This window comes from Streptomyces sp. NPDC056987 (genome assembly GCF_042673865.1).
Taxonomy (GTDB): domain Bacteria; phylum Actinomycetota; class Actinomycetes; order Streptomycetales; family Streptomycetaceae; genus Streptomyces.
In genome coordinates, this window is the sequence record NZ_JBHURV010000033.1 from 56,734 (window position 1) to 101,557 (window position 44,824).

The 44,824-nt window shown below is 71.3% G+C and carries 41 protein-coding genes and 1 tRNA gene (1 of these 42 cut by a window edge); 19 read left to right on the forward strand and 23 right to left on the reverse strand.

What is annotated here, in order from left to right:
* The 6 genes from efeB to ACFTZC_RS31030 form a co-directional block, all read right to left on the reverse strand.
* Positions 1-1,162: the 5' portion of an iron uptake transporter deferrochelatase/peroxidase subunit gene (efeB, locus tag ACFTZC_RS31005; protein WP_382895296.1), read on the reverse strand. The gene continues 242 nt to the left of window position 1, outside the view; 1,162 of the gene's 1,404 nt are visible here — the first part of the coding sequence; its start codon is at positions 1,160-1,162; its stop codon lies off the left edge, out of view.
* Positions 1,163-1,168: 6 nt separating this feature from the next.
* A complete protein-coding gene (locus tag ACFTZC_RS31010) occupies positions 1,169-3,184 on the reverse strand; it encodes a copper resistance CopC/CopD family protein (protein WP_382895297.1) in 2,016 nt (671 codons plus the stop codon).
* Between the two features lie 40 nt (positions 3,185-3,224).
* Entirely contained in the window at positions 3,225-3,677 is a 453-nt protein-coding gene (locus ACFTZC_RS31015; RefSeq protein WP_382895299.1) for a copper chaperone PCu(A)C, read from the reverse strand.
* Positions 3,674-4,333 carry an SCO family protein gene (locus tag ACFTZC_RS31020; protein ID WP_382895301.1) on the reverse strand — a complete coding sequence of 220 codons (660 nt, stop codon included), beginning with the start codon at positions 4,331-4,333 and terminating at the stop codon, positions 3,674-3,676. Before ACFTZC_RS31020 ends, ACFTZC_RS31015 begins: the two co-directional genes overlap by 4 nt.
* 83 nt (positions 4,334-4,416) lie before the next feature.
* Positions 4,417-5,208, reverse strand: coding sequence for a YcnI family protein (locus ACFTZC_RS31025; RefSeq protein WP_382895374.1), 792 nt, complete (start codon positions 5,206-5,208; stop codon positions 4,417-4,419).
* A gap of 245 nt (positions 5,209-5,453) precedes the next feature.
* Complete coding sequence (locus tag ACFTZC_RS31030) at positions 5,454-6,302, reverse strand: hypothetical protein (protein ID WP_382895302.1); 849 nt, start codon at positions 6,300-6,302, stop codon at positions 5,454-5,456.
* Between the two features lie 210 nt (positions 6,303-6,512).
* Here ACFTZC_RS31030 and ACFTZC_RS31035 point away from each other — a divergent pair, with 210 nt between their 5' ends.
* Positions 6,513-6,947: an ATP-binding protein gene (locus ACFTZC_RS31035; protein ID WP_382895304.1), complete on the forward strand. Its 435-nt coding sequence runs from the start codon at positions 6,513-6,515 to the stop codon at positions 6,945-6,947.
* Between the two features lie 85 nt (positions 6,948-7,032).
* Here the strand turns inward: ACFTZC_RS31035 and ACFTZC_RS31040 are convergent, their stop codons facing one another.
* Positions 7,033-8,514, reverse strand: coding sequence for an aminopeptidase P family protein (locus ACFTZC_RS31040; RefSeq protein ID WP_382895306.1), 1,482 nt, complete (start codon positions 8,512-8,514; stop codon positions 7,033-7,035).
* 75 nt (positions 8,515-8,589) lie between these two features.
* Positions 8,590-10,053 (reverse strand): SpoIIE family protein phosphatase, encoded by a 1,464-nt coding sequence (locus tag ACFTZC_RS31045; RefSeq protein ID WP_382895308.1) that lies wholly within the window; start codon positions 10,051-10,053, stop codon positions 8,590-8,592.
* A gap of 774 nt (positions 10,054-10,827) precedes the next feature.
* Between ACFTZC_RS31045 and ACFTZC_RS31050 the strand changes: the two genes are divergently transcribed.
* Both ACFTZC_RS31050 and ACFTZC_RS31055 read left to right on the forward strand, forming a co-directional pair.
* A complete protein-coding gene (locus ACFTZC_RS31050; RefSeq protein WP_382895310.1) occupies positions 10,828-11,520 on the forward strand; it encodes a bifunctional DNA primase/polymerase in 693 nt (230 codons plus the stop codon).
* A gap of 169 nt (positions 11,521-11,689) precedes the next feature.
* On the forward strand, positions 11,690-12,370 hold the full coding sequence (locus ACFTZC_RS31055) for a hypothetical protein (RefSeq protein ID WP_382895312.1): 681 nt from the start codon (positions 11,690-11,692) through the stop codon (positions 12,368-12,370).
* Between the two features lie 253 nt (positions 12,371-12,623).
* Here the strand turns inward: ACFTZC_RS31055 and ACFTZC_RS31060 are convergent, their stop codons facing one another.
* From ACFTZC_RS31060 to ACFTZC_RS31070, 3 genes are all read right to left on the reverse strand, one after another.
* On the reverse strand, positions 12,624-13,589 hold the full coding sequence (locus ACFTZC_RS31060; protein WP_382895313.1) for a DUF5926 family protein: 966 nt from the start codon (positions 13,587-13,589) through the stop codon (positions 12,624-12,626).
* 322 nt (positions 13,590-13,911) lie between these two features.
* Complete coding sequence (locus tag ACFTZC_RS31065; RefSeq protein WP_382895315.1) at positions 13,912-14,595, reverse strand: ATP-binding protein; 684 nt, start codon at positions 14,593-14,595, stop codon at positions 13,912-13,914.
* Positions 14,596-14,679: 84 nt separating this feature from the next.
* The gene (locus tag ACFTZC_RS31070; RefSeq protein ID WP_382895317.1) at positions 14,680-15,480 is read right to left on the reverse strand and encodes a glycerophosphodiester phosphodiesterase; all 801 of its coding nucleotides are present in this window, start codon (positions 15,478-15,480) and stop codon (positions 14,680-14,682) included.
* 251 nt (positions 15,481-15,731) lie between these two features.
* Between ACFTZC_RS31070 and ACFTZC_RS31075 the strand changes: the two genes are divergently transcribed.
* Positions 15,732-17,372 (forward strand): S1C family serine protease, encoded by a 1,641-nt coding sequence (locus ACFTZC_RS31075; protein ID WP_382895319.1) that lies wholly within the window; start codon positions 15,732-15,734, stop codon positions 17,370-17,372.
* Positions 17,373-17,497: 125 nt separating this feature from the next.
* Here the strand turns inward: ACFTZC_RS31075 and ACFTZC_RS31080 are convergent, their stop codons facing one another.
* Complete coding sequence (locus ACFTZC_RS31080) at positions 17,498-18,424, reverse strand: FkbM family methyltransferase (RefSeq protein WP_382895321.1); 927 nt, start codon at positions 18,422-18,424, stop codon at positions 17,498-17,500.
* Between the two features lie 193 nt (positions 18,425-18,617).
* Here ACFTZC_RS31080 and ACFTZC_RS31085 point away from each other — a divergent pair, with 193 nt between their 5' ends.
* The 5 genes from ACFTZC_RS31085 (at position 18,618) to ACFTZC_RS31105 (ending at position 21,646) form a co-directional block, all read left to right on the forward strand.
* Positions 18,618-19,262, forward strand: coding sequence for a UTRA domain-containing protein (locus ACFTZC_RS31085; protein WP_382895323.1), 645 nt, complete (start codon positions 18,618-18,620; stop codon positions 19,260-19,262).
* A gap of 5 nt (positions 19,263-19,267) precedes the next feature.
* Entirely contained in the window at positions 19,268-20,026 is a 759-nt protein-coding gene (locus ACFTZC_RS31090; protein WP_382895325.1) for a glycosyltransferase family 2 protein, read from the forward strand.
* Positions 20,027-20,096: 70 nt separating this feature from the next.
* Positions 20,097-21,032 (forward strand): hypothetical protein, encoded by a 936-nt coding sequence (locus ACFTZC_RS31095; protein WP_382895326.1) that lies wholly within the window; start codon positions 20,097-20,099, stop codon positions 21,030-21,032.
* A gap of 131 nt (positions 21,033-21,163) precedes the next feature.
* Positions 21,164-21,463, forward strand: a complete 300-nt coding sequence (locus ACFTZC_RS31100) for a hypothetical protein (RefSeq protein ID WP_382895328.1) — start codon at positions 21,164-21,166, stop codon at positions 21,461-21,463.
* A gap of 96 nt (positions 21,464-21,559) precedes the next feature.
* Positions 21,560-21,646 (forward strand) — tRNA-Ser (locus ACFTZC_RS31105).
* Between the two features lie 221 nt (positions 21,647-21,867).
* Here the strand turns inward: ACFTZC_RS31105 and ACFTZC_RS31110 are convergent.
* The 5 genes from ACFTZC_RS31110 to ACFTZC_RS31130 all read right to left on the reverse strand — a co-directional run bounded on the left by ACFTZC_RS31110 (position 21,868) and on the right by ACFTZC_RS31130 (position 24,831).
* Positions 21,868-22,734, reverse strand: a complete 867-nt coding sequence (locus ACFTZC_RS31110; RefSeq protein ID WP_382895330.1) for a GNAT family N-acetyltransferase — start codon at positions 22,732-22,734, stop codon at positions 21,868-21,870.
* Positions 22,735-22,822: 88 nt separating this feature from the next.
* Positions 22,823-22,987: a hypothetical protein gene (locus ACFTZC_RS31115; protein WP_164494953.1), complete on the reverse strand. Its 165-nt coding sequence runs from the start codon at positions 22,985-22,987 to the stop codon at positions 22,823-22,825.
* Entirely contained in the window at positions 22,984-24,108 is a 1,125-nt protein-coding gene (locus ACFTZC_RS31120) for a radical SAM protein (RefSeq protein ID WP_382895332.1), read from the reverse strand. Before ACFTZC_RS31120 ends, ACFTZC_RS31115 begins: the two co-directional genes overlap by 4 nt.
* 193 nt (positions 24,109-24,301) lie before the next feature.
* On the reverse strand, positions 24,302-24,631 hold the full coding sequence (locus tag ACFTZC_RS31125) for a hypothetical protein (protein WP_382895334.1): 330 nt from the start codon (positions 24,629-24,631) through the stop codon (positions 24,302-24,304).
* Positions 24,631-24,831, reverse strand: a complete 201-nt coding sequence (locus ACFTZC_RS31130; RefSeq protein ID WP_382895336.1) for a hypothetical protein — start codon at positions 24,829-24,831, stop codon at positions 24,631-24,633. Before ACFTZC_RS31130 ends, ACFTZC_RS31125 begins: the two co-directional genes overlap by 1 nt.
* 123 nt (positions 24,832-24,954) lie before the next feature.
* Here ACFTZC_RS31130 and ACFTZC_RS31135 point away from each other — a divergent pair, with 123 nt between their 5' ends.
* On the forward strand, positions 24,955-26,376 hold the full coding sequence (locus tag ACFTZC_RS31135; protein ID WP_382895338.1) for an XRE family transcriptional regulator: 1,422 nt from the start codon (positions 24,955-24,957) through the stop codon (positions 26,374-26,376).
* Positions 26,354-27,163 carry a class I SAM-dependent methyltransferase gene (locus ACFTZC_RS31140; protein WP_382895340.1) on the forward strand — a complete coding sequence of 270 codons (810 nt, stop codon included), beginning with the start codon at positions 26,354-26,356 and terminating at the stop codon, positions 27,161-27,163. Before ACFTZC_RS31135 ends, ACFTZC_RS31140 begins: the two co-directional genes overlap by 23 nt.
* Positions 27,164-27,267: 104 nt before the next feature.
* On the opposite strand, the gene ACFTZC_RS31145 is transcribed toward ACFTZC_RS31140, so the two are convergent.
* A complete protein-coding gene (locus tag ACFTZC_RS31145) occupies positions 27,268-27,780 on the reverse strand; it encodes a hypothetical protein (RefSeq protein WP_382895342.1) in 513 nt (170 codons plus the stop codon).
* Positions 27,781-27,897: 117 nt separating this feature from the next.
* On the opposite strand from ACFTZC_RS31145, the gene ACFTZC_RS31150 reads away from it, so the two are divergent.
* Together ACFTZC_RS31150 and ACFTZC_RS31155 are read left to right on the forward strand one after the other, a co-directional pair.
* Positions 27,898-28,560, forward strand: coding sequence for a GntR family transcriptional regulator (locus ACFTZC_RS31150; RefSeq protein ID WP_382895343.1), 663 nt, complete (start codon positions 27,898-27,900; stop codon positions 28,558-28,560).
* A gap of 56 nt (positions 28,561-28,616) precedes the next feature.
* On the forward strand, positions 28,617-29,858 hold the full coding sequence (locus tag ACFTZC_RS31155) for a nitrate/nitrite transporter (protein ID WP_382895375.1): 1,242 nt from the start codon (positions 28,617-28,619) through the stop codon (positions 29,856-29,858).
* A gap of 9 nt (positions 29,859-29,867) precedes the next feature.
* On the opposite strand, the gene ACFTZC_RS31160 is transcribed toward ACFTZC_RS31155, so the two are convergent.
* Positions 29,868-30,692, reverse strand: a complete 825-nt coding sequence (locus ACFTZC_RS31160; RefSeq protein ID WP_382895345.1) for a maleylpyruvate isomerase family mycothiol-dependent enzyme — start codon at positions 30,690-30,692, stop codon at positions 29,868-29,870.
* Positions 30,693-30,869: 177 nt separating this feature from the next.
* Between ACFTZC_RS31160 and ACFTZC_RS31165 the strand changes: the two genes are divergently transcribed.
* On the forward strand, positions 30,870-31,664 hold the full coding sequence (locus ACFTZC_RS31165; RefSeq protein ID WP_382895347.1) for a carbon-nitrogen family hydrolase: 795 nt from the start codon (positions 30,870-30,872) through the stop codon (positions 31,662-31,664).
* Between the two features lie 71 nt (positions 31,665-31,735).
* Entirely contained in the window at positions 31,736-33,589 is a 1,854-nt protein-coding gene (locus ACFTZC_RS31170; RefSeq protein ID WP_382895349.1) for an NHL domain-containing thioredoxin family protein, read from the forward strand.
* Positions 33,590-33,644: 55 nt separating this feature from the next.
* Here ACFTZC_RS31170 and ACFTZC_RS31175 read toward each other — a convergent pair whose 3' ends face one another.
* From ACFTZC_RS31175 to ACFTZC_RS31185, 3 genes are all read right to left on the reverse strand, one after another.
* A complete protein-coding gene (locus ACFTZC_RS31175; RefSeq protein WP_382895351.1) occupies positions 33,645-33,863 on the reverse strand; it encodes a DUF6458 family protein in 219 nt (72 codons plus the stop codon).
* Between the two features lie 116 nt (positions 33,864-33,979).
* On the reverse strand, positions 33,980-35,314 hold the full coding sequence (locus ACFTZC_RS31180; protein WP_382895353.1) for a M18 family aminopeptidase: 1,335 nt from the start codon (positions 35,312-35,314) through the stop codon (positions 33,980-33,982).
* Between the two features lie 136 nt (positions 35,315-35,450).
* A complete protein-coding gene (locus ACFTZC_RS31185; protein WP_382895355.1) occupies positions 35,451-37,277 on the reverse strand; it encodes an acyl-CoA dehydrogenase in 1,827 nt (608 codons plus the stop codon).
* A 188-nt stretch (positions 37,278-37,465) separates the two neighbouring features.
* On the opposite strand from ACFTZC_RS31185, the gene ACFTZC_RS31190 reads away from it, so the two are divergent.
* The 3 genes from ACFTZC_RS31190 (at position 37,466) to ACFTZC_RS31200 (ending at position 40,328) form a co-directional block, all read left to right on the forward strand.
* Positions 37,466-37,939, forward strand: a complete 474-nt coding sequence (locus ACFTZC_RS31190; protein ID WP_382895357.1) for an SseB family protein — start codon at positions 37,466-37,468, stop codon at positions 37,937-37,939.
* Between the two features lie 206 nt (positions 37,940-38,145).
* Positions 38,146-39,093, forward strand: a complete 948-nt coding sequence (locus tag ACFTZC_RS31195; protein ID WP_382895359.1) for a pirin family protein — start codon at positions 38,146-38,148, stop codon at positions 39,091-39,093.
* Between the two features lie 128 nt (positions 39,094-39,221).
* The gene (locus tag ACFTZC_RS31200) at positions 39,222-40,328 is read left to right on the forward strand and encodes an AI-2E family transporter (protein WP_382895360.1); all 1,107 of its coding nucleotides are present in this window, start codon (positions 39,222-39,224) and stop codon (positions 40,326-40,328) included.
* Here the strand turns inward: ACFTZC_RS31200 and ACFTZC_RS31205 are convergent.
* Positions 40,256-42,712, reverse strand: a complete 2,457-nt coding sequence (locus tag ACFTZC_RS31205) for a SpoIIE family protein phosphatase (protein WP_382895362.1) — start codon at positions 42,710-42,712, stop codon at positions 40,256-40,258. The two genes, ACFTZC_RS31200 and ACFTZC_RS31205, sit on opposite strands and share 73 nt — an antisense overlap.
* Positions 42,713-42,973: 261 nt before the next feature.
* Here ACFTZC_RS31205 and aspS point away from each other — a divergent pair, with 261 nt between their 5' ends.
* A complete protein-coding gene (aspS, locus tag ACFTZC_RS31210; RefSeq protein ID WP_382895364.1) occupies positions 42,974-44,758 on the forward strand; it encodes an aspartate--tRNA ligase in 1,785 nt (594 codons plus the stop codon).
* Positions 44,759-44,824: the final 66 nt, after the last annotated feature.

Here is a 44,824-nt window from a genome sequence, read left to right on the forward strand (position 1 = left end):
CGGCCCCGCCGTTCGCGTCCGGCCGGGAGATCCGGGCGTGCGCGTTGCTCGGGATCATCAGATCGCCGTCGGGCCCGCGCCGGTCGAGATCCGGTTCGGTGGTTTCCGTACCGCCGGTCAGGGGGGCTCCGTCGGACTTGCGGCGCCCGATGACCTTCTCCTGCTCGGCGACCGCCAGCTCTTCCCAGTCGTCGAGGAGCATGCGGATGCGGCGCACGACGGCGTAGGAGCCGCCCGCCATCCACTCCGGGGTGCCGGCCGGCACCTTTTCCGGTACGAAGATCCGCTGATCGAAGTCCGGATCGGACGGCTTCGGGTTACGTGTGCCGTCGACCTGGCCCATCAGATTGCGGGCGGTCATGGGCTGCTCGGTCGCGCCGGGGGTGCGGTTGAACCCGTTCATCTGCCAGCGCACCCGGGCCGCCGAGCCGGCGTCCTTCTGGAGCGCGCGCAGGGCGTGGAAGGCGACCAGCGCGTCGTCGGAACCGATCTGGACCCACAGGTCGCCGTTGCTGCGCGCGGCGTCGAGCTGGTCGGAGGAGAACGCGGGCAGCGGGTCCAGTGCGGCCGGGCGGCGGCCGGTGAGCCCCGTACGGCCGAAGAAGCTGTGGCCGAAACCGAAGGTCACGGTGAGTGAGGACGGGCCGGCGTCCAGGGCGATCCCGGTGTCCTGACCGCCGCTCGCCGGGGTGCCGCCCCGGCCGCCCGAGGGTTCGCCGGCCATCAGGGCGCGCGCCGAGGCCGACCAGCGGCGGAGCAGCGCGGCGGCTTCCTTCCGGCCGGAGCCGGGGGCGAGGTCGAAGGCGATCAGATGGCCGCGGGCGTGCGCCGGGGTGGTGATACCGGACTGGTGCGCGCCGTGGAAGGGGACGGCTTCCGTGCCGACGGTGGTCAGCGCGGTGACCGGTTCGGGGCGGCGGGCGGTCGCGTAGCCGGCGGCTCCGCCCGCGGCGCCGAGCGCCAGTCCGGCGGCCCCGGCGGCGCCCGCGGTGCCGAGCAGCCGGCGTCTGGAGACGCCGGGGGCGCCGGCGGTCTCCCCGTCGGCCCTCCTGTCGTCGCTCGCCTCCGAGGTGCGCGGGGCGTCAGGGGCGTTCGGGTCCCCCGAGGAGCTCGGGGCGTTCGGGGTGGTGGATGAGCCGGGGTTCTGTCGGGTGTCGCTCACGGTGAGTCAGCCGATCTTCACGTTCTTGTCGACGGTTGTCTGATCGATGTCCGAGGTCCGCACGGTCACCTGGAGCTTCCAGTCGCCCGGCATGGGGAGCAGGACGGGGTCCGCGACCCATTTTCCGGCGGCGGCGCGTACGGGCACGATCGGCAGTGGGCCGATCTTCTCGGCCGTGAGGGTGAACGCGATCTTCACCTCGGGCACGTCCATGACCTTTCCTTCGGCGTCGTCGAGGTAGATGTTCATGACGTTGGCGCCGGAGCGTGCGGGGTCGAGGGTGAGCCGGACGGTGCCCTGGCCGTTCCTGCCACCGGTGTCGAAGGGCAGGGCGAGCATGGTGGGGCCCGTCTTCTCGGGCTCGGCGGCGGCCGCGGCGCCGGCCCGGCCTGCTTCCTCCTCGGCGGTGCGGCCGGGCTCCGTCGAGGTCAGCACGGTGGTGACGGCGAGGAGTGCGACGGCCACGCCGGCCTCGGCGAGAACGGAGCGGCGCAGTCCGGTCCGCCCGGGGTCGGCGTCGCGCAGACGCTTCTGGCGTGCGCTCGCCATCGCGGCTTTCTGGCGGTCGAGCTGGGTAGCTCTCTCGGCGTCGTCGACGACGGTGGTCGCCGCGGCGGTGTCGGGTTCACTCCCGGTCCCCGGTTCCGCCGTGGCCTCGGCCTTCGCGCGTATCCCGTTCCCCGTCCCGGTGGCTCCCTCCGCCTGTGCCTGTACGTCCGGTTCCATCCGTTCCGCGAGCCGCCCCGTCCACCGACGGGAGAACCAGGCGGCCGAGACCAGGACGGCCACCAGCCCGACCTTCATCAGAAGGAGCCGCCCGTATGACGTTCCCCCGAGCGCCGACCACGACCCGACCTGCCGCCAGGACTGGTAGATCCCGGTCACGGCGAGGACGACGACGCAGACGAAGGCGGTACGGGAGAAGCGCTGTATCGCCGCACGCTCCATGAAGGGCGCCTTGTGGAGCGCGATGAGCAGCGCCGTCAGCCCGCCGAGCCAGACGGCCGCCGCCAGCAGGTGCAGGACGTCCACGGGCATGGCGATACCGGGCTGGATCCCGGTCGAGGCATGTTCGGAGAGGGCCCAGGTGGCGGCGATCCCGGCGGCGACGACGGTGCCGCCCGTCGCGAGCCCGAAGGTGAGGTCGTTCTTCCCCGGTTCCCCGGCCTCCCCTTCGGCCTCCCCTTCGGACTCTTCTTCGGCCTTCTCCCCGGAGCGCTTGGCGTACGTACCGAAGAGAACCGCGATGAACAGCGCGGCGGCCCCGAGCAGCAGCAGCCGCGAGATGAGCGCCGCGCCGGTCTTCGTGGTCAGGACGTCCTGGAGTCCGCCGAGGTCGAAGGCGTCGGCCAGCCTGCCCGAGCCGGTGTACGGGGTGCGCAGGAGCAGCAGGACGAGCGTGGCGGCGGTCAGGGCGAGCCAGCCGTGGACGATGAGCCGTTGCAGGGGCCGTACGGACGCGCCGCGCTGCCAGCAGGCCAGGATGAAGGCCGTACCGCCGACGAGCAGGATGAACCCGGTGTACGAGACATAGCGCGTGATGTCGTAGAGGGCGCCCACGAGCCCGCCGCCGGCCTGCTGGCCGGGCACGGTGGCGGTGGTCTCGGAGGGCGCTCCGACGGAGAAGGTGAAGGCGCCGGAGATGGGGTGGCTGTCGGCGGAGACGGCCCGCCAGGCGACGGTGTACGTGCCGTCGGCGAGGTCGGGCTTCAGGCCGACGCTGTATTTGACCGTGGAGCCGGTACCCAGGTTGTTGATCTTCGCGGTGTCGACGCGCTTGTTGTCCGGGTCGAGCACGCGGATCGAGTCGGCGCCCATGCCCATCTGCTCGGAGAAGGTGAGGGTGACGTTCGCAGGAGCGGTGTCGACCACCGCCCCGTCCTCGGGGTTGCTCCCGGTGAGTGCTGCGTGCGCCGACGCCGTGCCGGAGAGCACGGTGAGGACGGTGCCGAGGAGCACCGTGGTGACGAGAAGCAGCCGCACCAGGGATACGGCTCCGAAGCGCGGGGCGGTGGCTGTCATAGGTCTCTCAGTCCCTCGTTCTGGGGCGGGGTCTTCTTCCTCAGCGGCGGGCGGCGGGGTTGTAGTTGGCCTCCTCCACGGGAAGCTCGGCCTTGATGGGGTCGGCCTTCTCGAAGTGCAGTTCGATGCCGATCTTCTGGCCGGGCTCGGGGCGGGACTTGAGGTTCATGAACATGAGGTGGTTGCCGCCGCGTTCGAGGTCCAGTGCTCCGCCGGCGGGGATGTCGAAGGACTTCACCTGCCGCATCTTCTGGCCCTCGGTCGTGTGGATGGTGACGTCGTCGGAGATGTCGCTGGTGACGGCGGTGAGCTTGTCGTCGGCGCCGCCGCTGTTGGTGACGGTGAGGAAGCCCGCGCCGAGGTCGCCGACGGGGCGTGGCATGTAGCCGTCGCCGACCGTGAGTTCGGGGGTGTCCGGGGACGAGCAGCCGGTCAGCGTCAGTGCGGTGGTGAGCCCGACGGTGAGTACGAGGGAAGTGGTGCGCCGGTTCACGGGTTCTCGCCCTTGATGATCTTCGGGAGATCCTTGGCGTAGTCGTCCGAGGTGGCGTCCTCGCCGTACAGCACGTACCCGGCGTCGGTCTTCGGCGAGAACGCGATGACCTGGGTGCCGTGCATGGAGACGGTGGTGCCGTCCTTCTCCTTCTTGGGGGCGTCGATGCCGATGCCGAGCTGGCGCGCGCCCGCCTGGATGGTCGGGAAGTCGCCGGTCAGCCCGACGAACGACGGGTCGCCCGCGCTGGGCAGCCACTTGGCGAGCTCGGCGGAGGTGTCCCGCTCCGGGTCGGTGGTGACGAAGACGACCTGGAGCTGCTCCTGCTCGGCCTTGCTCAGCGACTTCCTGGCGATGGCGATGTTGCTCATCGTCAGCGGACAGACGTCCGGGCAGTTGGTGTAGCCGAAGTAGATCAGCGTCGGCTTGCCCTTGGTCGCCTCACGGAGGTCGTAGTCCTTGCCGTCGGTGTCCTTGAGGACGAGGTTCGGCTTCTTGAAGGGCTGGTCGAGTACGGTCGCGGCCTCCGTCCTGGCCTGGGTGGAGACATCGGCGACCGGCTTCGCGGAGTCGTCGCCGCTGCCGCAGGCGCTGAGGGTGAGTGCGGCGACGGCCGCGAGGGCCGCCGCGGTGGTGAGGGTCTTCTTGCTGCGCATAGGGCTGTTTCCTGGTGGTGGGAGGGGTGACCGGGCGGGCAGGGCCGGGGGAGTCCCGGCCCCGCCCGCCCGGTCAACGGGTGTCAGGTGGTGGTACGGCGCCGGCCGGCCAGGACGCCGAAGGCCACCCCGGCGACGCCGACGACGATGCCGGCGATGCCCAGGACGCGGGCGGTCGTGTCGCTGCTGCCGTCGCTGCCCGCGGAGGCCGTCTCCGTGGTGCCGTTCTGCTGGGCGGCGGTCTTGGCCGTGGCCTTGTCGGCGTCGGAGCCCGCACCCGTGTCGTGGCCGGCGCCGCCGTGCTCGTCGCCGGTGGCCGCGCCGAGCTTCAGCACGGGCGCGGGGCTCTCGGGCTCCTCCGCGCCGTCCTTGGGCTCCTCGATCCACCGGACGACTTCCTTGTTGTCGTACGTCTGGAGGGCCTTGAAGACCAGCCGGTCGGTGTCCTCGGGGAGCTTCCCGACGGAGAGGGGGAACTGCTGGAACTCACCGGGACCGATCTTGCCGCCCGTCGAGGTCCAGGTGACCTTGGTGGCGGCCTCGGCGATGGTGTTGCCGTGCATCTCCAGCGGCTCGGCGAGCTTCTCCTTGGTGACGACGGCCTTCCAGCCGGGCACGGGCTGCGGCATCACGGAGGCCAACGGGTGGTCGGCCGGGAGGTTCACTTCGAGCTTGGTGGTGGAGGCGTCGTCCCGCTCGTTGGGCACCTTGAAGTTGATGACGGCGTAACCGCCCTTGGCGGCCTCGCCCTGCGGCTCCACGCCGACGTGCGCGGAGGCCGGCCCGGCCAGCAGGAACAGGGCGGAGGCGGCGACGCCGCCGACGACGGAGAGACGCGCGACGGCGGGGGAGCCGAACGGGAGCGAGGACGGCAGCGAGGACGGCAGCGAGAAGGAGGAGAAGGCTGGGAACACGGAACACTCCACAGGATGAGGGAAGCGGTGATCAGTCGGTGGGCGTACCGGCGGCTCACCCGGCCAGGACCGGCCGGACTCGCGCGTACGCGAGCGCGGCGGCGCGGCGGCACCTCACCCGTCCGTACGGAGCACGCGGCACGGAACAACGGGGCACACGGAAGCGCGTGCCGTCCGGGCGTGGCGGGGGGCGGGGGTGCGTCGCGTCAGGCCGCGAGAGCGAACGCGGCCGGCGGGCCGCGTCTGATCACCGTGTGGTGGAGTGTCTCCCCCGCCGGTACCGGAGGGGCACCGTACGAGGAGGCGTGCCGGGCGCGCGACTCGGGCGCGGGCACGCCGGGGAGTCCGGCGCGCAGGGCCCGTACGAGCGCGAGAGCGGCGCGCAGGGCACGGAGCGGCGCGCTGTCCGCCACTTCGCCGATGCCGTCCGCCGAGAGCCTGCCGAGCCGGAGCAGGGCGAGGTCGCCGCGGCGCAGCAGCCATCCGGTCGCGAGGGCGGCCAGGAGGTGCGCGAGCATCATGGGCAGGGAGGGCAGCAGCCCGCCGCCCGAGGCGCCGAGCGGGCCGGTGGCCGCGGCCCCGACCGTCGCCAGGTGCTCATGGGCGGCGCCCAGTTGTGATTCCGCCAGGCCCGGCGGGCCCGTAGGGCCCGGTGCGGGGACGCCCGCGTCGGCGAGGATGCGCTGTGCGTCGACGGGGCTCAGTGGCCCCGCGCCGGGCCCGCAGACGAATCTCGCGGCCGTCCGGATCAGGATCTCGTTGCTGTCGGCCGGGGCCTGGAGCCGGTGCTGACCGACACCGAACAGGGTGTGCAGACCGAGCTGGCCGCCCGTGAGGGCGGCGACGATGGACGGCGTGGAACGCGCGGTGCCCGCCAGCGGCGCGACGACCGCGAAGACCCCCAGGAAGCCGACGAGCAGCGTCCACCAGGGGACGGAGGCACAGGCGGCCAGTGCGTGTCCCGTCGCCGACAGCAGGACGCAGACCGCGGCGAACACCGCGGCCCTCAGCAGCCGCGGCGCGGCATCGGGACGGAGGCGGACGGGACTGGACATGGCCGGGTCATCATCGCACTGCTCCACCGGGGCCCGCAGGGCAGGTCCGGAAGGTCAGTGTCTCGCCCTATACACGCCGTACGTCGCCCTCGCATCCGCCGAATGAGCGCTATCACGTCAAACGTGTGCTTACAGGCCGGTCTCCGGGGCAATACGTATCGGTATGTCGAGCCGCAGCAGCCTGAACAGCCGCAGCCAGGAGGCTGACGCATGAGCATCTGGTGGTCTCTCCACTTGCGGCGCGAGGCCGCGAGTGTTCCGCTCGCCCGGCGCCTTCTGCTCGACGCCATGCGGACCGAGGGGGTCGACCCGGACATCTCCTTCGACCTCTCGGTCGCCCTCACAGAGGCGTGCGCGAACGCCGTCGAGCACGGCGGGAACGAACGTTCCGCCGGGGAGGCGCCCGGCGCGTACCGGGTGACCGCGTATCTCGACGGTGAGCGCTGCCGTATCGAAGTGGCGGATTCCGGGCCCGGTTTCCCGGCCCGGCGGGTGGTGCGCCGCGCCCCCACGACCGCCGAGAGCGGACGCGGGCTCCGCATGATCGAGCAGTTGGCCGACCACGTGCACTTCCGCAACAGACCGGGGCACGGTGCCGTCGTCAGCTTCGACAGGGTCCTGAACGGCGCGCGGACGCCCTGCTGAGCAGGGAGGGCCCGACGGGGCCGGCCACCACGCGTGTGGCCGGCCCCGTCGGGAGCCGCTGTCCGCAGAACAGATGGCGGAGCTGTCAGGACTGCTTGAGGGCCGCCATCCACGCCTCGACCTCGTCCGCCCGGCGCGGCAGCCCGGCGGAGAGGTTCCTGTTCCCGTCCTCCGTGACGAGGATGTCGTCCTCGATCCGGACGCCGATCCCCCGGTACTCCTCCGGCACGGTCAGATCATCGGCCTGGAAGTAGAGACCCGGCTCGACGGTCAGGCACATCCCCGGCTCCAGCGTCCCGTCCACGTACGCCTCCCGCCGCGCGGCGGCGCAGTCGTGGACGTCGAGGCCGAGCATGTGGCCGGTGCCGTGCAGGGTCCAGCGGCGCTGGAGTCCCAGTTCGAGGACGCGCTCGACCGGGCCCTCCAGCAGCCCCCACTCGACCAGCTTCTCGGCGAGGACGCGCTGCGAGGCGTCATGGAAGTCCCGGTACTTCGCGCCGGGCCTGACGGCCGCGATACCGGCCTCCTGGGACTCGTACACCGCGTCGTAGATCTTGCGCTGGATCGCGCTGTAGCTGCCGTTGATGGGCAGCGTGCGCGTGACGTCGGCGGTGTAGAGGGTGTGCGTCTCCACACCGGCGTCGAGCAGCAGCAGGTCGCCGGAGCGTACGTCGCCGTCGTTGCGCACCCAGTGCAGGGTGGTCGCGTGCGGGCCCGCCGCGCAGATCGAGCCGTAACCGATGTCGTTGCCCTCGACACGGGCGCGCAGGAAGAAGGTCCCCTCGATGTAGCGCTCGCTGGTCGCCTCGGCCTTGTCGAGGACCCGTACGACGTCCTCGAAGCCCCGTACGGTCGAGTCGACGGCCTTCTGCAGCTCACCGATCTCGAAGGCGTCCTTCACGGCGCGCGCCTCGGAGAGGTGGACGCGCAGCTCCTCGTCGCGCTCGGCGGTGACCTTGTCGGCCAGCGCCGCCTCGATGCCGGCGTCGTGCCCCCGGACGTTACGGACGGGGCCCGTGGCCTCCTTGAGCGCGCCGGGCAGCTCCCGTACGTCCTTGGCGGGCAGTCCGAGGAGCTGCTCGGCCTCGTCGAGGGAGTGCCGGCGGCCGACCCACAGCTCGCCCTGTCCGTCGAGCCAGAACTCGCCGTTCTCCCGGTCGGAGCGCGGCAGCAGATAGACGGTCGCCCGGTGGCCCTCGCCCTTCGGCTCCAGGACGAGCACGCCGTCCTGGGTCTGGTCGCCGGTGAGGTACGCGTACTCCGTCGACGCGCGGAACGCGTACTCGGTGTCGTTGGAGCGCGTCTTCAGGTTCCCGGCGGGGATCACCAGGCGCTCGCCCGGGAAGCGCGCGGAGAGCGCGGCGCGGCGGGCGGCGGTCTCGGCCGCCTGCGGGATGGGGCGCAGGCCGTGCAGCTCGGTGTCGGCCCAGCCGGACTTCATGTTCTCCGCGAGCTCGTCGGACACGCCCGGGTACAGACCGTTCTTCCTCTGCTTGATCGGCTCTTCCGCTGTCTCAGGGGTCTCCGCTCCCGGTTCCGGTGTCTCCGGGGTGAGCTCTTCAGCCACGTCTTCTCCTCGTACGAAAGCCCATTTTTTCCATCGTATGTGGGAGGGGAAGAGGGGCCAGATTTCTGTGAGGAATCAGTCGAAGCGGGCGGCGAGCAGCACGATGTCCCCGTCCTCCTCTCCCGGCACCCCCGGCGCTCCCGTTTCCTGCCGCCGTCCTTCCGGGAACAGGGTCCGCAGGACGTGGTCCGCGACGTCCCCCGGATCGCTGCGCGCGGACGAGGGGACGCTCGCCGCCGCGGTACGCAGCCGCGCGAAGGCGCGGTCCATAGGAGCGCCGGTACGGTGTAGCAGCCCATCTGTGTAAAGCAGCAACGTTTCGCCCGACGCGGGCCACAGTTCCACGCTCGGCGCCTGCCAGCCGGAGACCATTCCGAGCGGCGCGGACAGGGTGGTCTCGACGTATTCGGTGCGCCGGTCCCCGACGAGCAGCGGCGGCGCGTGCCCCGCCCCGGCGAGCACGATCTTGCGCGGGCCGGGCTCGGCGTACGCGAAGAGCGCGGTGGCCGTACGGGTGGGCTCCGTCAGCCGGAGCAGCAGTTCCAGGTCGGAGAGGACGGCGACGGGGTCCTCGCCCTCCATCACGGCGTACGCCCGCAGCGCGGCGCGCAGCCGGGCCGTGGCGGCGAGCGCGCCGGGTCCCGAGCCGCTGACCGAGCCGACGGACAGGCTCAGGGCGCCCTCGGGCAGCGGCAGCGCGTCGTACCAGTCGCCGCCGTGCCCGTATCCGCGCCCGCGCCGGTGGCCGTGCGTATCGGTGCCGGTACGGGGGCCGGTGCCGGATCCGGTGTGCGGGTCCGTGAGGCGGCGCGCGGCGAGCCGTACGCCGGGGATCCGGGGCAGCCGGCCGGGCCGTAGCTCGTCGGTGAGGGCGGCGGCGTGGGCGCGCGCCCGGTCCAGTTCGAGCAGGCGGGTGAGATGGGCGGCGGCGTGGCGGGCGTAGAGCCCGACGAGATGGCGCCGGCGAGCCGCCGGTTCGGCGGGCTCGTCGTACAACCAGACCGCCACGCCGAGTTGTCCCGACCGCGGCGGGGTCGTGTCCATCGCCGCATCGGTGCGCAGGGGAACGGCGTAACTCGCCCCGTAGCCGAGCCGGCCCGCGACCTCGCGCTGGCGCGGGTCCGTGGCCGGATCCGCGAACAGATCGGGTTCGGCCACGCCGCTGTTCGACCCGGCCCCGTCGAGGAGCAGCCTGCCGTGCGCGCTCGCGTGGCGCGGCACGGTCTCCAAATGGCCGAGATCGGACGGTGAGAGGCCGAGGCCGACGGTGGTGACGGGGCCGAGCCCGTCCGCCGGTTCCAGTACCACCAGGCCGCGCCGGGCGCCGACCAGGGCGGCTCCGGCGCGCAGCAGTTCGTCGAGGGCGGCGTCCGGTGAACCGGTCCTGGACAGGCGTTCCACCAGCTCGTGGAGGGTGGTCAGATCCGAGACCCAGCCGGCCAGCCGGTCCTGGATCAGCGCGCCCGGCGGGGCCGGGATGACGTCACGCGGCGCGGCAGTGTGCGCGGGAGCGGCAACTGCTGAATCGATTCCGGCCACTTTCGGCAGGTTAGGCGCGCTCATGGCGGTCGCTTCCCGGTGGGTGCGTTTCGCTCAATAGCATCGCAAACCCCCATGTCATTCTGCACGGCTGGCATTGCATCCACATGTACACGCACAGCAGATGCAATGTCCAGCATTGTCCTGGCGCAGCGGTGGGTTTCTATGGGATCCTGAAGTTGGCCGAAAAATGACCCCCCTGACCATGTTTTGCGATCGACTGATGGCGTTCAACAGGGGGTCTGCCAGGGCCGAGTTCCACAACAGCCCTGGTAGAGCGTCTTGGAGCGTCATTCCGAACGTGAGCGTCATTCCGAACGTGCTGGGTACGTAAACGGTGACGGACAGGGGCAGTTGGGACCGCCCCGGAACCTGGCGGCGGGCCTTGGCGTCTTAACCGCCGTAGGCCACGCCCCATCCCCCGGAGTGGCGAGAAAAGTACAGCGGGACAGCGGGAAACCAAGCGCGACACCACGCGCGACACGCGACAGCGGAACAGCAAGCGCCATGCGCACGCCACTCCTCGCCACACGTTCCACCCCGTTCCAACCACGCGACGAAGCGCGAACCGAAGAAGTAACGACGACCGTCCGTGATCGGTCCAGGTACGGTGCCCCGCACCGCGGACCAGGAAGGACTGTCGGTGCCTCGGGCAGGGGGCGGCAGAGCGCTGGATGTACGCACAGTGAAGTGATGCACACACATGCACGGACATGCGCACACGGTGTCGGTGTCATGTGGACCTCGGCGTTCAACGGAAAGGAACGAGCGCTCATGCGCGAGATCCTCGGAAGGCGACGCAGGCTCCGGCTCCGGCGCAAGGGGAGCAAGAAGAGTCCTGCCCAGCTCGACGCGGCGCTCATCTGCGCCTCGGACTGGGGGTGGCCCGTACTCCCCGGTGTCGGACTCAAGGCGGCCGGTGGCCGCGGGACCCGCGGCCCGGGCTGCGCCTGCCCCGACCCGGAATGTGTCGTACCGGGCGCCCACCCCTTCGACCCGGGGCTGCTCGCGGCGACCACCGACACGCGCATGGTGCGCTGGTGGTGGGAGAACCGGCCCACGGCCCCGATCGTCCTGGCCACCGGCGGCGCGGCGCCGTGCGCGGTGAGCCTGCCGGCCGTCGCCGGCGCGCGGGCGCTGGTGGAGCTGGACCGGATGGGCATGCGGCTCGGCCCGGTCGTGGCGACGCCCACGCGCTGGTCGCTGCTGGTGGCCCCGTACACCCTCGAACAGCTCGGCGAGCTGCTCTACGCCAAGGACTGGGTGCCCAGTTCGCTGCGGTTCCACGGGGAGGGCGGCTATCTCGTCCTGCCGCCGTCCGAGGCCGCGGGCGGGCAGGTGCGCTGGGAGCGGGAGCCCCTGGCGGGTTCCGCGGCGCCCTGGCTGCCCGATGTGGAGGCGGTCGTGGACGCGTTGGTCGAGGCGAGCACCGGCGCGCCCGACGGCGGCAGCAGGCTCGCGTACTGAACCCGCCGGAGCCTCGGCCGGACGGCCCGGACCGGAAGCGAACCCGGGCTGTCCCGTCGTGCGGGCGCCGGCCGCATCACTCGTACGGGTGTGAGCCGGGCCCAGTTGTCCGGGAAGTGGCCGCGAGGCGTCCCTGAGCGGCCCGTCGCGCCGCTATCTTCGGCCCACCATGAATCTCCGCATTTTCGGGCTCACCGCCGCAGTGGTGTGCGCGGCGCTGCTGCCCCTGGTGGCCTCCGCGGGCTCCCCCGGCCCTCTCGCGGGCCCTGGCGGGCCCGCGCCGGGCTCGGGGCCCGCCACCGCCCCGGAGGGCGCCACCGCCCCCGTACGGGCCTCCACGCCACCCACCGCGGACGCTCGGCCGCGTACGGATCCGGCAGATCCGGCAGATCCCGCGGATCGCGCGGATTCTGCGGCTCCCGCGGAGCGGACCGTCGAACGATGCGGGCCTGAAGTCGCCTCCCCCGCGGGCGTCGAGGCGCAGACGTGCGTCCTGTCCGACGGTGTCGCCTCCGACGCCGGCACCGTGGACGACGCCGCTTCCGGCGGGGTCGCCGAGGGCGGGGACATCTGGGCCCGTGCTTACTATCGCAACGCGACGGGCGGTGAACTGCTCGCCGTACTCAGCCTGATGGGGCCGCGCGGGCGGACCGTACAGACGTATTGCGCGATCGCGGCGGACGACGAACCGGCGACCTGTGAAACATCGCGTGAGCGGTTCCGGGGAAAGCGCTCCGGCTATCTGGCGATGGCCGAGTTCGCGGCGCCGGGGGAGGACGGGACCGGAGCGGGCGACGGGCCCCTGCTGTTGCGCTCGGGAAGCAACTCCCCGGGTCCTGACGTCGGTTGACCCGACGGCGGACGGATCGGACGGGACCGGGAACGCGGACGCCCGGTCGCTGGCGACGGGGGATGCACCAGCGACCGGGCTTCTAGAACGGTAACAAGAGATCGGCGGTTAGCAAATTCGATCCGGCGTATTCAGGCAACGAATTACTGGCCGGTAGAGCGAGGTGTGACTGGTATCACCGAACTCTTGTGAACTTCTGTGGACTTCCGTGGAACCCTTTGGGATCGCAACCCCTCGGGGCATGTCGCCCGGCTCAGCTCAGCGTCACCTGTCGGTTGGTGAGCCCACCGCGCGCCCGGCGCTCGTCGCCCGTGAGCGGCGCGTCGTCGGCGAGGGCCGCCGCCAGCCGCTCGGCGAACTCCGCCGCGGGCTTCTCGCACTCCTCCGCGCCCATCGCGCTCGGCAGGTCCCACACCGGGACGGTGAGCCCGTGCGCCCGGAAGGAGCCGACCAGCCGGGTCCCCTCGCCGAGGCTCGACGTGCCCGCCGCGTGCAGCCGCGCCAGCGCGTCCAGCAGCTTCTCCTCGGGGTGCGGCATGACCCAGCGGAGGTGGTTCTTCTCCGGCGTCTCGCACCAGTACGCGGCGTCCGTGCCGGAGAGCAGGGCGGTCGGGATGGCGGCGGCGTTGGCCCGCTCCAGGGAGGCGGTCACCTCCGCCGAGCTGTTCTCCGCGTCCGGCACCCAGAACTCGAACCCGGAGTGCACGACCGGCGCGAACGGCGCCGCGGGGTCCAGCAGGTCCTGGAGGCGCGGACCGTCGGCGGGCACGCGGTGCGCGGCCACCGGTCGGCCCGGTTCGGCGGCGAGGGCGCGCCGCAGCGTGTCGGCGAGATCGCGGCTCAGATCGCCGGACGACGTGTCGTTCTGGAGGGCGAGCAGCACGGAGCCGTCGTCGCGGCGCAGCGCGGGCCAGGCCATCGGCAGGACCGTCGCGAGCGTCACGGACGGCACGCCCTCGGGCAGCCCGTCCCTGAGCGTCAGTTCGGCGGTGGCCGCGGGCACCAGCTCGCGCAGCGCGACCCAGTCGCACTCACCGGCCAGGCCCTCGAAGGGCCGCTGGACCAGCTCGGTGACGGCGTGCGCGGCGGCGCGGCCGTGACACGCCTTGTAACGGCGGCCCGACTCGCACGGGCAGGGTTCACGGGCCCCCACCACCGGGACGGGGCCGTCCTTGAGCTGAGCCTTCGCGGCCTTCGTCTGGGGGCGCTTCTTGGCCATGGTGGCTTTCTCCCGGGAACGGCGATGCGGTGTCGGCCGAGCCTAGCGCCCCGCTCGGACAGGGCCGGGCCGTACGGGGCCCACGAGTCCCCGGTGGAGCCCACGGGAGGCGCGCGGGGCGACCGACCGCGGACGTACCACCCGTACGGGCGTACGGAAGCGGTATCTCTGTGCGGTGCGCTACCCGGGGTGTTACCGGGGTGCTGTGGGGCCGGGCCGGGCACCACCGCCACGGGCCACTACGGACGCCCGCGCCGACCGGTCCCGTCGGGCCGCTCCGGGCTCCCCGACTCGTCCGACCTGTCCGACCTGTCCGACCCGCTCAGGCCCGCCAGCCGGTCCATGCCCCCCGGCCCGTCGGACCGTCGAGGCCGTCCAGATCGTCGAGGTCCTCAAGGTCCTCAAGGCCGTCGAGGTCGCCAAGGTCGTCGAGTCCTGTCAGGCCGGGGGCCGAGACACGGGTGGCGAAGTCCTCGCGGCGGTGCCCTTCGGTGACGATCACCCAGACCGTGACCTCACCGGTCGCGCCGTCCCGTACGCCCCACTCCTTCGCGAGCGAGGAGATGATGTTCAGTCCGCGGCCGCCGCGGGCCGTGACCGAGGGTGTGGCCGGAATCGGGCGGGTCGGTCCGCCACCGTCCGTCACCTCGACCGTCAGCCGCCCCGCCTTGTCGACGCGCCACTCCGCGCGGATGTCGCCGTCGCCGCTCTCCGGACGCCCCAGCGGTCTGCCGTGCCGGCACGCGTTGCTGACGAGTTCGGAAAGGATCAGTACGGCATCGTCGACGACCGACTCCGACACCCCGCTGCGGCTCAGCTGCTCCCGCATACGGTGCCGCGCCTGCCCCACGCCCGCAGGGCCGTGGGGCACGGCCATGCAAGAAGACGTGGGTACTTCCTGTGTCACCACAAACGCCACCCCCGAGACCTCCTTTGCCCCACGCCACCGTGTGAATGCCCCGGGGGCCTGACGGGGAAACCGGCCCGGCAAAGGCCTTTGACGCACTCGAACCGACCGAACAAGCCAGGAACGCGCCGGTGCACTCCCCGTGACCGTTCGTGTGCGAGAGGTGTTCGGGGGAGGGGATCTTCAGACAGCCCGGCCGAGCTGCGAGAGCACCTGGCGGGGCCGGTTGGTGATGATCGCGTCGACGCCGAGACGTACACAGAGGTCGACGTCCTCCGGTTCGTTCACCGTCCATACGTGGACGCGGTGGCCCGCCTGCTGGAGCCGGGTGATGTAGCCGGGATGGTTACGGACGATGCGCATCCCGGGCCCGGCGATCCGCGAGCCGGCGGGCAGCCTCCCGTCGCGCAGCCGGGGCGAGACGAACTGCATGAGGTAGACGGTCGGCAACTGGGGCGCGGCGTCCGCGATCCGGTGCAGGGAACGCGCCGAGAAACTCATGACCCGTACGCGGGACTCCGCGTCGCCCGGGGCGTCCAGGCCGAAGCGGCGCAGCAGGTGCAGCAGCCGGTCCTCCACCTGGCCGGCCCAGCGGGTGGGATGTTTGGTCTCGACGGCGAGCTGGAGGGGGCGGCCGGCGTCCGCGACGAGTTCGAGGAGCCGTTCCAGCGTCAGTACGGAGGTGAGCTCCGGGTCCCGCCAGTCCGGGCTCTCCTCGCTGTCCTTCCAGGAGCCGAAGTCGAGCGCCGCGAGATCGGCCAGCTCCAGGGCGGAGACCGCGCCGCGCCCGTTGGAGGTGCGGTTGACGCGCCGGTCGTGGACGCAGACGAGGTGTCCGTCGGCGGTGAGACGTACATCGCACTCAAGGGCGTCCGCGCCGTCCTCGATGGCTTTCGTGTACGCGGCCAGGGTGTGCTCGGGGGCGTCCTCCGAGGCTCCGCGGTGGGCGACGACCTGGATGCTGTGCTGTCGTGCTTGAGTCACCGCGTCATGGTGTCATCGTGACAGGGTAGACGGGCGTTCGAAGGGGGCCTTCCGGGGTCCTTCCCCGGAGTCCTTCACGGGGTCCTTCACACGGCCCCTCCGGAGCCGTCCGTAATGTCCGGAGTAAAGATGGACCGGCAGATGCACAGGTCCTGCTTACAGTGGTCTGACGTGCTGTGGGAAAAGCTGACCGCAGACACTTGCACAGCGGACTCTTGCCGAAGACCGAGTGGAACCGAGGAGAAAGAGCTGTGAGCACCGAGAACGAGGGCACCGCGGGCCCCTCCGTCCCGTCCGTACCTCCGGTACCGGATGCCGCTCCCGAGGGCACACCCGCGTCCGCCCCGCGAGAGGCCGCGGCCGGCTCCACGGACCCGCGGCCGGGCCCGGCGCCCACACCCCCGGCGTCCACGGGCGGGCAGCCCACGGGCGCCGACCCGGAGCGGCCGGCGGGCACACCGCCGCAGCAGCCGCCCCATGCACCCCAGCCGGCCCACGCACCCCAGCCCCCGTACGCCGCCCCTACCCCTGCTCCCGCCCCTGCCGCGGCGGCCTACCCGCCGCCGGAGTACGGGGCCCCCGCGCAGCCCCCGGGCCCCGTCCCGGTCGGCGCGTCGGTGGGGCAGCCCACCGCGGCGCAGCCCGCGGACGCCGGCTGGCCGCCGCCCCCGCCCGCACTCCCCGCCTACGGAGGCGGCGGTGACGGCCCTGTCTGGGGTGCGCCGGCGCCCGGCCACGAGCCCAAGCCGCCGCGCGGACGCGGGGGCGGGCTGATCGCCGCCGTGCTCGTGGCCGCGCTCGTCGCGGGCGGCGTCGGTGGCGGGATCGGCTACTGGGCGGCGGAGAACAACGACAGCGGCTCCGCGAGCTCGACCACCGTCTCGGCGGCGGACGCCCCGAAGGAAGTCAAGCGCGACGCGGGCACGGTCGCCTCGGTGGCCGCCAAGTCGCTGCCGAGCGTCGTCACGATCGAGGCGAAGGGCGGCAACGGCGAGGGGGGCACGGGCACCGGCTTCGTCTACGACAAGCAGGGCCACATCCTCACCAACAACCACGTCGTGGCCTCCGCGGCCAACGGTGGCGACCTCACCGCGACCTTCTCCGACGGCAAGAAGTACAACGCCGAGGTGGTCGGCCGGGCCCAGGGCTACGACGTCGCCGTGGTGAAGCTCAAGAACGCTCCCTCCAGTCTCACCCCCCTCCCCCTCGCCAACTCGGAGGAGGTGGCGGTCGGCGACACGACGATCGCGATCGGCGCGCCGTTCGGCCTCTCCAACACGGTGACGACGGGCATCATCAGCGCCAAGAACCGCCCGGTCGCCTCCGGGGACGGTTCGGGCGACAGCTCCGGATCCGGCTCGGGCAGCTCGTACATGAGCGCCCTCCAGACCGACGCGTCGATCAACCCCGGCAACTCCGGCGGCCCCCTGCTGGACGCGCGGGGCGCGGTCATCGGCATCAACTCCGCCATCCAGTCGGCGGGCAGCGGCGGCCTGGGCCAGTCCCAGGCGGGCTCGATCGGCCTCGGCTTCGCCATCCCGATCAACCAGGCGAAGAACGTCGCGGAGCAGCTCATCAAGACGGGCAAGCCGGTCTACCCGGTGATCGGCGCGACGGTCACGATGTCCGATACGGGAGAGGGCGCCACCATCGCCTCCAACGGCGAGGGCGGCACCCCCGCGGTCTCCCCGGACGGCCCGGCGGCGCAGGCGGGCCTGAAGGCGGGTGACGTCATCACGAAGTTCAACGACACCCCGGTCGACAGCGGCCCGACCCTGATCGGCCAGATCTGGGCCCACAAGCCGGGCGACAAGGTCACGCTCACCTACAAGCGCGACGGCAAGGAGTCCACGGCCCAGGTCACCCTGGGCGAACGAGAAGGCGAAAGCTGACGCTTTTCCTCCGGTACGGCCGGTACGGCACGGACGGTGCCCGCGCCCAGCGGACACCGTCCGTGCCGTCGCATGACCGGAGACGCGCGGCCGGACGAGCAGCCGGGCGCCGGGCTCTCAGCGCGTCAGCGCAGCACCTCGGCGTCGACCCGGGAGAAGATCAGGTCGCACTGCTGCCCGAGGACGGATCCACGCCATCGCTCGGGAACGACCGACGTGCTGCGGATCGCCAGGGGATAGCTGTCGGGCAGGTAGTCGTTGTCGATGCGGTACGTGTGGAAGCCGTGGTCGCGCATCGTCGTCAGCAGCTCCTCGGCGGAGTCACCGAGCTGGGCCATACGCCCGGGGGCCACCTCGACCGCGATCTCCACATCGGGCCGTAGCCGGTCGAGGAGCGGCGCCATGCCCCGTACGACCGCGCCCTCGGCACCCTCGACATCGATCTTGATGACCCGTGCCCGGGATATGTCGTCGGGCTCCAGCAGTTCCGTCAGCGGAACGGCCTCGGTCTCGAAGGACGACTCGGCCGGCCCGTCGTACGGGACGATGCTGTTCGCGCCCATGTTCGCCGAGCTGGCCAGCACGAAGGTCACCGCCCTCCGGCTGTCGGAGACGGCGGAGTTGACCGCCCGTACGTTGCGGCACTCGTTGAGCCGTACGTGCCGCACCACCCGCTCGTGGAAGGTGGGCGACGCCTCGATGGCTACGACCCGGCCGGTGCTCCCGACGAGGCCCGACGCGAGAACGCTGTAGTACCCGATGTTCGCGCCGACATCGACGAACGCGTCCCCCGGCTTCAGCCGGCTCTGCAGCCACCGCGTGATGTGCGGCTCCCAGATCCCGAAGATGTACAGGTAGCGCTGGATGAAGTCCTGCGTGTCCACGGCGAACCGGGCACCGAACCGGGTCTGCACGACACGCCGCCGCGGATGGTCCCGCAACCGGGGATTGACCCACCGCGCGGCGAGCCACCCCTTCCCGAACAAGCCGGGAGCATCGCGCACGTACCCACGGCCAAGCGTGTCCAGAACGTCCGAGCCGGGGCTGCTCATCCTGATGCCTCTCCGCTGAATCCGATGAATCCCACGCGAACCGAGGTGCCGTGACCGACGACCGACCCGACATCCTCGCACGGCCACCGCAGCCGGGCCTCCCGCGGCCCATCCCCCTGTCCCGGCTGAACTCGGCAGGACTTCCTCATGAGCCGTACGCTGGTGCTGTCGCCCAGCAGGGACGGTGAGCACCATGGCCGAGCAGGACGAGGGGCTGATCGAGAAGCAGCACGACCGCTGCGACTCCGTCCGTACAGCCCGCACGAAGGTGCTGCGCACCAATCGGCGTCACCAGTGGGAGAAGGACCGGGCCCGGCAGCCGAAGGCGACACGACTGGAGACGGGATCCACCGAGCACGACACCGGGCTCACGGTGAACGATCTCGTCTTTCACTCGGCCTATCACGAGAGCACGGCGGACCAGCGGCTCGCCGACGCGCTCGGAGTCCCCGAGGGAACCCCCCTCGTCCAGCGCACATATCGCACCCGGCACGCCGCCGAGACCGCGCCGTTCGCGCTGGTCACCTCGTACCTCGTGCGCGCGCTGGTCGAGTCGAACCCGAAGCTCCTGGACGCGGCCAACGAGCCGTGGCCGGGGGGCACGCAGAACCAACTCCTCACCGTCGGGATCGAGCTGGACCGCATCGAGGAGCGGGTCACCGCCCGGCCGCCGACGCCGGAAGAGGCGGAGGAGCTCGAACTGCCGCCCGGTACGGCGGTGTTCCTGCTCCGGAAGACGTCCTACGACGTCAACGGCCGCGTCGTGGAGATGTCCGAGGTGACGCTTGCCGGTGACCGTACGGAGATGCTGTTCGCCACTCCCCTGGAAAGGTGGTGAGTGCCGTGCGGCGGCGCATCATCGTCATTACCGCCGTCCATGCCCCGTCCGCGCACTTCCTGCCGGACGCGTACAAGTCCCTCCGCGCACAGGAGTTGCCGGAGGGGTGGGAGTGGCACTGGCTGATCCAGGAGGACGGCCGGAGCGAAGACGTCGCCCCATACGTCCCCGACGATCCACGGGTGACCTTCACCCAGGGCCGCCCCGGCGGCCCCGGCACGGCCCGTACGCTCGCGCTCGCGGTGGCGGACGGCGAGTACGTCAAGGTCCTGGACGCCGACGACCAGTTGACGGTGGGGGCGCTCGCCCGTGACCTGGCCGCGCTCGAAGCCGATCCGACGATCGGCTGGGCGACGTCGAGGGTGCTGGATCTGCTGCCCGACGGCTCCACGGCCGGCTTCCCGGGCGACCCGGACGAGGGCCCGATGGAGCGCGGCACCGTACTGGACCACTGGGCGGCGCACGACTACCGCGCCCCGGTCCACCCGGCAACGCTCTTCGCCCGCCGCCACCTGGTGCTCGCGCTCGGCGGCTGGATGGCCCTGCCGGCCTCCGAGGATACGGGGCTGCTGCTCGCGCTGGCCTCCGTCAGCCGGGGCTGGTTCTCGTCCGAGGTAGGACTCCTCTACCGCAAGTGGCCCGGCCAGGCCACCGGCCAGGCGACCCACACCGACCCGGCGGAGCGCACCGCACGCATGGCGGTGGTGGAGGCACGGGCCCGGGCGCTCTCGTACGTACGGTGGAACTACCCGGTCACCGATTGAGCCGCACGGCATTGGCCCTAGGCTCATCGAGCGAGGCAGCGGGGATCGCACAACGGGAGGCTGATCGCTGGTGGGTCATCAGGCGAACGAGGACACGTTCTGGTACGGAGTCCGGAACGGCGAGCCGTTCGGGCAGGGCCTGGTCGGCAGACTGCACGCGCTCGGGCGGGCCGCCGACGCGGACATGGTCACCCGGCTATGCCAGGGCACTCCGGCGGAGGCGGAGACATGGTTCCGTGCCACCGCCGAACAGGAGCCGGAGGACGAGAGCCCGAGCAAGTTCATGATGGCGGAGTTCCTGTCCCACGGTGGGCGGAACGGCGAGGCGGAGGGCTGGTACCGGCTGGCCGCGCTGGCGACCGACGGAGGCCACGACGTGCTGTCGGCCGCGGAGGCACTGGGCGATCTGCTCGCGGCCCGTGGCGCGTGCGAGAAAGCGGAGACGTGGTACCGGCGGGCCTACTACGGCGACGACTCACCCGGCTCCATCGAGCGACGACCTCTGACCGAGCGGTCTCGACCGATCGATTACGCGCACAGACAGCCGAGCGTCGCGCACAAGCGAGCGGCCAACTTGCTGTCCTTGGGCAAGGCGGTGGAGGCGGACGCGTTCCTAGCCGAAGTCGATGAATACAAGCGTCGGAACCCCACCCGCGGGCCGGCGGAAGTCGTCACGACAGCGGTGCTCGCGGGCGCGCTGGTCCCCTTCCTCCAGACCCTGATCACCAAGGCGGGCGAAGACAGCTACCAGGCGGCACGCGCAGTGATCGGCCGCTGGGCCAGAGCGCTCCGCCGCACCACACCGGCCCCGCCCCCGGACAGCGGTCCGGAAGAGCGGCCAGGAGCCGAGGGAGTGGTGGTGCGGATCTCGACCCACGTCTCCGACGAGGCACTTGGGCAACTTGCCGCGCTCGACTTCGCCGCGATCCGACAGGCCATGGGAGGCGCGATCGAGGTGTCCTGGGACGAAGACCTGAGCGAATGGCGAATCATCCGCTCCCGGTGAGAACGCCCTGGCCTTCGGCCCCTGGAACGTATCCCGCTCACCGGTACGAGGCAGCCATGAGTATCCGCGCCCGGAGTGCGTGAGTACCGTCCCCGATGTTCCCGGCATCCGGCGTTGGTCGGATGGGGAACATGAACAAGGAAGATCCGCAGCTCCACGCCGCCCACGCCACGTGGTGGAAGGCCCCCATGGTCGCCACCCTGCCGGGCCTTCCGCTCCTGGTCGGGGAGAGCTGCATGTTCTTCGCCGACGGACACACCGGTGGCATGGAGATTCTGATCACCGCCGCAATGCTGTCGCTCGCCCTCGCCTGGCTCCTGCCACACCGCCGTTCCCTACGCGTACCGCGCATCCTGGCCGCCGGTGCCGCACTCGGTATCGCGTTGCTCCCGCTTGCACTGCTGCTGGGCATAGCCATGGCCTACGGCTGACATCCCCGGCCTGCGAGCCAGGGACGGGCCAACGACCCCGGAGACCGCGTGGGCCCGGTAGGCTGTAGCCGCTCCGCCGCTGGTGGGCGGGGCACGGGTGGGTTGCCCGAGCGGCCTAAGGGAACGGTCTTGAAAACCGTCGTGGCAGCGATGTCACCGTGGGTTCAAATCCCACACCCACCGCACAGGTCAGAGAACATGCTGGTCAGAAGGGGTATCCCGGCCAGGGATACCCCTTCTGCTTTTGCGCCTCGGTGTTCTGGGCGGGATGATCGGGCTGGGCGGCGCCGAGTTCGGCTTGCTCTGTTGATCGGCCTGGTCGGGTTCAACGCGCTCTCGGGCGTCATCGCGGTCAACCTGCTGGTCGGCAGCCTGCTTGGTGCATGGGCCGAAGCGCCTGGTGACTACGCCCGTGTGGTGTGGCTGAAGCCGAGGGAGGTCAGTCCTTCGGACTGGCACAGGCGGTCGGAGGGGCCGCCGACCTCGGTCTGGAGGAGTTGGTAGGCGGCGCCGTGGGACTGGCCCCAGAGCATGGCGGCCCGCCACAGGGCGCGGCCCAGTCCCTGTCCTCGGGCCTCGGGCAGGACAGCGAAGTACTGGGGGAGGAGTTGGAGGCAGCCGATCGCGTCGGGGCGTACGTCCATGGGGCCGATCGCACCCACGATGCGGTTCTCAACGGCAGCGGCGAGCACCGGGCCGCACCGGTCGGCCTGCATCTGGGTGTGGAGGAAGGCCAGGCCGTCGGCGGCCATCGTCTCGGCGAACGACGCGAAGGTGTCCTGCACGGCGGTTGGCCAGGCGGTGACAGGGCGGACCGGGCCGTCCGGGGCGGGGCAGGGGCCGACGGTGAAGTCCTTCAGCTGGATGCGGGTGCCGCGCGGGTGTGCGGTCTTGGGGCCGAGAGGGCGTACGACTCGGGCGTTGACCACGTCGTGCCTGGCAGCGAGCTTCGCGGCCAGTTCGGTGGCCTCAACGACGACGCTGTCGGGGAGCCCGTAGGCGAAGACCTTCACGGTGCCGCGTCCGCGTCGGGTCAGGGTGGGGATGAGGGTGTGCTCAGGTTGGTGGACCACATTGCTGCGGAGGACTTTCTCGTCCTTCTCGCCGCCCCAGCGCCGGTCCTTGTCGTAGGGAAGGAAGTCACCCGTGTCGCCCGCTCGCAGGATGTCCTCGAAGATCCCGACGGTCAGGGCGTCGGGGTGGACGGGACCGAGGGTCGGCACGATCGGCGCGGTCAGTACGGGATGGAGCCAGTCCCAGCGGAAGAACATGAGCGGCACCCTAGCGGTGAGCCGGTCAGGGCTCAGGCCCCGACGCGAGCACGCCGGGGCCTGAACGGAGTTGACCGGATCGTGTCGGTCAGTGGGGGTTGTCGTCACCGGCGTCGCAGGAGCACTCCGCGCTCTCCACGATCACGTCGAGGTCTTGGACGGCGGTGATCGACGCGGTTGCGACGGGCGGGGCCGCGCGGCGGGCCGAGGTCGGCGGGCCGGGGAGGATGGTCACCGGTACGGGCGGGGTCATGAGGCGTTCTCCTTGTCTCCGTGCTGGCAGTAGCTGTGCAGCGGCGCCTTCGCCTCCTGGTAGTGCTTGGCCAGGGGGCGGCAGACCCGGCAGCTGCCGGACAGGGCGCAGCCCTCGCACCCACCGGTGCGAAGCATGAGGCGGTCGGCGATGGCGCCGAGCCGGGTGAGGCCGTCGATGCCTTCGGCCATGAGGTCGATCCGGTCGTCGCGGCCGACCTTGCAGATCGAGACCTTGGCGTGCGGGTCGGCATGGAAGAAGGTGTGTCCCGCGTTGCAGCCGGCGAACGGCTTGCGCTGCCGCAGGTGGGCGGCGGACTGGGCGAGCAGCGGCTCACCGCCGCCGTAGATCGTGGGCGTCATGTTCGTGTACGCGTGGTTCTCGACGTTCCACTCGTCGGAGAGGGCGGCCATCTCGTCGGCCTCGGAGGCGTTGTCCTCGGTCACCACGACGTTGATACGCAGCGGCAGGCCCGCCTCGCGTGCGGCGTCCATGCCGCGTCGGAACGCCTTCCACGCGCCACGGCGTCGGGTGAGCGTGTCGAAGGACTCCTCGCTCGCCCCGTACATGCTGACGACCAGCCGGTAGGGCGGGCAGTCATGGAAGAGCTTGAGGAGGTCCGGCCGCCAGAGCAGGGAGCCGTTGGTGGAGATGGTGAGCATCATTCCGGCCCGCCAGGCGTACCGGTAGGCGGCCTGGAAGTGGGGGTCCATGGTGGGTTCGCCGCCGGTGATCTGGAGCCAGAGGACGCCGGCCTCGCGCATGATGTCCAGCAGTCGCACCTTGTCGTCCCAGCCGAGGCCGGAGAAGGGCCGCTCGCCGAGGTAGCAGTGCTTGCAGCCGAAGTTGCAGCCGAGGTTGATCTCCCAGGATGCCCGGCAGTAGCCGTACGGGGACGGCTCGCGTACCAGAACGGTGCCCTGCGCGGGCTGGCCTCCCAGGTCCAGGCCCCACACGTCGGTGGCGGTCTGCACCGCCCAGGTGGGAAGCGGTTCACCGTCGGTGGCGGTCTGTCGCAGGCTCTCGTAGTGGTCGGCGGAGATTCGGGCGCCGGCCCTTGCTCCGGGTTTGAGGAGAAGGTGTCCGTCGAGGAATGGGGAGGCGATCAGTGCGTGGGCCATCGGTGGCCCTCCTTCCGGATCACGGAGCGGGACAGCACACGGGACTCCTGGCGGCTGGCGCGGTAGTGGATCTCGCCAAGGCCGTTGCAGGTGCCGCAGGTTCTGCCGGACGAGTTGGCGCCGCTGCCACCGCAGTCGCCGCACTGTTCGTTGCGAGGCGAGCGAGGGCGCCGGGTCTTGTGTGGGCTCGCGATCAGTTGGTGCACGAGACCTCCTCCAGGGCGTCTTCCCAGGTGTGCTGCTTGGCGTGGTCGGCGAACAGACAGCAGCCCTCGCCGTCGGGCCCCGGGGCGGCCACCGGGCAGTCCGGCAACACGACGAGTTCCGTCTCGTCCGGCCCGCACCACCGGAGCCATAGCGCGGTCCCATACGCGCCCGCGTCGGTGAGGAGACCGAAGTGCTCACCCGCGCCGTGCGCGGACAGCTGGCACTGCACCGCTCTGTCGATGTACGTGGCGGCCGACTTCTCCCGTGCTTCCCGTGCCAGGCCGAGGGGCACCCGGCGCCCGTGCGCGCACCGCATCACGACACCATCCGGAAGGACACGACGGCGTTCCACTCCTGCTTCGAGCACCGGGGGCAGACGCACGGCGAGTAGCGGCCCGGGTTTTCCGGAACCACCGGGTCCTCGCCCACGCGTACCTCGGTGAGAGGTCCCCACGTTTGGCCGGAGTCGCGGGAGACCCGCAACGTCATCCGTACGTCGTCCTGTCCGTTCGCCATGGTCAGGAGCATCGCGATCCGCCGGCCCGGCCAGAAAGGCCAAGCGGATTACCCAACTTGGGTAACATCACCCTCGGTTGATCAAATGTAGCGATCCGTAGTCCTTATGCCGGAGCGTGCCCGATGCCCGAGCCATCTCGCTCGAAGGAACTCCCGGTCAGCCTGCTCACAGACTCAGTCATGATCGAGGCATGCCAGGCCAGAGACTTCGGCCGCATCTTTCAGCTGGTCAAGGTGCGAGCAGGCATCTACCCGTCGATGATCGCGCGCCGCTGCGACCTGACCCCGAGCCGCGTGGGCGAGGTAGTCGCCGGACGGCGGCAGTTGCTGCACATGGACGTGATCGAACGGATCTCGGATGGGCTACGTATCCCTGGGCACATGCTCGGCCTTGCCCGACGTTCCTGGGAGACGCCGCCCAGCCTGGGGGTCACACCCCGAGAACCGGCCAAGGTACCGGCCTCAGCCGTGGAGCTGCTGGTCGCAGGAGTACCGGGGGCGGACGAAGATGCCCGATCCCTGGCCGCCGATACGGAGCTCTCTGCCAGGCTCGCTCGTCATGCGGCGGAGACCAACGTCAATACGCTCGTACTGGAGCAGTTCGATGCTGATGTCGAACGACTTGCCCGGGACTTCGTCAGCCGGCCCCTGTCTCTTCTGATCCCGGAGATTCGCACAGCTCAGGGTGGAGTGTTCCAGTTGCTGGAGGGCCGACAGCACCCCGGTCAGACCCGTCACCTGTACGTGGTCGCGGGGTGGCTGTCCGGTCTTGCGGCCCATGTGTCGCTTGACCTGGGGGACCGCTCCGCCGCAGCTACGCATGCACGCACGGTGGTGCAGTGCGCGGAGATCTCGGAGCACTCACCGTTACGCGCATGGGCACGGTCGTTCCAGTCACTGGCCGCTTACTGGGCGGGGGACTACCGGCGGGCAGGAGACCTTGCGCGGGCGGGCCAGAGCGAGGGTCGAGGCCCCGGTACGGGAACGATCAAGGCTCGGTTGCTGAGCTTGGAGGCACGGGCCCGCGCAGCCGAAGGGGACAACCACAGCGCGCTGAGGATACTTGCACTGGCCCATGAGGCACGGGGTGCTGCGGGACCCGACGAGTTGCCCGGGGTCTTCTCGTTTCCCGAGGCCAAGCAGTGGGCCTACGCCGGGACCACCCTGTTGGCCGTCGGGGGCGACGAGCAGATCCGGCACGCCGTAAGCGCGTCCAATCGCGCCGTGGAGCTGTACCAGGCCGGGCCGGAAGTAGACCGCTCACCCGGCGATCTACAGGCCGCCCATCTGGACCTGGCCACGGCCTACCTTGCCGGCGGTGAGGTCGAGGGAGCCGGTGCGAAGCTCTCGGAGGTGTTCACCGCCGAGGGATACACGGCGAGCATCACCATCAGGCTTCGCAATCTGGCCGCGCTCCTCGGAAGCGAGCCGTACCGTGGCGCACAGTCGGCAGTCGATCTGCGCGCGCACATTCACGAGGTGACCGTCCGGCCCGCTCTCGCCGGCAATCCTAGGAGCCCCGATGACCGCCCAGCCCACGCGTGATCATTTGGTCACCGATCGCAGCCTTCTTTCCACCAAGGCGTACGGCACGGGTCAGCACCTGGCCGCCCGTCAGTCCCTCTACCAATGGCAGACCCCGCGCCACGACCTTCCTGGCGTCGTCGTGAACGAACTGGCCGACGTACGCGGTGTGATCGCCGACGTGGGTTGCGGTAACGGGAAGTTCGTCGCCCGGGTGCGGGACGACCGTCCCGACCTGAACGTGCTGCCCATGGACGCCTCTCACGGCATCCTCGGCGCCATCCCTGGAGCAGTCGTCGCGGACGTCCAACAGTTGCCCGTTGCGGATGGAGCCCTCGGTGCGGTTCTTGCGCTGCACATGCTGTACCACGTCGAGGACCAGGCCCAGGCCGTACGGGAGTTGGGCCGCGTACTGGCACCCGGCGGCATCGCGATTGTCTCCACGAACAGTCGGACCGACAAGCGGGAACTGGAGCGCCTTTGGCGCCAGGCCGCAGGCGATGTGCTGGGCATCCAGGAGGGCCCGGCCCGAGTGCAGTTGTCCGCCCGCTTCACCTTGGAGGACGCGCCGGCGGTCCTCGGTACGGTCTTCGATGAGATCCGCACGATCCCCTTTCCCGGGGTGATCGAGGTGACCGACGCTGAACCGGTCGTCGCGCACTTGGCCTCGTACGAAGCCTGGGCCGACAAGATGGGCGTTCCGTTCCTGGAGACGATCGAGCGCGCCCGGGAGCGGGTCAACGAGACCATTCGGGCAAAGGGCGCTTTCCGCGTCACTTGTCTTGGCGGCATGCTCGTCTGCCGATGAGTCCTGGGCGCGTACCGCAGCACTCTCTTGAGAACCGTCGTGGCAGCGATGTCACCGTGGGTTCAAATCCCGCAGTTCCTTCCTGCTTCAACCGGGCGGCGCCCTCACAGCCTGCCGGTGATGACCCCGCGCCAGGTCCACCCCGCGCCCAGGACGATGTCCTGTACCGGGGTCTTCAGGTCGGCGCTGTTGAAGGTGAACGTTTCGGTCGTTCCCGGGGCGTCGGCTTCGTTTCCGCCGAGTGTCCAGCGCTTCGAGACTGTCTGCATCTGGCCGCGTTGGGCCTTGGCCGCGATGGTCAGGCTGGGGGTGTCGCCGGCCCATGTGATCTCGTACTGCTGGTCCAGCGAGCGGACTTCGGACTTCTCCGGGACCAGGCGCATACGGACCTGGAAGACGCGGCTCACCTGCGTGCGGACGAAGAAGCTCTGCCACGCCGGGTCCAGGACGCGCCACTCGGCCAGCAGGTCGGCGCCCTCCTCGTGGCCGGCCCGGATGGCGTACGGGGCGTCGGGGCGGTTGAGGGCGAGCAGGGCCGCGTGGAGTTCGGCGGCGGTGCGTGGGGGGACACCGGGGGCGGGGCGCCTGGTTCCGGTCAGCTTGTCGAAGAGGCCCATGGGGGCAACCTATGAGGAGGAGGTCCGGCTCCGGGTGGCCGGGGGCTCCTCCGGGGTGTGCGTCCGTATGGCGGAATGGGTTTTCTGTTGCACCTCTGTTGTATCTATGATGTGCGCATGCCGCCCGCTGCCGCCGCCCCGCTGAAACAACCGCCTGCCGCCGACCGTGTCTACAGCCATGTGAAGGAAGCCGTGCTCGACCGCCGCTACGAGGGCGGGACGCTGCTCACCGAAGGGGAGCTGGCCGAGGCCGTCGGGGTGTCCCGTACGCCCGTGCGTGAGGCGTTGCTCAAGCTGGAGGTCGAGGGGCTGATCAAGCTCTATCCGAAGAAGGGCGCGCTCGTCCTCGCCGTCTCCGCGCAGGAGATCGCGGATGTCGTCGAGACCCGGCTGCTGGTCGAGGAGCACGCCGTACGGAAGGCCGTGCCCGCGTCCGCGGTGTTCCTGGCGCGGCTGGAGGAGCTGCTGGACGAGCAGCGGCAGCGGGCCGAGGAGGGGGATCTCGGGGCCGTCGCCGTGTCCGACCGGTGCTTCCACGCCGAGATCGTGCGCAACGCGGGCAACCAGATCCTCTCCAAGCTGTACGACCAGCTCAGGGACCGGCAGCTGCGGATGGGCGTCGCCGTGATGGAGGCGCATCCGGACCGGATCGCCAAGAACGTCACCGAGCACGCCGAGCTGCTCGAAGCCATCCGGGCGGGCGACGCCGACGTCGCCGCCGCCTGTGTGCGCCGCCACGTCAGCCGCGTCAAGGTGCTGGTCCGGGGTGAGGACTGGTGAGCGCCGTCTCCGTGACCCTGCCGGGTGACCCGCCCGGCGGCCGGCGCGCCACCTGGATGTGGGGCATCGGCGTCGCCGTCTACTTCGTCGCCGTCATCTTCCGTACGAGCCTGGGCGTGGCCGGTCTCGACGCCGTCGAGCGCTTCCACATCAACGCCTCGGCCCTGTCGACCTTCTCGATCCTCCAGGTGCTCGTGTACGCGGGCATGCAGATACCGGTCGGCCTGATGGTCGACCGGCTCGGCACGAAGAAGGTGCTCGCCCTCGGCGTCGTGCTCTTCACCGCCGGGCAGATCGGCTTCGCGCTCTCCCCCTCGTACGGCACGGCGCTCGCCGCCCGCGCCCTCCTCGGCTGCGGCGACGCGATGACCTTCATCAGTGTGCTGCGGCTCGGCACCCGCTGGTTCCCGGCCCGCCGCGTACCGATGATCGCGCAGGTGGCCGCGTTGTTCGGGATGGCGGGGAACCTCGTCTCCACCATCTTCATCTCGCGCTCCCTGGGCGCCCTCGGCTGGACCGTGACGTTCGCCGGCAGCGCGCTGGCCGGGGTGGTCGTTCTCGTCCTGCTGGTGCTCTTCCTCAAGGACCACCCGGAGGGGCACGAGCCGCCGCCCGCCGAGCACGCGGGCGTGACATACGTACGGAAGCAGATCGCCGCGGCCTGGCGCGAGCCCGGCACCCGGCTGGGGCTGTGGGTGCACTTCACCACCCAGTTCCCCGCGATGTTCTTCCTGCTGCTCTGGGGGATGCCGTTCCTCGTCGAGGCGCAGGGCATGTCGCGCGCCTCCGCGGGGGAGCTGCTCACCCTGGTCGTGCTCTCCAACATGGTCGTCGGGCTGGTGTACGGGCAGGTCATCGCCCGGCACCACGCGGCCAGGCTGCCGCTCGCCCTCGGCACGGTCGGGGCGACCGCGCTGGTCTGGGTGGCGGTCGTCGCGTACCCCGGCGAGCGCGCCCCCCTGTGGCTGCTGATCACGCTCTGCGCGGTCCTCGGCGCCTGCGGGCCCGCGTCGATGATCGGCTTCGACTTCGCCCGGCCCGCGAACCCGCCCGAGCGTCAGGGCACGGCCTCCGGAATCGTCAACATGGGTGGTTTCACGGCCTCGATGACGACGCTCTTCGCGGTCGGTGTCCTGCTGGACGCCACCGACGACAACTACCGGATCGCGTTCTCGTCCGTCTTCGTCCTCCAGACGATCGGGATCACGCAGATCCTGCGGCTGCGCTCGCGCAGCGCGCGGCGCGAGCGCGAGCGGCTGGTGGCGAGCCGGGTGGAGGCCGTGCACGTTCCTGTCTGACGCGAGCCGTCAGGGGGTGACGGCGAAGTTGCGCAGGATCGCCTCCGCCAGCTCCTGATCGCCGTCCACCTTCAGCCGGTCCTCGACCGCCGCCGGCCGCACCCGTCCGCACGCCAGCCGGAAGTACGACTCCCAGTCCGTCGCGAGCGTGACGACGGGGCCGAGCGAGGGCGAACCGTCGATCGAGCCGCGGCCCTCCGCGTTCACCCGGACCGTACGGAGGAACTCCACCGGGCCGCTCACATCGATGACGACCGCCGAATGGGGCGGCGCGCCCGCGTCCTTGGCGACGACCTTCGGCAGCGCGGACAGCAGGACGTCACGGGTGACCAGGGCGCCGGGGGAGTCCAGGTTCCCGGGCCTGTTGAGCGCGGAACGCAGATCCTGCTCGTGCACCCAGATGTCGAACGCCCGCATCCGCATGGCGGTCTCCAGGGTCTGCTCGGTGCCGAGCGGCGCGCGGACCATGGTCTCGGGCGCGCGGGTCTCGTTCCGCAGCTGCCGGTTGCGGCGGATGATCGTGTACTCCAGCTCGGCGGTCATCTCCGGCGCGGTGTGGTGGCGCCGCACATCGACCTGCATCTCCATGTAGCGCGTGTGGTCGTCCCGTACGTGATAGAGATCCCGTGGCAGCGAGTGGATCGGCCGTGGGTCCCCGAGCATCTCGCAGTCCAGGCCGATGACATGCGAGACGATGTCCCGCACGGACCAGCCGGGGCACGGGGTGCGCCGGTTCCATTCACCCTCGACGAGCGGCTGCACCAGCTCGGCTATGGCCTCGATGGAGTGGGTCCAGGCATCGGCGTAGGTCTGAAGGCTGGGATGGACGGTCACGGGACCCCTCGGCGGTTCTGCGGTACGCGGGCTGGCTTGCTGGCGGGCGGGCGGCGGCTGCGGGCTGCGTGGGAGGTTCGGCAGCTAAGTTACGCTGCCCGATGGCACCCCGGCAGTGCTTTCGTGTGACGATCGTAGGGCCCGTGTTGACGGTCCGAATGCCAGGACGGTGGTACTGTGCGCGCTTCGCTCATCCAGATCGCAGTAGACCCGGACGAATCGGTCGATTCCCGCAGGCGGCGCGCGGCCGCGCTGGTACGGGAACAGCGTGGCGCCGATCTCGTGGTCCTCCCGGAGCTCTGGACGGTCGGTGCGTTCGCGTACGAGTCCTTCGCGGCGGAGGCGGAGCCGGCGGACGGGCCGACCTTCGCGGCGATGTCCGGCGCGGCGCGCGACGCGGGGGTCTGGCTGCACGCCGGTTCCGTGGTGGAGGCGGCGGAGGGCGGGCTCTTCAACACCACGCTCGTCATCTCCCCCGCCGGTGAACTCGTCCGTACGTACCGCAAGATCCACCGGTTCGGCTTCGACCAGGGCGAGGCGGCGCTGATGGAGGCGGGCGGCGAACTCGTCACCGTACCGCTGCCGGAGACCACCCTCGGCCTCGCCACCTGCTACGACCTCCGCTTCCCCGAACTGTTCCGCGGCCTGATCGGCGCGGGCGCCGAACTGCTCGTCGTATCGGCCGGCTGGCCCGCGCGCCGGCGTGCGCACTGGACGCTGCTCGCGCAGGCGCGCGCCGTGGAGAACCAGGCGTACGTCCTGGCCTGCGCGAGCGCCGGCACGCACGCCGGGGTGGAGCAGGCGGGGCACAGCATCGTCGTGGACCCCTGGGGCGAGGTGCTCGCGGAGGCGGGCACGGCGGAGGAGGTGCTGACCGTAGAGGTGGACCCGGCGAAGGTCGCCCGGACGCGCGAACAGTTCCCGGCGCTCAAGGACCGCCGCCTCGGACTGGAGACCCCGCCGCACCGCTGATCCCGTACGGGTGGGCCGGTCCCGTACGGGTGGTGCGTGGGTGACCCCTGGGGAAGTGGCACCCTGGAACCATGAACGACGCGACCCCCGCCCCCTCCCGTCGCGCCCGCGTGCGCGCCCCCGAACTGATCGGCAAGGGCGGCTGGCTCAATACGGGTGACACCTCCTACACCCTCGCCGACCTGCGTGGACGCATCGTCATCCTCGACTTCTGGACGTTCTGCTGCATCAACTGTCTGCATGTCCTCGACGAGCTGCGGGAGCTGGAGGAGAAGCACCGGGACACCGTGGTGATCATCGGTGTCCACTCGCCGAAGTTCGTGCACGAGGCCGAGCACCAGGCCGTGGTCGACGCCGTCGAGCGGTACGAGGTGCACCACCCGGTGCTCGACGATCCCGAGCTGGCGACCTGGAAGCAGTACGCGGTACGGGCCTGGCCCACGCTCGTCGTGATCGACCCCGAGGGGTACGTCGTCGCCCAGCACGCCGGGGAAGGGCACGCGCACGCCCTCGCGAAGCTGGTGGCGGAGCTGGAGGCCGAGCACGCCGCGAAGGGGACGCTGCGGCGCGGTGACGGGCCCTACGTGCCGCCGGAGCCCGTCGCGAGCGATCTGCGCTTCCCGGGCAAGGCGGTGGAGCTGCCCGGCGGCCGTCTGCTCGTCTCGGACTCGACCCGGCACCAGCTCGTGGAGCTGGACGCGGACGGCGAGACGGTCGTCCGGCGGATCGGGAGCGGGCAGCGCGGCTTCGGCCCGGACACCTTCAGCGAGCCGCAGGGGCTGGCGCTGCTGCCCGACGGCCGGGTGATCGTCGCGGACACCGTGAACCACGCGCTGCGTACGTACGACCCGGTCAGCGGCGTGACCGAGACCGTCGCCGGAACCGGCCGGCAGTGGTGGCAGGGGGCGCCGACCTCGGGTCCCGCCCTGGAGGTGGCCCTCTCCTCGCCGTGGGACGTCGCCTGGTGGGCGGACCGGGTGTGGATCGCCATGGCCGGGGTCCACCAGCTCTGGACGTACGACCCGGCCACCGGGACCGTCGAGGCCGCGGCCGGCACGACCAACGAGGGGCTGGTGGACGGGGACGCCGCCGAGGCGTGGTTCGCGCAGCCGTCCGGACTCGCGGCGGCCGGCGACCGGCTGTGGATCGCGGACTCCGAGACCAGCGCGCTGCGGTGGGTGGAGCGGAAGCGCGAGACGGACGCTGGGGCTGGAGCCGGGGATGGGGACGGGTTCGTCGTGCGTACGGCTGTCGGTACCGGGCTCTTCGACTTCGGGCACCGCGACGGCGCCGCCGCGCAGGCCCTGCTTCAGCACCCGCTGGGGGTCACCGCCCTGCCCGACGGCTCGGTCGCGGTCTGCGACACGTACAACCACGCGCTGCGCCGCTACGACCGCGTGACCGGCGAGGTGACCACGCTCGCCACCGATCTGCGCGAGCCGAGCGACGCCGTCCTGGTGGGCGAGGACATCGTGGTGGTCGAGTCCGCGCGGCACCGGCTGACGCGGCTGCGGCTGCCCGAGGAGGCGGTGCGCGTGGAGTCCGTCGCGCACCGTACGCAGCGGGCGGCGACCGGGGTCGCGCCGGGCGCGCTGCGGCTGGACGTGGTCTTCACGGCGCCGAACGGGCAGAAGCTCGACACCCGTTACGGCCCGTCCACCCGGCTGCTGGTCTCGGCGACCCCGCCGGAACTGCTGCTGGAGGGCGGCGGCGCCGGTACGGACCTCAGCCGCGATCTGGTGCTGGCCGACGGCGTCCCGGAGGGGGTGCTGCACGTCTCCGCGATGGCGGCCTCCTGCGACGACGACCCGCTGAACGAGTACCCGGCCTGCCATGTCCACCAGCAGGACTGGGGTGTGCCGGTCGTGGTCGACGACACGGGGACGAACCGTCTCGGGCTCGTCCTCGCCGGACTCGACGCGTAGGGCCTGGCGGCCACGCGACTAGGCATGTCGGCCCCCGCGACGCGCCGGCGGCCGGTCAGAAGTGGTCGTCCCGGTCCACGACGGTCGGGGCGACCGGAGTGACGACCGCCCTGCGGCGGCGGGCGATGCTGGTCATGACGGCGGTGCCGATGATGCCGACCACCATCATGATCACGCCGACCAGGTCCAGGTTGACGCTGTCGAGTTCCCAGTCGGTCGCGAAGGTCAGGATCGCGCCGACCGCGATGAGTGTGATGCATCCGCCTATGCCCATGGGGCCCGCCTCTTCACAGGAGTCGTGTCGTGCCGGGTTTCCGTCGTCCCCTCGGGTACCCCTCACCGGCACAGCCACTCCCGCGGCGCGTACGTCCCCGGCTCGCGCCGCTGGGCTCAGCCCTCCAGGAAGGCCGCCAGCGCGTTCGCCAGGTGGTACGGGTCGTCCGCGCCGCACAGCTCGCGCGCGCTGTGCATCGACAGGATGGCCACACCGATGTCGACGGTCTGGATGCCGTGGCGGGCGGCGGTGATCGGGCCGATCGTCGTACCGCACGGCATCGCGTTGTTGGAGACGAACGACTGCCAGGGCACGCCCGCCTTCTCGCACGCGGCGGCGAACACGGCCCGGCCGCTGCCGTCCGTCGCGTACCGCATGTTCACGTTGACCTTGAGGATCGGGCCGCCGTTGGCGCGCGGGTGGTGCGTCGGGTCGTGGCGCTCGCCGTAGTTGGGGTGGACGGCGTGGCCGGTGTCCGACGACAGGCAGACCGTGCCGGCGAAGGCCCGCGCGCGGTCCTCGTACGTCCCCCCGCGGGCGAGCACCGAACGCTCCATGACCGTGCCGAGCAGGGGGCCCTCGGCGCCGGTGTCCGACTGCGAGCCGTTCTCCTCGTGGTCGAAGGCGGCGAGCACCGGGATGTACGGCAGCGGCTTGCCGGAGCCGGAGCCGGAGTTGGCGCCGGAGTTGGCGCCGGCCTCCGCCGAGACCGCGGCCAGCGCCGCCGTGCCCGCGTGCACCGACAGCAGGTTGTCCATCCGGGGGCCGGCCACCAGCTCGCGGTCCCGGCCGAGGTACGACGGCGCCTCGATGGCGTGCGGCATCAGGTCCCAGCCGGTGATCTCCTCGGCCGCCACGCCCACTTCGCGCGCGACGAAGCGGATCAGGTCGCCTTCCTCGGTCTCCCCGAGGCCCCAGATCGGCTGCATGTGCCGCTGCCTGTCCAGCTTCAGGCCGTCCGTGTTGACCGAGCGGTCGAGGTGGACGGCGAGCTGCGGGACGCGCAGCAGCGCGCGGTCGACATTGACCAGCCGGTGCGAACCGTCGCGCAGGCTGACCCGGCCCGCGAGCCCCAGATCGCGGTCGAGCCAGGTGTTGAGCAGCGTCCCGCCGTACACCTCCACCGCGATCTGGCGCCAGCCGTACGAGCCGGTGTCCGGCAGGGGCTTCACCCGCAGGTTGGGCGAGTCCGTGTGCGCGCCGACGATCCGGAACGGGGTGTGCGGCTTGGCGCCCTCCGGCACGAACCAGGCGATGAGCGCGCCGCCGCGCACCACGAACCGGCCGCCCTTCGCACCGTCCCAGGCGTCCGTCTCCCGCACCTGGCGGAAGCCCGCCTTCTCCAGGCGCGCCGCGGCGTTCGCCACCGCGTGGTACGGCGACGGGCTGGCCGCGAGGTAGGACATGAGGTCGTCGGTGTGGCCGCGGTCGAAGCGGGAGGAAGTGCTCATGCCCTCAACCCTAACGACGGGGTCCGACACCGGCCCTGCCAGTGCCGCGGGAGGCGCCTCCCGCACGGAGTACGGCAGGGCACCTCCCGCGCGGCGCGCGTCGAGGTGCCCTGCCGGGGCCGGGTGGCGGAGCTGCTCAGAACGCCGCTTCGTCCAGCTCCATCAGCGAGTTGTCCACGGACTCGGCGAGCGCCCGCTCGGTCGCGACGCCCGGCAGCACGTTCGCGGCGAAGAACTTCGCCGCCGCGATCTTGCCCTGGTAGAACGCGACGTCCTTGGAGGAGGCCGTCTCCAGCTTCTCCACGGCCACGGCGGCGCCGCGCAGCAGCAGGTAGCCGACGACGACGTCGCCCGAAGCCATCAGCAGGCGCGTGGTGTTGAGGCCCACCTTGTAGATGTTCCTGACGTCCTCGTCCGTCGACGTGAGGTCGGTCAGCATCGTGCCGACGATCGCCTCCAGGTCGGCGGCGGCCTTGGCGAGCGCCTCGCGGGCCGGGGCCAGCTCCGTACCGCCCGTGCCGACCGCGAGGAACGTCTTGATCTCCTCGGAGAGGGTGTTCAGCGCCTGGCCCTGGTCGCGGACGATCTTCCGGAAGAAGTAGTCCTGGCCCTGGATCGCCGTCGTCCCCTCGTAGAGGGTGTCGATCTTGGCGTCGCGGATGTACTGCTCGACCGGGTACTCCTGGAGGTATCCGGAGCCGCCGAAGATCTGGAGGGACTGCGCGAGCTGCTCGTACGACCGCTCGGAGCCGTACCCCTTCACGATGGGCAGCAGCAGGTCGTTGAGGCCGTGCAGCGCCTTGGTGGGCTCGCCCTCGGCCTCCTTGAGCGCGATCTCGTCCTGCACCGAGGCGGTGTACATGACCAGAGCGCGCATGCCTTCCGCGTACGCCTTCTGCGTCATCAGCGAGCGGCGTACGTCGGGGTGGTGCGTGATGGTGACCTTGGGCGCGGCCTTGTCCATGAACTGCGCCAGGTCGGGGCCCTGGACGCGCTCCTTGGCGTACTCCAACGCGTTCAGGTAACCGGTGGAGAGGGTGGCGATCGCCTTCGTGCCGACCATCATCCGCGCGAACTCGATGATGCGGAACATCTGGCGGATGCCCTCGTGCTTGTCGCCGATCAGCCATCCCTTGGCGGGGTGGCGGTCGCCGAAGGTCAGCTCGCAGGTGTTGGACGCCTTGAGGCCCATCTTGTGCTCGACGTTCGTGGCGTAGACGCCGTTGCGCTCGCCCAGCTCGCCGGTCTCCCCGTCGAACTCGTACTTCGGTACGAGGAAGAGCGACAGCCCCTTGGTGCCCGGTCCGGCTCCCTCGGGGCGGGCGAGGACGTAGTGGAGGATGTTCTCCGACATGTCGTGCTCACCGGAGGTGATGAAGCGCTTCACGCCCTCGATGTGCCAGCTGCCGTCCTCCTGCTCGACGGCCTTCGTGCGGCCCGCGCCGACGTCCGAGCCCGCGTCCGGCTCGGTGAGGACCATCGTGGAGCCCCACTGGCGCTCGACGGCGATCGCGGCGGCCTTCTTCTGCGCCTCGTTGCCCTCCTCGAAGAGGATGCCGGCGAAGGCCGGGCCCGAGGAGTACATCCAGACCGCCGGGTTGGCGCCGAGCAGCAGCTCCGCGTAGGCCCAGATCAGGGAGCGCGGGGAGGTCGTGCCGCCGATCTCCTCCGGGAGGCCGAGCCGCCAGTACTCGGAGTCCATGTACGCCTGGTAGCTCTTGCGGAAGGCGGCCGGGACCGGCGCCGTGTTGGTCTCCGGGTCGAACACCGGCGGGGTGCGGTCGGCCTCGGCGAACGACTCCGCGAGGTCGTTCTCCGCGAGGCGGGTGACCTCTTCGAGGATGCTCTTGGCGGTCTCGACGTCCATCTCGGCGAACGGGCCGGTCCCGTACAGCTTGTCGCGCCCGAGGACCTCGAAGAGGTTGAACTCGATGTCGCGGAGATTCGACTTGTAGTGCCCCATGGCGACGACTCCGTAAGGATCGGGAAGGCAGAAGGCAGATCCCTCATGCGGGTGCCAGTACCGGTTGGTAGCTATCGATGATGCTACCCATCGGTAATAAGATGCAACCCCGTACCGGGGGCGGGCGGGGCAATGTGACGCGGTAGACGGGGCTCCCGGTGGCGCCATTCCTCAGTACTCTTGCGTCCATGTACGGCTACGACCAGAACATGGGCGCTCAGCAGCAGTACGCGCACCCGCAGCAGCCGATGGGCGGCGCGGGCGCGGGCGGGTACGGCGAGCAGCCGCTGTATCCGGAACCGTCGCCTCCGTCGCTCGGTGACGCCGTGCGGGCGTTCACGACGGGGTCGCTCCAGGCCGAGGACTTCCAGCAGATCTTCGCGACGTCGAAGGTCTACTGCCCGCGGGGCGACAACCCCGGGTTCCTGGCGCTGCACAACACGCAGCAGCCGGTGATCCCCATGTTCAGCACGCTCAAGGAGCTGCGGCGGTACGCGGGCAAGGAGTCGAAGTACTTCGTGATCACCGGCGCGGAGGTGATCGACCTGCTGCCCACGGGGTACGGCTTCGTGCTCGACATGGAGGGTGAGCACCGGATGGTGTTCGACGCGAAGGCGGTCGAGCAGATGGTCGACTTCGCGATGCGCCGCATGTACGGCTGACGCGCAGCCGCGCGGCCGTGTGCCGCTTCCCGAGCCTGACCAGGGTCCGTACCGCATCGGTACGGGCCCTTCTTCGTGCTGACGTCGGCGTGCTCGCTCCCTGGGGGCGGCCCGGAGGCGGCCGGGGAGGCGGTCGGGAATGGATCGCGCCTTGCCAGATGTTCACCGTTCAACTAAATTGTGAGCGAGAGCCTGAGGAGGCCGTCATGCCCGCAGTGACCGTCGAAAACCCGCTGACCCTGCCCCGGGTGGCGGCTCCGGCCGACGCCGTGGCCCGCCCCGTGCTCGCCGTCACGACCGCGCCGAGCGGCTTCGAGGGCGAGGGCTTCCCGGTGCGCCGCGCGTTCGCCGGGATCGACTACAAGCACCTCGACCCGTTCATCATGATGGACCAGATGGGTGAGGTGGAGTACGCGCCGGGAGAGCCGAAGGGCACCCCCTGGCACCCGCACCGCGGCTTCGAGACGGTCACGTACCTGATCGACGGCACGTTCGTCCACCAGGACAGCAACGGCGGCGGCGGGACCATCCGCAACGGCGACACCCAGTGGATGACCGCGGGCTCCGGGCTGCTGCACATCGAGGCGCCGCCGGAGTCCCTCGTCACCTCCGGCGGGCTCTTCCACGGCCTCCAGCTCTGGGTGAACCTCCCGGCGTCCGACAAGATGATGGACCCGCGCTACCAGGACATCCGCGGCGGCCAGGTCCAGCTGTTGACGTCCCCCGACGGCGGCGCGCTCCTGCGCGTGATCGCGGGCGCGCTCGACGGCCACGAGGGCCCCGGCATCACCCACACCCCGATCACGATGATCCACGCCACGCTGCGCCCCGGCGCCGAGGTGACGCTGCCGTGGCGCGAGGACTTCAACGGCCTCGCGTACGTCCTGGCCGGCCGCGGCGCGGTCGGCACCGAGCGGCGGCCGGTCCGTACGGGCCAGACGGCGGTCTTCGGCGCGGGCGGCTCGCTCACCGTACGGGCCGACGCGACGCAGGACGGGCACACGCCGGACCTGGAGGTCGTGCTCCTCGGCGGGCAGCCGATCCGGGAGCCGATGGCGCACTACGGGCCGTTCGTGATGAACAGTCACGCCGAACTGAAGCAGGCCTTCGAGGACTTCCAGGCGGGCCGCCTGGGCGTGGTCCCCGCCTCGTAGGCGTAAGCCCGTGGGCGTGAGTCCGTAGGGCCCCGGGCCGCCGTGTCCCGCCGGGCCGGGTGACGGCGCGTCACCCGGGCGGCGGGGCAGCGCAGGACAAGCCCCGGCGGCCGTGGTCGGCTGGGTGGGTGTCCACGCCGCCGAACCCCCTCCTCCCCGAGAGCGCCCGGCGCCTCGCCGCGTGGTGCGGGGTCGCGCTGCTGGTCTCGGGGGTCGGGGCCGTCGCGATCTGGCTGTGCGTCACCTTCAAGACGGCCGTCACCCCCGTCCTGCTCGCCCTGCTCGGCACCGCCCTGCTCGGCCCCCTCTACCGCCGGCTCGTCGCGATGCGGCTGAACGCGTCGCTCGCCGCCGGCCTGACCTGCGTCGCCATCGTGGGTGTGGTCGGCGGCGCCGCGTACATCGTCGTCAGCGCGCTCGTCGACACCGGGGACCAGATCGTCGCCTCGCTGCGCCAGGCCGGCGAGCAGATCAGCAGGCACTTCGGCGGGGCCGCCGGGACCTCGCTGGCCGACCTGGCGAAGAACGCCAAGGACCTCGTCGGGAAGTTCGGCGCCACCGCCGCCTCCGGTGTCCTCACCGGGATCAGCGTCGTCGGGGAGCTGATCGCCACCGCGGTCCTCGCGCTGCTGCTGGTCTTCTTCTTCCTGCGGGACGCGCCCCGGGCCGCCCGCGCGCTGCGGGCGTTCGCCCCGGGCACGGGCGGGCGGGCCCTGGAGGTGATGGCGCGCCGCGCCTTCGGGGCCGTCCAGGGCTTCATGCGCGGGACGACCCTGATCGCGCTCATCGACGCGGTCTGCATCACCGTCGGCCTGCTGATCCTGCGGGTGCCCGGCGCGGTCGGGCTGGGGGCGCTGGTCTTCGTCGGCGCGTACATCCCGTACCTCGGCGCGGCGATCTCCGGTGCCGTCGCCGTGCTGGTCGCCGTCGTCGACCGGGGGTGGGTGATCGGGCTGTGGGCGCTCGGGGTGGTGCTCGCCGTGCAGGTGCTGGAGGGGCATCTGCTCCAGCCGATGATCCAGAGCCGTACGGTGCAGATGCATCCCGCCGTGGTGATGCTGGCGATCACGGCGGGCGCGAGCGTCGCCGGGATTCTGGGCATGCTGCTCGCCGTACCGCTGACGGCCGCCGCGTTCGGGGTCCTCTCCGAGGTGCGGGAACGTTACGCCGCGGACTCCTCCGGGGGCTCGTCCGCGCCGCCTCCGCCGTCCGGGCCGTCCGCGCCGTCTTCGTAGAGCTCGAACCAGATGCACTTCCCCTCGCCCCGCGGGTCGACCCCCCACGCGTCCGCCAGGATCTCCATCAGCACCAGCCCCCGCCCGCTGGACGCCAGCTCGCCGGGGCGTCGGCGGTGCGGCAGGTCGTCGCTGGTGTCCGCGACCTCGATACGCAGCCGGCGCGTCCCGCGCTCGCCCCGCGCCTCCGTCACCAGCAGCGCGTCACCGTCCGTGTGGACGAGCACGTTGGTCAGTATCTCGGAGACCATCAGCTCCGCCGCGTCCACCTGCTCGGCGTCCGCCCAGTCGTGCAGCAGGTCGCGGAGCTCGCGCCGGGCGTCGCCGATCCGCTCCGGTTCCGCCTGCGCGATGGTCAGCGCGGTCCTGCGGGCGGGCGTCCTGGCGGTACGGGAGGACGGCGCCGCCCGGTCCCGGGCGAGCAGCAGGAGCGCGATGTCGTCCTCGCGGCGGTCGGCGAGCGGCCCGGTCGTGTGGTGCGAGGTCGGGCCGTGCACGGCCTGCACCAGCGCGTCGGCCAGCCGCTCCAACTCCGCGCCGCCGTCGGCCACCGCGCCGCCGTCCGGCTCCGTACGGCTGTCCGGCTCCGTACCGCCGCCGCCGGGTCCAGTGGCGTCGTCCGGCACCGTGGTGCCGGTGCCGGTGCCGGTGCCGGTGCCGGTGCCGGTGCCGGTGCCGGTGTCAGTGTCAGTGTCAGTGTCGTCGGACCGCCGCTCCAGTACCTGGCGCAGCCGCGCCCAGCCCGTCGCGAGGTCGTGCCCGCCCGTCTCGATCAGCCCGTCCGTGCAGAGCATCAGCAGCTCACCGGGGCCGAGCTGGAGCCGGGTCGTCGGATAGTCGGAGTCGGCCTCGATCCCGAGCGGCAGCCCGCCCGCGGTCTGCCGGACCACGGCGGTGCCGTCGGCCGTGCGGATCACCGGGTCCGGGTGGCCGGCGCGGGCGATGTCGAGGGTGCCCGTCTCCGGGTCGACCTCCAGATAGAGGCAGGTCGCGAAGCGCGGCCCGGCCAGGGCGTCGGGGACGCCGCCGTACTCCGCGTCCCCCGGGAAGAGCCCGGCCGGTCCACCCGGTCCGCCGGCCGTGCCGTGCGGGGCGCCGCCTCCGTCCGGCCCCGGGTGGTGCTGGAGCCCGGCCAGGAAGCGCGAGGCCCGGGAGAGCACCGCGTCGGGGCCGTGCCCCTCCGCGGCGTACGCCCGCAGCGCGATCCTGAGCTGTCCCATCAGCCCGGCCGCATGCACGTCATGGCCCTGCACATCCCCGATGACCAGGGCGAACCGTCCGCCCGACCGGTCATCGCGCCGTCCGTCCGGCAGCGGGATCATGTCGTACCAGTCGCCGCCCACCTGGAGGCCGCCGCCGGTCGGCACGTACCGCGCCGCGATCGTCATCCCCGGGATGTCCGGTCCCAGCCGCGGCATCATCGAGCGCTGGAGGCCGATCGACAGCTCGCGCTCGGACTCGGTGGCCTCGGCGCGGGCCAGGGCCTGCGCCAGCATGCGCGCGACCGTCGTCAGTACGGAGCGCTCGTCCGGTGAGAAGACGACACGGTGTTTGAAGGCCGCCATCCACGTGCCGAGGGTGCGGCCCGCCACGATCAGCGGGAGGAACGCCCAGGAGCGGCGGCCGAAGCGCCGCACGTACTGCCAGGTGGCGGGGTACCGGTCCGCGTACGACTCCGGTGTCGACAGATAGATGGCGCGGCCGGTCCTGATGACCTCGGCGGCGGGATAGTCGGTGTCGAGCGACATCTCCTCGAACGGGACCACGGCCGCGGCGTCGTGCCCGTGGTGCCCGATGATCCGCAGCCGCCGGCCCGCGGGACCGCCGGAGGGGCTGCCGGAGACGCCGAAGACCGCGAGACCGTCCGGCGAGAAACCGGGCATGGAGAGGGACGCGGCGACCCGCAGGACCTCGGCGGTGGAGCGCGCCTCGGCCAGCGCCCGCCCCGCGTCCAGCAGGAACGCCTCGCGGGAGCGGCGCCAGTCGCCGGTGATAGAGCCGTCGCCGGCGGTGCCGGGGCGCGGCTCGGTGACCTCCTGGACCGTACCGAACAGTTCGAGTTCCTCGTCACCGCCGGGGCGGCCGGTGACGACGGGCCTGGCCCGGCTCCGTACCGTACGGACGACCCGGCTCCGGCCGTCCATGACGCGCAGCCGGACCTCGGCGGGGGTGGACTCGGCGACGGCGAGGCGTACGACGCCCTCGATCTCGTTCCAGTCGACGGGGTGGAGGCGGGCGCGGACCGCGGCCCTCGTGGTCTCCAGGGGCTCCGCGGGCCAGCCGAAGAGCCGGGCGGCCTCGGCGTCGAGGGTGACCGCCCCGGACGCGAGGTCCCAGCGCCACAGGCCGGTCCCGATCGCGGCCAGGACATCCTCGGTTCGCATTGTCCCACTTTATGAATATGTGCGGAGCGAACGCCACTGAGGGCGGTGTCGGACACGGGCGGTAGCCTGTTATGGCCCAGCTGGTTTTTCCGAACCGGTTTTCCCGAACCGTTTCGGCCAAACCGGTTTGGCCAACCGGTGGCGCCCGGCGCATCATGCGCATGGCTCATCATGCGCGTGTCTCCCGTATGCGTCGCGCACGCCACGGGTGTCCCGCTCCGCCTCTGCCCACTCCGACTGCCAAGACTGGATGAAACGACGATGCACCGGTACAGGTCCCACACCTGCGGCGAGCTCCGCGCCTCCGACGTCGGCGCCGACGTCCGGCTGAGCGGCTGGCTGCACAATCGCCGAGACCTGGGCGGCATCCTCTTCATCGATCTCCGCGACCACTACGGTCTGGTGCAGCTCGTCGCCCGCCCGGGCACGCCCGCCAACGACGAGCTGTCGAAGCTCACGAAGGAGACCGTCGTCCGCATCGACGGCACGGTCTCCGCGCGCGGCGCCGAGAACGTGAACCCGGAGCTGCCGACCGGCGAGATCGAGATCGAGGTCTCCGAGGTCGAGATCCTCGGCGCGGCCGGGCCGCTGCCGTTCACGGTCAACGCGGAGGACGGGGTCAACGAGGAGCGGCGCCTGGAGTACCGCTTCCTCGACCTGCGCCGCGAGCGCATGCACCGCAACATCCTGCTGCGCACGGCCGTGGTCTCCGCGATCCGGCACAAGATGACCGCCCTCGGCTTCAACGAGATGGCGACGCCGATCCTCACCGCGACGTCCCCCGAGGGCGCCCGCGACTTCGTCGTCCCCTCGCGGCTGAACCCGGGCAAGTTCTACGCGCTGCCCCAGGCGCCGCAGCAGTTCAAGCAGCTCCTGATGATCTCGGGCTTCGACCGCTACTTCCAGATCGCGCCCTGCTTCCGCGACGAGGACGCGCGCGCGGACCGCTCGCCGGGCGAGTTCTACCAGCTCGACGTCGAGATGAGCTTCGTCGAGCAGGAGGACGTCTTCCGGCCGATCGAGAAGCTGATGACGGAGCTGTTCGAGGAGTTCGGCGGCGGCCGCCATGTCACCTCGCCGTTCCCGCGCATCCCGTTCCGCGAGTCGATGCTGAAGTACGGCAACGACAAGCCCGATCTGCGGGCCAACCTCGAACTGGTCGACATCTCGGACGTCTTCGAGGGCTCCGAGTTCAAGGCGTTCGCGGGCAAGCACGTACGGGCCCTGCCGGTGCCGGACACGGCCGGGCAGTCGCGGAAGTTCTTCGACGGCCTCGGCGAGTACGCGATCGGGCAGGGCGCCAAGGGCCTGGCCTGGGTCCGGGTCGGCGAGGACGGCGCGCTGGCGGGCCCGATCGCCAAGTTCCTGACGGAGACCGACGTCAAGGTCCTCACGGAGCGGCTGGCGCTGGTCCCGGGCCACGCGGTCTTCTTCGGCGCGGGCGCCTTCGACGAGGTCTCCAAGATCATGGGCGCGGTACGGGTCGAGGCCGCGAAGCGCGCCGGCCACTTCGACGAGGGCGTCTTCCGGTTCTGCTGGATCGTCGACTTCCCGATGTACGAGAAGGACGAGGAGACCGGGAAGATCGACTTCTCGCACAACCCGTTCTCGATGCCCCAGGGCGGCCTGGACGACCTGGAGTCGAAGGATCCGCTGGACATTCTGGCGTGGCAGTACGACATCGTCTGCAACGGCATCGAGCTGTCGTCCGGCGCGATCCGTAACCACGAACCGGAGCTGATGCTCAAGGCGTTCGAGATCGCGGGCTACGACCGGGAGACGGTGGAGCACGAGTTCGCGGGCATGCTCAAGGCATTCCGCCTCGGCGCCCCGCCGCACGGCGGCATCGCCCCGGGCGTGGACCGGATCGTCATGCTGCTGGCGGACGAGCCGAACATCCGCGAGACGATCGCCTTCCCGCTCAACGGCAACGCGCAGGACCTGATGATGGGCGCGCCGACGCAGCTGGACGAGTCGCGGCTGCGCGAGCTGAACATCGCGCTGCGCAAGCCGGTGGCGAAGCCGGGCGCCCAGTCCGCCGAGTAGCCCTGCGGGCCGCTGTACGCAGGTTGGTACGAGAGGCGCGTCGCCCGGACCCGAGAGGGTCCGGGC

Bases quoted from the DNA above. Each gene is read 5' to 3' on its own strand.
- ACFTZC_RS31010 (WP_382895297.1), bottom strand. From the start codon at position 3,184: ATGACAGCCACCGCCCCGCGCTTCGGAGCCGTATCCCTGGTGCGGCTG.
- ACFTZC_RS31020 (WP_382895301.1), bottom strand. From the start codon at position 4,333: ATGCGCAGCAAGAAGACCCTCACCACCGCGGCGGCCCTCGCGGCCGTC.
- ACFTZC_RS31030 (WP_382895302.1), bottom strand. From the start codon at position 6,302: ATGTCCAGTCCCGTCCGCCTCCGTCCCGATGCCGCGCCGCGGCTGCTG.
- ACFTZC_RS31035 (WP_382895304.1), top strand. From the start codon at position 6,513: ATGAGCATCTGGTGGTCTCTCCACTTGCGGCGCGAGGCCGCGAGTGTT.
- ACFTZC_RS31050 (WP_382895310.1), top strand. From the start codon at position 10,828: ATGCGCGAGATCCTCGGAAGGCGACGCAGGCTCCGGCTCCGGCGCAAG.
- ACFTZC_RS31055 (WP_382895312.1), top strand. From the start codon at position 11,690: ATGAATCTCCGCATTTTCGGGCTCACCGCCGCAGTGGTGTGCGCGGCG.
- ACFTZC_RS31060 (WP_382895313.1), bottom strand. From the start codon at position 13,589: ATGGCCAAGAAGCGCCCCCAGACGAAGGCCGCGAAGGCTCAGCTCAAG.
- ACFTZC_RS31080 (WP_382895321.1), bottom strand. From the start codon at position 18,424: ATGAGCAGCCCCGGCTCGGACGTTCTGGACACGCTTGGCCGTGGGTAC.
- ACFTZC_RS31085 (WP_382895323.1), top strand. From the start codon at position 18,618: ATGGCCGAGCAGGACGAGGGGCTGATCGAGAAGCAGCACGACCGCTGC.
- ACFTZC_RS31100 (WP_382895328.1), top strand. From the start codon at position 21,164: ATGAACAAGGAAGATCCGCAGCTCCACGCCGCCCACGCCACGTGGTGG.
- ACFTZC_RS31110 (WP_382895330.1), bottom strand. From the start codon at position 22,734: ATGTTCTTCCGCTGGGACTGGCTCCATCCCGTACTGACCGCGCCGATC.
- ACFTZC_RS31115 (WP_164494953.1), bottom strand. From the start codon at position 22,987: ATGACCCCGCCCGTACCGGTGACCATCCTCCCCGGCCCGCCGACCTCG.
- ACFTZC_RS31120 (WP_382895332.1), bottom strand. From the start codon at position 24,108: ATGGCCCACGCACTGATCGCCTCCCCATTCCTCGACGGACACCTTCTC.
- ACFTZC_RS31125 (WP_382895334.1), bottom strand. From the start codon at position 24,631: ATGCGGTGCGCGCACGGGCGCCGGGTGCCCCTCGGCCTGGCACGGGAA.
- ACFTZC_RS31130 (WP_382895336.1), bottom strand. From the start codon at position 24,831: ATGGCGAACGGACAGGACGACGTACGGATGACGTTGCGGGTCTCCCGC.
- ACFTZC_RS31135 (WP_382895338.1), top strand. From the start codon at position 24,955: ATGCCCGAGCCATCTCGCTCGAAGGAACTCCCGGTCAGCCTGCTCACA.
- ACFTZC_RS31140 (WP_382895340.1), top strand. From the start codon at position 26,354: ATGACCGCCCAGCCCACGCGTGATCATTTGGTCACCGATCGCAGCCTT.
- ACFTZC_RS31145 (WP_382895342.1), bottom strand. From the start codon at position 27,780: ATGGGCCTCTTCGACAAGCTGACCGGAACCAGGCGCCCCGCCCCCGGT.
- ACFTZC_RS31150 (WP_382895343.1), top strand. From the start codon at position 27,898: ATGCCGCCCGCTGCCGCCGCCCCGCTGAAACAACCGCCTGCCGCCGAC.
- ACFTZC_RS31155 (WP_382895375.1), top strand. From the start codon at position 28,617: ATGTGGGGCATCGGCGTCGCCGTCTACTTCGTCGCCGTCATCTTCCGT.
- ACFTZC_RS31170 (WP_382895349.1), top strand. From the start codon at position 31,736: ATGAACGACGCGACCCCCGCCCCCTCCCGTCGCGCCCGCGTGCGCGCC.
- ACFTZC_RS31175 (WP_382895351.1), bottom strand. From the start codon at position 33,863: ATGGGCATAGGCGGATGCATCACACTCATCGCGGTCGGCGCGATCCTG.
- ACFTZC_RS31180 (WP_382895353.1), bottom strand. From the start codon at position 35,314: ATGAGCACTTCCTCCCGCTTCGACCGCGGCCACACCGACGACCTCATG.
- ACFTZC_RS31185 (WP_382895355.1), bottom strand. From the start codon at position 37,277: ATGGGGCACTACAAGTCGAATCTCCGCGACATCGAGTTCAACCTCTTC.
- ACFTZC_RS31190 (WP_382895357.1), top strand. From the start codon at position 37,466: ATGTACGGCTACGACCAGAACATGGGCGCTCAGCAGCAGTACGCGCAC.
- ACFTZC_RS31195 (WP_382895359.1), top strand. From the start codon at position 38,146: ATGCCCGCAGTGACCGTCGAAAACCCGCTGACCCTGCCCCGGGTGGCG.
- ACFTZC_RS31205 (WP_382895362.1), bottom strand. From the start codon at position 42,712: ATGCGAACCGAGGATGTCCTGGCCGCGATCGGGACCGGCCTGTGGCGC.
- aspS (WP_382895364.1), top strand. From the start codon at position 42,974: ATGCACCGGTACAGGTCCCACACCTGCGGCGAGCTCCGCGCCTCCGAC.